The following is a 57,671-nucleotide window of genomic DNA, read 5'->3' as shown; positions in this document are numbered from 1 at the left end:
TGCTGAAGCAAACCGTGTAAACCGTCGTATCGAAGCGATTATTACTGGTACTGAAAAACGTCCAGTAATGCGTTAATTGTCAAAATAATACGCTACACTTAAAAGTCGCTGCTTGCAGCGGCTTTTTTATTTTCAGAACAACCTAAAAATCAATACAACGGTGATTATCACTGACGTTGCGATTTCTGAATTGCCAATCAAGTTCAACTTGGTTAACCAATTCTGTCTGTTTAGCAACAATATCAATTAAATTTAAGTGAAAATAATGGGTTTTTTCGTAATTTTTTTACAAATTAAGTTGGAATAATCCCTAAAATCGCTTCTAATAAAGGTATAGATCTATATTAATTGCTTATCGAGAGGAAATTTCCATGGCCAACACACTCGCGCAACTCAAGTCATTCACTACCATCGTTGCTGATACTGGCGACATAGAGGCAATTAAGCGTTACCAGCCTGAAGATGCCACGACCAATCCATCATTGATTTTAAAAGCATCTCAAATTCCAGAATATACACCGCTTATTGATGACTCGATTGCTTGGGCTAAAACACAGAGCAGCAGCATTGAGCAACAAATCGAAGATGCTGGCGATAAACTGGCTGTCAACATCGGTGTTGAAATTTTAAAATTAGTACCTGGCCGCATTTCTACAGAAGTTGATGCACGCTTATCGTTCGACAAACAACGCTCAATTGATAAAGCTCACAAACTAATTAAACTTTACCAAGAAGCGGGTATTGATAAGTCACGCATTCTTATTAAGTTGGCTTCTACTTGGGAAGGCATTTGCGCTGCAAAAGAGCTCGAAAAAGAAGGCATCAACTGTAACTTAACCTTACTGTTTAGTTTTGCCCAAGCAAGAGCTTGTGCTGAAGCTGGCGTATATCTTATTTCGCCTTTTGTCGGCCGTATTTTAGATTGGTATAAAAAAGACACAGGTCAAGATTACACCGCAGAAACTGACCCAGGTGTGGTTTCTGTTACTGAAATTTACAACTACTACAAGCAACATGGCTACAACACAGTAGTGATGGGTGCGAGCTTCAGAAACATCGGTGAGATTATCGAATTAGCCGGTTGTGACCGTTTAACGATTGGCCCAGCCCTGCTTGAAGAATTAGCTAACACAGATGTAACCATTAGCCGTAAATTAGTGGCAACAACATCAACAGTTGCAGCGCCAACAGCACTCACTGAAGAGCAATTCCGCTGGGCCTTTAATGAAGATCCAATGGCCGTTGACAAGTTAGCAGAAGGTATTCGTAACTTTGCCATCGATCAGGGCAAACTAGAAGTTATGCTAAAAAGCAAATTAAGCTAAACAGTAGGAGACTTTACTCGTGACTAAACTCACTCAAAGTACTACCTGGAAAGCACTGCAGGCTCACACAAGCCAATTGCCTCATATGCGCGAATTGTTTGCTCAAAACCCACAACGTTTTGAACAAATGAGTGTTAAGTCTTGTGGGCTGTTTTTAGATTATTCTAAAAACCGCATCAACGATGACACGCTTGAGCTGCTTTTTTCACTGGCTAAAGAAGCCAACTTAACAGACAAAATCGCAGCCATGTTTAATGGCGATGTGATAAACAACACGGAACACCGTGCTGTGCTTCACACCGCTCTTCGCAGTAAAGCAGAGCAAGAAATCATTGCAGAAGGCGCCAACATCGTCCCTGAAGTACAACAAACACTGGCTAAAATGGCCGAATTTGTTGAGTCAGTTCAATCAGGACAATGGAAAGGCTATACAGGTAAAGCCATCACTGATGTTGTCAGCATTGGTATTGGCGGTTCATTTCTTGGACCTAAGATTGTCTCGCAAGCGTTAAGACCTTATTGGCATGCAGGGCTTAATTGCCACTTTGTCGCCAACGTTGACGCGACATCGATTTGTGAAAAGCTTAAAGGACTTAATGCCGAGACAACCTTGTTTGTCATGTCATCAAAGTCATTTGGCACCCAAGAAACACTCACAAATACCTTAAGCGCAAAAGAGTGGTTTTTAGCTCAAGGCGCGACACAACAAGATATTGCTAAGCACTTCGTTGCGGTGACATCTAATGTGACTAAAGCGACTGAATTTGGAATGGATGCTAACAACATTTTCCCAATGTGGGATTGGGTTGGTGGACGCTATTCTTTATGGTCGGCGATTGGTCTGCCAATCGCGCTATTAGTCGGTATGGATAACTTTAAAGCCTTACTTGACGGTGCTCACCAAATGGATGAGCATTTTGCCAATACGCCTTTACCACAAAATATGCCTGTTATTATGGCGATGCTGTCTGTGTTATATGGTAATTTCCATGGTTCACAGTCGCATGTCATTTTAACCTATGACCATTATTTGCGTGGTTTACCTGCTTATTTCCAACAGCTTGACATGGAAAGTAACGGCAAGTCAGTCACCTTAGATGGCACCGATGTAGATTACAGTACTGGCCCGGTGATTTGGGGTGGCGAAGGCACTAATGGTCAACATGCTTATCACCAATTACTGCATCAAGGCACAGCATTAATCCCTGCTGACTTTATCATGCCACTTCAAAGCCATAATCCTTTGGGTGAACACCATGACCAATTAGCCTCAAATTGCTTTGGGCAAACCCAAGCATTAATGCAAGGTCGTACGTTTGAAGAAGCATTGGCAGAACTCAGTAACAGTAAGCTTGATGAGCCACAAAAAGCGCTTATCGCCAAACATAAGGTGATGTCAGGTAATAAACCAAGCAATACTTTATTGATGGATAAATTAACCCCAACAACCCTAGGTGCATTAATTGCGCTATATGAACACCGCACATTTGTGCAAGGTGCAATATGGCAAATTAATTCATTTGATCAATGGGGTGTTGAGCTTGGTAAGCAGTTAGGTAATGATGTACTCGAGCGCATTGGTGCTGACCAAGATGCAACAGAACTAGACAGTTCAAGCAATGCTTTGGTCAACCTATATCGTCAAGGTAAGCTATAAAAGCCAACCTGATTGAACCAATTAAGCACAATTAAATAAAAAATGCCGTTCAACTTTTGAACGGCATTTTTGTTTTTAATTTCTATAAAATTCACTAAATCGTGATTTTTTAGTAACCTAAATGCAACACAAGTGTTGCACCCTATAGTTGAAATATGATACTTATCTGTTGAGAGACATCATAATAACAAGGGAGGTTACCATGGATCGATTAGACTATGGTGGTGCGCTAGACGAAGTTGTTGAAAGACCAAGCCGCTCAAAAAGCTCGTCCAAAAAACGCAAATGGCGTGAGATTGAAGCCATTAAAGATAAACAGCGTTTGCTCAAGGAATTACAAGATATCGATAATTCATTCGATTTTGATGCTAATACGTTAGTTTTATAACTATACTGCTCAATCTTTGATTGTAGCTAACATCACATAAAAAGAGCGCATTTAGCGCTCTTTTTGTTATCAAGAATAAGACCAACACTACATAGTCGTTTCTGCTTTTTCGATATAAGCTCGCAACTCTTCAAACATCGATTTATCATTGTCGTTGAACAAAGGATCATCAACTAATCGTTGCTGGCACAATACCGCTACCCTATCCCAATCATTATCATCGAAGGTTTGCGCAAACAGTGGAAAAACCTCACGCTCTTCATACTCCATATGCAGCTTTTGTAGTTGAATATAATCACGTAAATCGTTAATGAGCTTTTCACGGGAAATCACCACATCAGACAAAATCATATTAAGACTATAAATCAGCGAGCCTGAAGCTTGCGCTAAACGATGATGCTCGTTATATAATTGGCCACAATTAGCTAAACCCGCCTTATTGCTGTAGTAGTCAAAAATAATATCTTCCAGTGGATGATGGCTGTGTTCAGCATACCCTTGCATATACTCAACAATGTCTCTAACAAGATTAAAATTCACCCCGTTTCCATCAGCCAATCGAGTCAACTTATTCGAAAGAATATTCAACAAAATGGCAATACGCTTATGATCGCGCATTAAACGTTGCAACATAACTTTCTCCCATCATCTAGTTACAAGACACTTCACGTATAAATAATAGTCAAATTTGGTACTTTTACTAATTTACACTGAGATACACAAAATGAGGTATGACCAAGATCATAATATTTGAATATAAAAAAACACCTAACCACAACCCTGTTGCGTGTTAGGTGTTTGAACAAAGCTAAGGCTCTATTTTAAAACAGAAAACATATGAGCTTTTAATTGCTCAAAATTGGCGTCTAATTCTGCTGATAAGATTGGTTTCTCTACAACAGCAGCTAATTCTGGTGGTAAAGGCAAATCAATGGCTAATTGTTGATCGACCACATCTTTAAATTTAGCAGGATGTGCTGTACCTAAGAAAATACCACTTTCATCACCCGTTAACCCTAAGGTTAATGCCTGTGCAGCAATAGCTGCGTGAGGCTCAGACTGATAACCCCGTTGATAAAGCTCAGCTAATGCTGAAGCCGTTTCTGATTCAGATAAAGCAACGCCCGTCACTAACGATAACGGCCAGCCCATTTGCTCACAAATCGCTTCAACGCGCGGCCAATTGCTTGGCTCAGAAACATCCATGGCATTTGACATGGTTGCCACAGTTTTATGTGGTTGCCATGCTCCATCTTGCAAATAACGCGGCACGGTATCATTGCTGTTCGTTGCAGCAATAAAACGTTTAATCGGTAAGCCCATTGCTTTAGCGAATAAGCCCGCGGTCAAATTACCAAAATTACCGCTTGGTACTGACATCACAATTTCATCTTTACCCGCTTTTTTCGCTTGGGCAACGGCTTCAAAGTAATAGCAAATCTGCGCTAACAAACGACTGATATTGATTGAGTTAGCAGAGTTTAATGCTAAACCATCACGTACATCAGTATCGTCAAATGCTTGCTTAACAAGGTGTTGGCACGCATCAAAATCGGAGGTCACAGCTACGGTATGAATGTTTTTACCTAAAGTAGTAAACATCTTTTCTTGTAGCTCACTGATTTTACCTTTTGGATAAAGCACCATCACATTCACGTTATCTAAGCCATAAAATGCATCGGCTACCGCTGCACCGGTATCACCTGAAGTAGCCGTTAAAATAGTTAGCTTTTTGTCGCCTGCAAGTAAGTTGACACACTGAGCCATAAAGCGAGCGCCAAAGTCTTTAAAGGCTAATGTTGGCCCGTGGAACAGTTCTAAACATGCACGCTTATCATCAACATTGGCTAGGGGTACATCAAAGGTAAACGCACTATCTACCAGCTTATCAACACTTTCTTGCCCTAGCTCATCAGAAAGCCATGCACCCAATACTTTTTTGCTTCGCTCAGCAAAAGGTAACGCTAACAACGCATCGACATCTGCTAACACCGGAATGGTCTTTGGGAAAAACAACCCTCTGTCTTTACCTAATCCCAACTGTACTGCTTGGCTGAAATTTACTTCCTGTGACGGATGTTTTAAATTATATAATTCCATTACGACTGCCTTTTTCAAATTTCAAAATAATTAAAGCTAATAGGTGATACTTACACACAGCGAGTGCCTAACTGATCTAATTTACACACATGGGCAAAACCGCCAGACTGAGAAATATAGTTTTTGAGTAACCAGTCTTTTGCCTTTTCAGCAGTAGCGAGGTCATCGGTTACACTAAACAGTGTTGGGCCGCTACCCGATATACCGGTAGTTAACATGCCTAACTCAGCTAAAGCTGAACGCGCATCGGTATAACCCGGAATAGCCGCTGCACGATACGGTTCAGCTAATACATCTTTCAGCATTTCAATAGCTAAGGCGGCATCCTGCTGATAACTAGCATGCACAAATGCGCTTAAATTGCGGCCAAAATCAATGGCAACCGCTTTATCATATTGTGAGGGCAGTAATTCACGCATTTTTGCCGTAGACAATGAAATACCAGGATAAGCGACAACCCAATACCAATTGTCAAAACTTGGAATAGCAGCACATGCTTTATCTTGTGCATTAAGCATTAACTGCATACCGCCTAAATAACAAGGTGCAACATTATCATAATGCACGCTGCCTGAAATTTTACCTTCAAACTCGCCCATTAAGCCGAGCAGAGCTTGTTCATCAAAAGGTTTACCAAAATGTTCATTTAAGGCATATAGCGCTGCAACGACCGAGCTTGCACTAGAGCCTAGCCCACTGCCAACCGGAAGGTTTTTTTCTAAGCTAATGTTCACGCCATCTTTACGGTCAAGCTTATAGAGAAAAAACTCAGCACATTGATAAACGATATTATCCTTACCTTCTGCTGGTAACTTATGTGCCCATTCGCCGACCTGGCTAAAATTAACCCCAAAATCTGCCGCACTGATCATGACCCTGTCACCTAACAGTGAACCATCAATAGGGGATAAAGCGGCACCGAGTAAATCAAATCCTACACCGACATTACCCATTGACGCTGGAGCATACACGGTAAGCATCTCTTGGCTTACATTTACCGCTTGATTCATAACCCAACCTCACGCGTCCAATTTAAGGTTCTTAATACGTCAGCAAAAGCGCCTGCTGCGGTAACATCTGTACCGGCACCATATCCTCTAAGCACAAAAGGAATAGGTTGATAATAACGGCTGTAGAACGCAAGCGCATTCTCGCCACCTTTGACACTGTATAATGGATTAGTTGCATCGACCTCAACGATTCTGACATGACATTGACCTTCATCGATTTGACCTACATAGCGTAACACTTTGCCTTGTGCCTTAGCCGCAGCGACACGCTCTGAGATCTGTGCATCTAATGATGGAAGGTTAGCCATAAACTGATCGACGTCACCAGAATCATCAAATGATGCAGGCAGTACTGATTCAACATTAATATCAGACAGTTCTAACGGTAAGCCTACTTCACGGGCAAGAATTAACACCTTGCGTGCCACATCCATACCACTTAAATCTTCACGTGGGTCAGGTTCAGTAAAGCATTTTTCACGCGCAATACTGGTTGCTTGAGAAAGGCTCATCCCTTCATCTAACATGCCAAAAATATAAGACAATGAACCCGAAAGAATACCGTTAAATTTATGAAGTTTATCGCCTGCATACAAGAGTTTCTTCAAGTTATCGATAACAGGTAAGCCCGCACCAACGGTTGTTTCATATAAAAATTGACGACGCTGGTTTAATGCCGTTTGGCGCAGTGCTTGATAATAAGCATAATCGCGAGTATTCGATTTTTTATTTGGTGTCACCACATGGAACCCAGCATTCATGACATCGAGGTAACGGTCAGACACGAGTTCACTTGAGGTGCAATCTACCAATACAGGATTAAGCAATTGTTGCTCTTGTCCCCATTCAAGTAGTTTAGCTAGATCATAATCTTGGCCTTTTTGCTCCAGCGATGACTGCCACTCATTTAGAGCAATACCGTCGCTGTTTAGTAGCATTTGGCGTGAGTTAGCAATACCGCACACTCGGATACTGATATGCTGCTCTTTTAACATCGCAGCCTGTTGCTTTATTTGATCTAATAAACCCGCACCAACGTTACCACTGCCCACTAAAAACACATCAAGATATTGCTGAACATCGAAAAAGGCTTGATGACACGCACCAATGGCATGCTTGGTTTTTTTCTGTTGGATAACAGTCGAAATGGAGCGCTCTGACGACCCCTGCGCTATTGCAATGATATTGACACTGGCTTTGGCTAACGCACTGAAGAACTTGGCAGCAACGCCTTTATGAGTCTTCATACCGTCACCGATCAATGACACGATCGCCAGGTCTTGGCGTTGCTCAATAGATTCGAGTAACTCATTTTTTAGTTCTAGTTCAAATTCTTGCTCTAATGCCCATTTAGCTTTATTGGCCTCATGAGTGGCAACACAAAAACTGATGCTGTATTCAGATGAACTTTGGGTAATCAATGACACTGAAATACCGCTACGCGAAATTGCAGCAAGCGTGCGACTCGCCATTCCCACCATGCCTTTCATACCAGGGCCAGAAACGTTAAACATCGTTTGATGGTCTAAGTTAGAAATCGCTTTAACTTGTAAGCCGGTTTGATCAGCTTCATTTGACACTAAAGTGCCCGGCGCAGAAGGATTAAAGCTGTTTTTGATGTAACACGGGATATGGTATTGAGCAATCGGTGCAATCGTTTTTGGGTGCAGCACTTTAGCACCAAAATAAGACAGCTCCATCGCTTCTTGATAACTCAATTGCGACAATAATTTAGCATCAGCAACCACACGTGGGTCAGTATTGTATACGCCATCTACGTCGGTCCAAATTTCACAGCTTGATGCATCTAAACATGCCGCTAATACAGCAGCTGAATAATCTGAGCCATTGCGACCTAATGTCACCACATTGCCTTGGGCATCGGCCGCGGTAAAACCTGGCATAACCCATACGCGGTATTTGTCTAATGGTAATAATGCAAAACGAGGTTTGCTCACACTAATGTCGACAACGGACTCTAACGGTTGGCCGTGGGCCAGAAACAATGCCACAGGGTCTAGTTGCGCTGCAGTTAGGCCTTTCGCCAGCATTACTTGTTCCATTAATGCAGCCGATAATCGCTCACCAGTGACAACAACTTGAGCTCGGACACTATCAGGGCATTCTCCTAATAACTTGACGCCATGTAACTTATCTTGCCAAACCAACATTTGGGCTGCTAACTTTTCGACTAACAACTCAAATTGTTGAGCAGAAAGTAATGAGGCTGAAGCTTCAGTAAACAAGCTGGTGTACACCTGTTGAATATGATCTAAAACCGGTTGGTAATCTTGTTGGCTTACTGCTATATCAACCATTTCTAACAATGCATTGGTGACCGTAGCAGGAGCAGAAAGTACTGTAGCAACAGACTCTACAGATGATGAGTCAGCGATAATGTCTGCCGCCATCGAAAAACGTGACCAATTCGCTAGCGAAGTTCCGCCAAATTTCATTACCTTCATCTACATCTCCCTGTCACCACGTGATGACATATAAAATTAAAATCGTTGAATTAGAAATAAAAAAGCCCGCTTCTGTTGTGGGAAGCGGGCTTGTAGTACAAATCTTTTAGGGTGTAATCAGCCCGCCCCCACTCTGGTAATAGTGGTGGTTGTAATGGTGGTAATTACAACGAGCGTAAGGGTAAGCATCTAGTTAATCTCTTAATCAATTCTTGTAGCTTTACTGTTTTAATCCAGCAACCGAATTTGCTGATACACATTGGCTAACAGAATTGCTTTTTTTGCCCAACCTTGTCAACCCCTGCTTACAGTTTATTTTAAAGTTATTTTTATTTTTCAGTTGATTTATACCTTTTATAAATATAAGGCGTTTTAAATTACGGACAAAACAAGCAAAATCGATGATAACAACAACCATCCTCATCATCAAAACCACCTAGAAGTAGCAACAAAACCAATAAAATACAACACCTTAACCTTTAAGGCCAATCATTCTTAGGCTTATAGTTCATCACGTGTTCACTGTGGCATACATTGATTTGCCAGTGTTTACCTCAAGTTTGGTCAACGCCTTAATAAACGTGATTTATTTTCAGCATTAACCCTATAAAGGGTTAAACCGCAAACAGAAATAAAAAAGCTGTGATTGAATAAGCAAAAACTGATGTTTGTCATCGCAGCCAACTCATAAAATACGGTATGATGCGCTCAACACCAATTGGAGGCGATATGAAAATTTCAAAACATGCAGCGGTTACCATTCATTACCGCTTGTCTGATGAGCAAGGCGAATTAATTGAAAGTTCATTTGAAGGTGAACCAATGGTTTATCTACACGGAACCGAAAATTTAATTCCTGGTCTCGAATCAGTTTTAGAAGGTAAAACAGCAGGCGAAAAAGTCGATGCTAACATCCCTGCCGCTCAAGGCTATGGTGAATACCACCCAGGTTTAAAACAAGAAGTGCCAGTGAGTGCTTTTGGTGACATCGAAGACATTATTCCAGGTATGCGTTTTATTGCTGAAACTGAGCTTGGCCAGCGCCCAGTTCAAGTGACTGAAGTTAAAGATGACGTGATTGTTGTTGATGGAAATCATCCGCTAGCGGGTCAATCATTAAACTTTAGCGTTGAAGTGATTGCAGTACGTGAAGCAACTGCAGAAGAGCTTGCACACGGTCATATTCATGCAGAAGGCGGTTGTGGTAGCCACGGACATGATCACGACCATGAACACGGTTCTTGCGGTTCAGAAAAACCAGGATGTGATGGTAACGGCGGCTGTGGCTGTCACTAAAAACACATAGACTTAATAATGCTTTTTGCACTCATCAATCAGTAAAAAGCATTAAAATAATTGAAGGCGTTGTCTAAGTTCTAGGCAATGCCTTTTTTTTTGCGTTATAATTGAGAGGTAAATCACACTAACTAGTCAGACTTATTGTCGTTACTGTAAAGGACCACGGTGTAGCGAGAATCCTAACTAATTAGCTTTTCATATAAAAATTAATGCATAGCGACGGAGTGCTTATGTTAATTAAACCAGTATACGAGTTGTTACCTTTTAGCTACATGCTTGTTGGCTCTGTCAGTATTTTTTTACTGGAACCTAGCTATGCGCTTATCGCATCGATTGTGGTGTATTTGTACGGTGCTCATATTTATAACTTACGTTCTAAAAATCGCCGCACAGACCCTAAGAGAAAGCGTAAATCAGGTGGTATGCCAGATATGCTCTACGGGCTAATGCCTTTCTTGTATGTATTAACGGCGTTTAGCTTATATCGATTTTACCCAAGGGACTCTAGCACTTTGTTTGCATTGTGCTTAATCACTTATGGTGGTTATTTATTTTTACGTCGATCAAGTTACCGACACCATAAATACCCAAAAGGTATCCGCCAATAAAGCTATATCGCTATCACTTGCTGAGGCACTAGTCCAAAATTAACTTGCGGACTCTTGCTCTTTGGCTGGCGGGCATATTTTTTAAATAGTTAGAGCATCGAGTAATCGTCGCGATACTCACTTGGTGCTCTGCAGCTATCTGTCTCTGACTCAACTCACCTGCCAATAACGTTTGAAACACCTGCAAACGTCCCGATACTGCACTTCTTTCTTCTTCTGTCAGTAATAATTGAAACAACACTGACAAATCATCCTCATTATTATGAGTGAGTATTTTATCTACGACTAAATTCCAGTTGGCACGCATAATTTTTATTCTCTTTGTAGTAATGCCGAAACAGTACAAGTGTATCAACTTACCTTGGCACTTTGCAAAAAGACTCGCGTGATAAACATCGATAAAACATATCGCAATGTCTTAATAAAATTGTGTAGAATGAATGTGATTGATTGCACGTATACTCATAAAACGAGATGTACGTCGTGCTTATGGAACCAGTGCCACTACTGACAAAAAGAAGGATTACAATGAAAAAGTTACTATTGACCGTTGCGGCTACCGCAATACTTATTCCGGCTGCGTTTGCTAACAATTTTGAAAAGCCAGCTGATGCGATTGAATATCGTCAATCTGCGTTTGGGTTAATTGCATATAACTTTGGTGATATGGGTGCCATGCTCAAAGGTAAAAAGCCATTTGATGCAAGCGTATTTAGCTCACGTGCTGATAACGTTGCAGCACTATCTAAAATACCTCATGAAGGTTTTATTGATGGTACTGATACAGGCGACACCGAAGCATTAGCTAAAATTTGGCAAGATAAAGCAGATTTTGATAGCAAAATGACAGCATTTCAAGATAATGCCGCAGCATTAGCCGTTGCAGCTAAATCAAGTGACAAAAACCAAATCAAACAAGCTTTTGCCAACACAGGTAAAAGCTGTAAAGGTTGTCATGACGTTTACAAAAAAGATTAATACGCGATAAATTAATCTAAAAAATAAAGCCCATTTCGATGGGCTTTATTTTTATAGCCAAAGTCTACAGTCTACGTGTTATTCTATAAAAAACTCACCACGGGCTCTAACCATAGCCACCAAATACCAGCAAACAATAGCATCACTATCACCAAGGCTAGCCAAGGCGAACGTAAAACAGGGGCTGCCACTTGGCCACTCACGTACTTATAGCCACTAAACATCGCTTTTAAAATATTGTCGCCTTTAACCACATGCAAAATCACTGCAGCAACGTGTAGTACAACTAATCCTAAAATCACATTGAAATTGGTTTTATGTAACCAGGTTAGCCAACTTGCGGTGTCAGACGACACTAGGTGAATTAATGGCCCTTCAGTAAAAATCTCATCGGTTGCAAATAAACCGGTCGTTAATTGCAACACTAATAAACCAAGCAACGCAAACACCATATAACCACCTAAAGGGTTATGTCCTAATGAGGTTGGCTTTGGGTTAGTTAGCGCATAATTGATGACTTTTTTAGGCCCAACAAAGAACTGACTAAACTGAGACGTTTCACTCCCAATAACACCCCAAATCAATCTAAACAAAATGAGTGTCATTAACACGTAAGCCAATATTTGGTGCCATTGCATCTCACCAATGTCAGCGGTCCACCACAAGCCACCTAATAAGCCAACCATGGACCAATGAAATAAACGGGTTGGAAAATCCCATACCTTTATTTTGTGCTGTTCTATACTCATTTATAACTGCCTATATCCATCTACGTACGGAGATGATACCAAATGTCGACGAGATTTTACGCTTTTAGCAAAAAAGACTAAAGCAGTGTTAAGCATTGCCTAATCGCAATTCACGTAATGATGAAAAAATATGATTAACAAGAGAGAAACGACAAGAGGAGAGAGAAGAAACACAGCAACAACGTAGATGTTGATAACTTACCTAGTGTTATCAATAGGACAATAAACACACAAAACAGATAATTTAGAATCAACTTATTCATTCAAATATGATCTGTTCTGCAGCGTAATACAAGCACATTTTGACACTTTTCGGTTAAAAATGTCTAAGCGATCAAATAAGCGACGGTCAGTAATAAATGCCAGCAAAAATGTGATTTAGATCACAATTTTTATAGCTAACCTTGGTAATCTGAAGTTAAGCAAACAACAAGAAGGTTCTAAATATGCTGAAAATCACTAGCAAACAACTTGAAGTCACTGCCCTCATCCGCGAACGTATTGAAGGAAGATTAGAAAAATTATCTCGACATGATATTCAGTTAATTAATCCGCACGTTATTATTACCCAAGAAAAGCAACTGTTTAAAATTGAGGCTTCAGTTGGATTACCTAGTGGAGATTTATTTGCCCAGGCGAAAAGTGAAAACCTATACGCAGCGATTACTGCAATGGGACAAAAGCTGGAAAAACAGCTAAACCGCCTGACTCACAAACCCCAGGCTCAACGCCACGTTTCATTACCCAATGACACGGAAAGCGAGTTTGAGTATGTCTATAAGGAGGAAAACGCAGCTTGAAGTTAAATATCTTTCACCAGCGCACCTTCGGGTGCGCTTTCTTTTGTCTGTAATTAAGCCTTGATGAGTAGAATTACATTGACAGGTTAACTCTGTGGCTTTAGTTTTACTCTATGAACACAAAAATATTCCGCTTTTTTATTTTCTTTTTTATTCAGCCCACTCTCGGAGGCGGATTTTCTGTGTAAAAACGAAAATGAAAATTCTAAAGCCTCCCACTTGGGAGGCTTTTTTGTCTTATAAATACTGTTGTATTCACCATACGTCAGACTGTTGCGTTACATTGAGGTCAATATGCAAAAACCACCAGAGTTAAGTCAAACTCGTGAGCAGATCACAGCACTCGATAAATCATTATTAGAACTGTTATCTAAACGCCGTCAATTGAGCTTAAATGTCGCCCGCAGTAAAGAAGTTGATGTTAGACCGATACGTGATACCCAAAGAGAAAAAGAACTCCTCGAGCGCTTAGTACAACAAGGACGTGAACAGGGACTTGATGCACACTTTGTTATTTCGCTTTACCAAAGCATTATTGAAGACTCAGTACTGTTTCAACAAACCTACTTACATGGGCGTGCTAATCCTGATACGCAAAAACAACAATATACGGTGGCGTATTTAGGTGCTCGTGGTTCATATTCATATTTAGCCGCGACTCGCTACTGCTCTCGTCGCCAGGTTGCCATGATCGACTTTGGTTGCCAAAGTTTTGATGACATTGTCAATGCAGTTGAATCAGGTCATGCTGACTATGGTTTTTTACCGATTGAAAATACCTCTTCTGGGTCAATCAATGAAGTGTATGACGTACTGCAACACACGACCTTATCCATTGTGGGTGAAACGACCATTGAAGTCGGGCACTGTTTACTGACAAAGCCCGATAGCAAAATCAATGATATCAAAACAATTTACGCTCACCCGCAACCTATTAGCCAATGCAGCCGTTATTTAAGCCAATACCCTCACATCAAACTCGAGTATTGCTCAAGTAGTGCAGAAGCGATGACTAAGGTTATCGAATCGGATAATGACTCTGTAGCCGCAATTGGTAGCGCAGAAGGCGGTTCGTTGTATCAGCTAGTGGCTATCGAAAAAGGCTTAGCTAACCAAAAAATTAATCAAAGTCGCTTTATTGTGGTCGCACGAAAAGCCTCGGCGGTACCATCACAACTGCCCGCAAAAACCACATTAATTATGGCTACCGGCCAAAAACCAGGCGCTTTGGTTGAAGCGCTATTAGTGCTAAAAGCACATAACTTAAACATGAGTAAGCTTGAGTCGCGCCCCATTCCTGGTACGCCATGGGAAGAGATGTTTTACATCGACATCGACGGCAACTTAGCCACAACGCAAGTGCAGCAAGCGATTAAAGAGTTAGAGCGATTAACGAGATTTATTAAAGTCCTAGGTTGCTACCCTTGTGAGACAGTCAAACCAACTCAATTGTCTCAAGCTCAATTATTAATTGAACCAGACAGTTCAAAACATATCGCAGCAAAAGTCTCATCAAATAACCAGGACAAGCATTCGCGTGATTACAAGTCACAAGACACCCAATTAGTGTGTCAAAATTTGCATATTGGTGCTGGTCAATTTGGCGCGCTTCAGCAAATTAACTTACCGATTGATAATACAGAGTTAGCCACCCAAGCAAAGCATATCAAAGAGTCTGGATTTCAGGCCATTGTGCTAAATGATTTAAAAAATCAACTTAACGAGCAACAATTAAAATCACATGCACAAGTTATTGAACAAGCAGGTTTGCTGTGTGTGATGCAAATAGATCAAGAACAAGACTTTGCTTTAGCTAGCCCTATCGCTGATATGTTAATTTTAGCGGGCAAGCAAATGTATAACTCAGACTTATTAGCACTCATCGGCTCGGTTAACTTACCGGTATTACTCGAGCGGAATACCATGGCCAGTATTGATGATTGGTTACAGGCCGCTGACACGGTCCTTAGCCACGGCAATCAACAACTAGGCTTATGTGAGTCAGGAGTACGAAGTTTTACTCATCCTGAGCAGCTCAGCTTAGACTTAGCAGGTTTAGTTGAAGTTAAATCTCGCAGCCACTTACCTGTGATTGTTAATACCAGCTTTAGCATTGATCCTGCACGCTTAACAACCCATGCAAATGCAGTGAAGCAACTTAATGCGGATGGCATTATATTATTAAAACAAGATGGTGTATCTCAAGCAGACCTTATTCATAGCCTATATCAGGAATAGTATTTATACCATTTCCATTAATTATGTGACCAATCAGAGTCACTCAGATTGTTCAGTTTGAGGCGCATTGTTGAAATAATGGTTATTCCCTTCTAAGACAATGCAACAAAGAAATGGACAGTCTGAGTGCCTCCTACAAGGCGGGTTTCTGTGCCTTCTATGCTGCTTAATAGCATTTTGACGTACGACTGCATGGATGCAGGAGGTAGAGCAACGCAGGAGCAGTTGCCGAGAGCAACTATGCCTACAATTCTATTACTTGCCTAGAAGGCACAGAACTCCCGCTGAATGACCAGATAATTAGTGGAATTGGTATTACTAAGATTCAGTTTAAAGCATCATCAAAAATGCCGAGATAATTCTCGGCATTTTTATTGTTAAATTGTATTTTTACGTTATACCGCCAAGCCATCATTTAAACTAATCCAGCCTTTAAAGATTCGATAGCTAAACCAAGTCACGCCCATTAGATACATGGGTAAACTTAACCACAGTGGGCTAATCCAATAACCTGCAATAAAAAAGGGGCACAAACCAATAATACTTGTTCGCTGCCAGCGTAAATGGCTGCCTAACACAGACTCTGGATTGATATTTTTTTGGATTAAATTAAACCATAGGCTCAACAGTACAGGGACAAAAAATAGCGGAAACGCACTCATTAAACCGTAAAGAAAATGCCCAAGGGAATTGTCTTCAACCTGTTGTTGTACAGGTAGCGTATGCGATGGTGTCATCGACATGGTATTCCTCCAAAGGCAAGTGTTCGGGGTTTAATGAAGCATAAAATTAATCGGTCTCATTAATTAAACATAAGCCTTGCGCCACTATTTGGCAATCATTGAAACGATTAAATAAGATTAACCTGCTTTCATATCATTGACCGACTGCAACATTGCGCGGCTCTCATGTTGGAACTGAGGCGCAAAATCACCAAACCATTTAGCAACACGCTGAAACTGAGTCACAAACTCTTGACGATTACCGGCCTTAAGCATGGTAAGTGCATCACGATAGTTATCTAAATAATCACTAATCGCGTGCTGGCTCCCTTGTTGGGCAAATATAATATCGGCATAAAGCTCAGGATCTTGAGCAAATAACCTACCGACCATAGCCAGTTCTAAGCGATAAATAGGCGAGCTAAATTGCAATAGGCTTTCAATGTCGGCTTCTTCTTTACACAGATTTAAACCGTAAACAAACGTTGAAAAGTGACGCATCGCCTGTACCAATTGCATCGCTTTATCATGACGTTCAGCTTCTGCTTCAACAATGCGTGCCCCCCAAATCTCCATTTGTTGCAATAGCCATTGATAAGCTTGCGGTTCGCGCCCATGACACACCACCACGACTTGTTTAGCAAGACTCCCAACGTCTGGGCCAAACATTGGGTGTAACCCCACTACAGGCCCTTTGTGAGCGTCAAGCATTGCAGCCAAAGGCTTCTGCTTAATCGAGGTTAAGTCCGCTAAAATGCAGTGTTGTGGTAACTGAGTTAACTTGTCGGCAATAACTTCACAGGTTACATTAATCGGTACGGTCACAATCACTAAACCCGCACCATCAAAAATAACGTCGGCATTCTGCCAATCATTTTTATCAATGCTGTTAACCTTATAACCCGACAATGTCAGCATTTGAGTGAATAATTGCCCTAGCTTACCTTCACCACCCACGATAACAACATGACCTAAATCTTGTTTAACCTGCTTAAAACCAACATCTTTTTCATTAAGATAAGATTCACGCATTAATCGACGTAAAATATCTTCAATTAATTGCGGCGATACATTGATGTTTTCAGCTTCGGCGCGGCGCTTAGCGAGCATAGATGCTTCACGTTGAGGTGCATAAATGGGTACCCCAGCGGCATGCTTTACCGCCCCAACTTGCGCGACTAAATCAAGACGCTTGCGTAATAGATGTAACAGTTGCTGATCGACACCATCGATTAAATCACGAAGGTTCTCAAGATCAGCAGTGGTCTTTTCGTTCATTTTATTATTCATTAACCGTTAGCAACCTGCAGCAAATCAAACCGAGTCGGTAATACTGCAGACAATTGGTTAGCGCCTTGTCTTAAAATAGTTTCAGTCGTATCCCAATCAATGCAGGCATCTGTTACAGAAACCCCGTATTTAAGCTCTGCTAACGGCTTATCTGAACTTTGATTTCCTTCATTGAGGTTACTTTCAAGCATAACACCAATAATCGATTTATTGCCCGCTTCAATTTGGTTAAATACATCTTCACAAACATTTTTTTGACGCAAATGATCTTTAGACGAATTCCCGTGGCTACAATCAACCACTAAACGCGCACTGAGTTTGGCTTTATGAATTTGCGCTTCGCTTTCTGCCACACTGGCGGCGTCATAATTAGGCGCTGAACCACCTCGTAAAATGATGTGACCATCTGGATTACCTGCCGTTTGCAATAATGCCACCTGGCCTTCTTGGTTAATCCCCATAAAACGATGACTACTGGCAGCTGATTTTAATGCATTAATAGCCACTTCTAACTTGCCGTCTGTACCATTTTTAAAACCAACAGGCATCGATAAACCTGACGCCATTTCGCGGTGAGTTTGAGATTCAGTAGTACGCGCACCAATGGCAGACCAAGTCACTAACTCCGAGACATACTGTGGGCTAATAGGATCGAGCGCTTCAGTGGCAATGGGTAATTCAAGCTCTGCTAACCAAATCATGAGTTCACGTGCCATTCTTAAGCCTTTTTCGACATCAAATGACTCATCCATATCTGGGTCGTTAATCAAGCCTTTCCAGCCAACGGTTGTGCGTGGTTTTTCAAAGTAAACACGCATAAGGATGTAAAAATCATCACTGAGCTCATCATGAAGTTTTTTGAGCTTTAATGCGTATTCTTTCGCAGCATCAATATCGTGAATAGAACATGGACCGGTAACCACTAACACGCGGTTATCACGCTTATGAACAATATCGGCTACCTGTTTACGGGCATTGAGGATGTATTGGTAAGCATGAGTCGACAGCGGTAATTCTTGCTTTAATTCTGCAGGAGTCACTAATACTTGTTCTGAACTTATGTGGACATTATTGATGGTATCTTGCTGCATGCTTATCACTCTCTTATGACTTCAGGCCAAAGGCCACACGTAAATTGATATATTGTTAATCGAATGTATTTTTGTAACGCTACACCATTACACCTTGTAAGCAACTATGCCTGCGCTCGGGTTGGAGATCAAGGCTTATTTATGTAAAAGATTAAAATTCTATAAAATGCAGATGATTTAAAATATAAGCGGGATGAAATAAGACTAAATACATTCACTTTGTTAACTTTTATTGTGATTTGCAATAATGTTTTGTTGACTTAATATCGTTGAATACAGGAAGTTAATTTTGCTTTGTTAGGGATTTATACCCAGAAACAAAAACCCGCCTTTCGGCGGGTTGTTGTGCGAACACTGCATCTTTATTCTGTATCGGTAACTATTACTTAGTTGCCAATTTTTCACGGATACGTGCAGACTTACCTGAACGCTCACGTAAATAGTACAGTTTAGCACGACGTACACGACCGCGACGCTTAACTTCGATGCTAGCAATTAATGGGCTGTGCGTTTGGAAAGCACGCTCAACACCTTCGCCATTAGAGATTTTGCGAACGGTGAATGCAGAGTGCAAACCACGGTTACGCTTAGCGATAACTACACCTTCAAAAGCCTGAAGACGTTCTTTCTCACCTTCTTTAACACGAACTTGAACCACTACTGTATCACCAGCACCGAATTCAGGTACGTCTGTTTTCATTTGCTCATCGTTGAGCATTTTAATGATATTGTTCATAACTACTCCGTTCTAGAATTAACTGAGCATTGACTATGCGGACTTGTCCGTTTCATTCACGAACTGCGCTAATAAAGTCGTTTGTTCGTCAGTCAGAGCTAGATTTTCAAATAATTCTGGTCGTCTCAAAAAAGTTCTTCCGATACTTTGTTGCAAACGCCAGAGTCTAATTTTTTCGTGGTCACCGCTTAACAGCACCGCCGGTACATCCATACCATCCAATTGTTCAGGGCGAGTGTAATGAGGACAATCCAGTAAGCCATCAGAGAAAGAATCTTGCTCTGCTGACGCTTGCTTGCCTAATACACCGGGTACTAAACGCGCGACTGAATCGATTAATGTCATTGCCGGTAACTCGCCACCCGAAAGTACGTAATCACCAATAGACCATTCTTCATCCACTTCCGTTTGAATAATGCGTTCATCAACACCTTCGTATCGACCACACACTAAAATCATTCGGTCTGATTTAGCCAACTCAGTCACGCCACGCTGATCCAGCTTGCGTCCCTGAGGCGACAAATAAATCACTTTTGCCCCATCACCTGCAGCCACTTTGGCTGCATGGATGGCATCGCGTAAAGGTTGCACCATCATTAACATTCCTGGGCCACCACCGTAAGGGCGGTCATCCACAGTACTGTGTCGATCATGGGTGAAATCACGGGGATTCCACGTTTGCACCTCAAGCAGGCCGTTTTTCACGGCTCGACCCGTAACACCAAAGTCTGTAACGGCACGAAACATCTCTGGAAACAGGGTGATTACCCCTAACCACATATGCTGTACCTCGACTTAGAAGTCAGGATCCCAATCCACTAATATCTGTTTCCCTTGCACATCCACCTGTTTGACGAATTGCTCGGGGACAAAGGGGATCATACGTTCCGCTTTGCCGAAGGCATCTTTGGCGTTAGCTTTAACTAATAGTACGTCGTTTGATCCTGTTGCCACGATCTGATCAACAATACCCATGTTATAGCCGTTTATATTGGTCACTTCACAGCCGATAAGATCACGGTGATAAAATTCATCATCAGCGAGCTCTTTCATTTGTTCTGGCAAAATCGCAATTTCACAATTAGTGAGCATTTGCGCATGCTCTCGTGTAGTCACACCCTCAAGTTCAGCAACAAGTGCCTTACCCTGAAAACGCCACTGTGCAACCTTAACTTCACGCCACACGCCTTGCTCTTTAATCAACCAAGGCGAATAATCGAAAATACCTTCAACAGAATCGGCATAGGAAGTGATTTTAAGCCAACCTTTAATACCATGACTGGATCCTAATTTACCCAGTACGATTGGCTGTTGGTTATCGCTCATCTATCTATACCTTTTAAATACGCAATTAAGCAGCAGCTTTACGCGCGTCTTTGATCAGTTTTGCAACACGCTCAGATGTTGCAGCGCCAGTAGCAACCCAGTGCTCAACACGATCAAGATCTAAACGTAAAGTTTCTTCTTGGCCACGAGCCAATGGATTGAAAAAACCAACACGTTCGATGAAACGACCGTCACGAGCATTGCGGCTATCAGCAACAACGATATTGTAAAATGGACGCTTTTTTGCGCCGCCACGAGCTAAACGAATGGTAACCATGCGTTTTATTCCTCTAATGATTTGCTAGAAGCAAAAATAAAAACTGGAACTCCGTGTTCGCGAAGAGTCCCAGAAAGAAAGCCGGAAGATTTTACCTGACTTTTGAACTATTGCAACCAAATCTGATGTTTTTTAGCTCACCGACTTTGTTGCTCTAATGTCAAATATATAACCTAACCGACTGATGTATGAATTAATTAACTGCGTTTATGCTTAAAAGATGACTTAATTATCTTCCAGGAAATTTCATTCCAGGAGGTAACATTCCGCTCATTCCGCGCATCATCTTCTTCATGCCACCCTTTGCAGACATCTTTTTCATCATTTTCTGCATTTGGGTAAACTGCTTTAATAAACGGTTAACGTCTTGAATTTGAGTGCCAGAACCTAATGCGATTCGGCGTTTACGAGAGCCTTTGATTAAATCAGGATTTTTACGTTCTTTGGATGTCATCGAGTTAATGATGGCTTCCATTTGACCGGTCATTTTACCGTCTTGAACTTGAGCTAGGGCTTCTGGTGGTAATTGACCCACACCAGGTAATTTTTCCAGCATGTTCATCATGCCGCCCATGTTTTTCATTTGCTGTAATTGCTCACGAAAATCTTCAAGATCAAAACCGCCACCTGATTTAACTTTAGAAGCGAGCTTCATGGCTTTGTCTTTGTCGACGCCGCGCTCAACTTCTTCAATTAGTGACAATACGTCACCCATGCCTAGAATGCGTGATGCAATACGGTCTGGGTGGAATGGTTCTAGTGCGTCAGTTTTTTCACCGACACCTAAAAACTTAATAGGCTTGCCCGTGATGTTACGAATTGATAACGCAGCACCGCCACGAGCATCACCGTCAACCTTGGTTAAAATAACACCGGTTAAAGGTAGCGCTTCGTTAAACGCTTTAGCTGTATTAGCTGCATCTTGGCCCGTCATGGCATCAACAACAAACAAGGTTTCAACAGGGTTAACTGTTGCGTGCAGCGCCTTGATTTCATCCATCATGGCTTCATCAACGTGCAAACGACCTGCGGTATCGACAATCACTACATCAATAAATTTAAGCTTAGCATGGCTAATCGCCGCTTTAGCGATATCGACCGGCTTTTGACTTACGTCAGATGGGAAGAATTCAACGTCGACTTCTGTCGCGAGGGTTTCTAGCTGTTTAATTGCCGCAGGGCGGTATACGTCAGCACTAACCACTAACACCGATTTTTTATGGCGTGTACGCAGCAATTTACCGAGTTTAGCAACCGAGGTGGTTTTACCCGCACCTTGTAAACCGGCCATCATAATCACGGCTGGCGGTGTTGCAGCTAAATCTAAGGCTTCGTTTGCCTCGCCCATGGCTCTTTCAAGCTCACTTTGAACGATTTTGATAAAAGCTTGCCCAGGGCTTAAGCTTTTTGACACCTCTTGACCCACAGCGCGTTCTTTTACGCTGTTGACGAATTCTCTAACAACAGGTAAAGCGACATCCGCTTCAAGCAGCGCCATACGCACTTCACGCAGGGTTTCTTTAATGTTGTCTTCTGTTAAGCGACCACGGCCACTAATATTTTTTAGTGTGCGTGAAAGTCTGTCGGATAAATTCTCAAACATTGATCAGCTCTTTTAAGCATATCGATAATTGTGGCTATTATACCCAAGCCGCTCTAAATTACGATACTTGCGACCACAAGAACATCAACTCATATCGAGTTTAGGTAAATTATTTGCCGCTAAGGGTAAGATACTGTTAAATTTTGAGCCTCAGGTCACTGCCATAATAGGCACTGTTCATGTTAATCTAAGACAAACAATGGGATTACAGTATCTGAACGCTATTTTGTTACTTTTATTAACGTATATACTGTTTTCAACGACGCGTTCACCACTTTCGATAGGTTGATTTTAAAATGGTTATTTTTTCAGCTGCTGCGATGTTTTTTTATTGTATCGCATTAATTTTGGTTACCAGTAGGCTGTTTCATGCCCAAGGTCCAAACCGTAAAGCGGTCATGGTCGCGTCCAGCATTGCCGTCGTACTTCATGGCTTTGCACTGTCTAACGCTATTTTTACCCTTGATGGACAAAACTTCAGCTTAACGAATGTTATCTCATTGGTTAACTGGATTATCGCGCTTGCGTTTACCATCACCATGCCGCGGCTTAAAGTGATCGTTGTGGTACCAGTGGTCTATGCCTGCTCCATATTGGCGGTTGCCCTACTCTGGCTCTTGCCGCCACAGTTTATTACTCACTTTGATTTACACCCTGAATTACTCGCTCACGTCGTGTTGTCACTGATGGCTTATAGCGCCATGATGATAGCAGCGTTATATGCCATTCAGCTTTGGTTTATTCAAAACAAACTTAAAAAGAAACAAATGATGATGAGTCCTGCAATGCCACCGTTAATGACGGTAGAAAAGCAGCTTTATCATCTGATTATTATTGGCTTTGTATTATTAAGCCTGTCTTTAATCACTGGATTTGTGTTTTTGGAAGATATGTTTGTCGACGGTAAAGGCCACAAAGCTGTGCTATCAATGATAGCTTGGGTGGTGTATGCCATTATGTTGTGGCAACAATATACCGTAGGTTGTAGAATTCGAACTGCTGTTATCTATAGCTTATCTGGCGCGGGTTTACTGTCGCTAGCCTACTTTGGCGCAAGAATTGTTAAAGAGTTGATATTAAATTAGTTTTATAATTTAAACACTCAATAACAAGTCAACTCTGATTGAAACATCAATAAGATAACTTGACACTAACAGCCATTAATAAATAATGGCTGTTAAATTTTATATATTGGCGCAGTTTGCCAATTTTACTGTACTTAACGGGGCCCCCTTTTTGGACGCTATATCTACCAGCGCACTCCTTATTTTTCTTCTAGTGTTGATTGTCATTTCTGCTTACTTCTCTGGTTCAGAGACGGCGATGATGAGTCTAAACCGCTATCGCTTACGACACCTTGCAGGCAATGGACACCGAGGCGCTCAACGTGCGCTAAAGATGCTCGACCGTCCTGACAGACTGATTGGCTTAATTCTTATTGGTAATAACTTAGTCAACATTTTAGCCTCTGCCATTGCGACCATTGTAGGGATGCGTTTGTTTGGCGATATGGGGGTTGCAATTGCAACCGGTGTGCTTACCCTTGTGGTATTAGTATTTGCTGAAGTGACTCCAAAAACCTTTGCGGCATTGCATCCAGAACGCATCGCGTTTCCTTCTAGCATTTTATTAGGTTGGTTATTGGTTTTATTATCGCCTTTAGTTAAGGTTATCAATTTAATTACCTCAGGCTTTTTACGTTTAATGGGTATTAAAACAGTAAAAACCAGTGACGCACTTAGCCAGGAAGAGTTACGCACCGTTGTGCATGAAGCGGGCGCACTTATTCCGCAACGTCACCAAGAGATGCTGCTGTCCATTCTTGATTTAGAAAAAGTCACCGTTGAAGATATTATGATTTCGCGTGCTGACATCTACGCCATTAACGTTAGTGATGATTTTAAACTCATTAATAAAATGGTTATCCAAAGCCCACACACCCGCGTGTTGGTGTATCGTGACAATATTGACGATGCAGTAGGTTTTATTCATTTGCGTGATGCACTTAGGTTACAATCCAAAGAACAGTTCAGTAAATCATCTCTATTACGTGCAGTAAAAGAGCTCTACTTTATCCCTGAAGGTACGCCGCTAAACGTGCAATTATCTAATTTCCAGCATAATAAAGAGCGCATCGGTTTAGTGGTTGATGAATATGGTGATATTCAAGGCCTAGTGACCCTAGAAGATATTTTAGAAGAAATTGTTGGCGATTTTACCACCTCAATGATCACGACCCCAAGTGAAGACATCAATATACAACAAGACGGCAGCTTCTTGATTGATGCAACCATTAACATTCGTGACTTAAATAAAGAAATGAAATGGAACCTACCCATTGATGGTCCAAAAACATTAAATGGTTTAATCATTGAGTTCCTTGAAGACATTCCTGCTGCCAGTACCAGCTTACATATTGCTGGGTATTATATTGAAGTAGTAGAAGTCGCTGATAATATGATTAAAACGGTTAGAGTGTTACCCGGTAACCTCGACGTGATTGAAGAACGTGAAGATGAGTAATCATTTTGATATTCAAGGTTAACCCAGTAAAAAAGGCGCTTAATGCGCCTTTTTTGTTATTAAGGTCTAACTAACTGCGAAGTTTAGCTTCGAGTGCGCGACGCTTATCGCGTGCAATCGGTTTAATCTCGGCTTCTAAGTTTTTCTCCCAACCAAAAATAAAGTACAACTCAGCCATAAGAAAGAACGGACCAATTAATAACTGATTTAAGTCATCCATAAAGGCGGGTTTGGCTTTTTCATACTTATGGCCAACAAACTGAATACCCCAACCAATCACAAAAATACTAATCGCAATTAAAAAGGGATGTTCGCTATGCACTACCAGCTCAGTGGTATACAGAACCGGTAAAATAAATAGCACTAGGCCTAATGCGAGGCGAACATGTAATATCATATAGTAAGCGAGTACAACGACGGTAACGACCATTGCTAAACTGATCTGATAATCTTGCCACGCGACTCTTAGCGTACCTAACATTAAAAACGCTGACCAAATAATCATGGGAACCCCGACAAAATGGGTGCGAATATTGTTAGGATTTAAGTGGACACTTTTATAGGTTGATAATTGTTCTACGGCCGATTTCATCTTGAGTCTCGTTATAATTAATTGTTGTTATCTTGTTAATTTAACCTAGTTTACCTGCTTTTAAAAGGCACAAAAAAAGGCGCTAATGCGCCTTTAATCAAATAATCAAGATGGTGTGGTATCGCGGTTTAGCTTTCTAACACGACTGTAGCGACCGCATAATGTTGTTCGTCAGCAATGCTAATAAACCCTTTATTACCACCAAGTTGCGTTAATCGCGCCTGAGCACCATCAGTAAAACGAATCATCGGGGCGCCATTAGCATCATTATCAATATGAATATGCTGGAACGAAACCCCTCGCCCAATACCTGTGCCTAAAGCTTTAGCTGCAGCTTCTTTTGCGGCAAAGCGTTTTGCTAAAAAACGCGCTGCTTGTTTAGATTGCAGGTATATCGCCAATTCAGCCTCAGTCAGTACCCGCTTAGCTAATCTATCGCCTAAACGTTCACGCTGATCATGTATCCGCGCTATCTCAACGATATCTGTACCAATACCCACAATTGCCATTACTCGCCTCTGCGGCCTTCTAACATCAGTGTTTTCATATCACGCACGGCGGTTTCTAAGCCGTCAATCGCAGCTCGGGCTATTACAGCATGCCCGATATTCAGTTCGTACAATTCAGGAATAGCGGCTATCGCTTTAACATTATGATAATGCAGACCATGGCCAGCATTGACCACTAAGCCTTTACTGTGCGCATATTTAGCCATTGTCGTTATGCGTGCTAACTCCTCAGCTTGTACAGCATCGGTCTGTGCGTCTGCGTAACAGCCTGTGTGGATTTCGATGTAAGGAGCGCCAACAGCCACAGCGGCATCAATTTGGGCTTTATCTGCATCAATAAATAACGAGACTTTAATGCCTTTTGCGGCTAAACGAGTCACTGCAGAGGTGATTTTGTCTAATTGCCCCGCAACATCTAACCCACCTTCTGTGGTAAGTTCTTCGCGTTTTTCAGGAACTAAACAGGCATATGCGGGTTTAATTTCGCAAGCGATTGCAATCATTTCTTCGGTAACGGCAAATTCAAAATTCATGCGGGTTTTAAGGGTTTTCGCTAATAAGTAAACATCGCGGTCTTGAATATGACGACGATCTTCACGCAGATGAATCGTAATACCATCGGCACCGGCATGTTCAGCAACGGCTGCCGCATGGATTGGATCAGGGTAATTAGTGCCACGAGCCTGACGCAGTGTAGCAATGTGATCGATGTTAATACCTAATAGAATTCCGCTCACACCGAGCTCCTTAAAATTTATAAACGAAGAGATAAGCTTAGAGTTAACCTTGTACTAAATGAATTGTACTTGGTTAACGCCATAATACGAAAAGCTTATTACGCATTTTGGGTAAATAACTGCCGACTTAACAGCGGCTTGTTACCCAGTAAAGGGGTTAATAAATAACGCATTAAACCTTTTGCTTGATTAAGGTGCTCTGTCTGCAATTGCTGTGTGGCTAATGCCGTTAACATCGCACCGCTTAAGTGACCTTTGCCATATGTAAAACCTTCTTTATGTTGTACCACAGGTAAAAAGCCGCTTTCGGCGACAAAGCGATAGCTGCAATCCGCTGCCAATGCATTGCCGAGTGTGTCATAGCTTAGTGAGGGAAAAGCGCCTAATTCAAGCAGTAATGCCATTTCAAAATAACGTAAGTGACTGGAGCAAAAACCTTTGGCAAGTGACATCAGCGCACGGTGATAATCTATAAATAGCCCTTCAGCTTGATGCTCTACTGACAACAATCTCACTAATAATTCATTTAAATAAAAGCCAGAATACAAACTATTGCCTACTAACGGCATTGCAGGAGCTGCGGATTCGATTTGAGTAATATTTTTTAAACCAAGATTTTTGGCTTCAGATTGGGTGCTGAACTGAATAATGAGAGGTTGAAAAGGCTGTAAAATACTTTTGATTGAACGCTTGCCGGTGCCAACACGCGTTATAGCATCAACACGACCAACACCTTCAATTAATAAATTGACAATCACACTCGATTCGCGAAAAGGACGGTGATGTAACACATAGCCACGTTTCATGGTGGCCATGCCTACAACATAACACTAAATAGTAAGGTTGTCGGTTTAGTCTTCGCCATAACCTAAGCTTCTTAGGGCGCGCTCATCATCAGCCCAGCCAGACTTCACTTTTACCCATACTTCAAGAAACACTTTATTATCAAATAAGGTTTCCATATCAAGACGTGACTGGGTGGCGATCGTGCGAATACGCTCACCTTTATTACCAATCACCATACGTTTTTGGCCATCTCGTTCAACGAGAATCAACGCATTAATTTGATAAACGCCGTTGTCCATCATTTTAAACTGCTCAATCTCAACAGTAGCATCGTATGGCAGCTCGTCACCTAAAAAGCGCATAAGCTTTTCACGGACAATTTCAGAGGCCATAAAACGTTGTGAACGATCAGTAACATAGTCTTCAGGGAAGTAAAATGGCGCTTCAGGTAACGACTCGCGGGCCATATCTAAAATACGCTGAACGTTAGTGCCTTTGCTTGCTGATATTGGCAATATTTCGTCAAAGTCGAACTTTTTCGCTAATTCAGTTAAATACGGGAACAAAGACTCTTTATCTTTGATGTTATCAACTTTGTTGATGGCTAAGATAATTTTACGATCGTCATTACGGTGTTGAAGCTTTTGCAACACCATATCGTCGTCAACAGTCCAAGTCATACCGTCGACCACAAAGATAACCATGGCAACATCAGCTAACGAACTCGCTGCAGCGCGGTTCATTAAGCGGTTAATGGCACGTTTTTCTTCAATGTGTAAACCGGGTGTATCAATAAACACAATTTGTTGAGCGCCATCGGTATGGATCCCCATAATACGGTGACGCGTCGTTTGCGGTTTTTTAGAGGTGATACTGACTTTTTGACCAAGCAACTTGTTCAATAGTGTCGATTTACCCACATTTGGCCGACCGACAATCGCCACCATGCCACAATAAGTGACATCATATTGTGCGGCGGCGGTTGGCGCTGCTTGGTTCATCCTTGCCAGCAGTTCATCTAAGCTAGGTTCTTGTTCAGTACCCGCTGGCAAGTCTGTTTTTTTGGTCATTTATTCAGTAACTCCAATACCTGAGCAGCAGCAAGCTGTTCAGCTTTTCTTCTAGAACTTGCCACACCGGTGACAACCTCGTTTAATTCACTAATTTTACATTCAACGGTAAAGGTTTGATCATGCGCTTCACCTTCAACAGCCACCACTTGATAATCTGGTAACGGTTTTTTAAACCCTTGAAGATGTTCTTGTAATATCGTTTTAGGATCTTTTTGATTAATACCTGGTTTTATTTTAGCTAAACGTTCGGCATACCAAGTCAGTAATAACTTACGGCAGACCTCAAGATCGGCATCAAGGTATATGGCGCCAATAATGGCCTCTACGGCATCTGCTAAAATGGATTCACGTCTAAAACCACCACTTTTTAACTCACCAGGGCCTAAATATAAGTAATCACCTAACTTAAACTCTTTTGCAATTATGGTGAGCGTGTCACCTTTTACCAAGGTGGCGCGCATGCGACTTAAATCGCCTTCAGTGGCTTTAGGGAACTGGTGATATAACGCATCAGAAATGACTATCGATAAAATCGAATCACCTAAAAATTCTAAACGTTCATTATGCTTATTTGCAGCACTGCGATGTGTTAACGCCTGTGTCAACAACTCAATGTTGTTAAACTCATACCCTAAAGTGCGGCTCAAGCGCGGCAAATTTTTTATGGGTTCCATCAATGTATTCCACCTGCTCTTTCAAAACGCACACCAGTAGGGACCCAAGTGGGTAGCCAATCATTAGGGCTGCGTTCAAATTCAAAACTAATCCAAATAGCAACCGCTTTACCTACGAGGTTTTCTTCAGGTACAAATCCCCAAAAACGGCTGTCAGTACTATTATCTCGGTTATCGCCCATGGCAAAATACTTGCCTTGGGGAACCAAAAACTCACCGGCTTGCATGCCTGGTTGAGGATAAAAATGTTGTCTAAAATCAGGGCGTGATGGGTTAATTAAAATATCATGATTAACCTCACCTAATTGCTCATTTAAGCGGATCAATGGCACGTCATTTTGGCTAAACTCACCACGATTAAGCTCTGTATGTGCAATCAATTTGGGCTCGGCGCAATCTTTACCCGTATCACACGCTTCTTGAATCATTAACTGCTTATTACGGTAAATAATCTTGTCACCAGGCAGACCTACAACCCGCTTAATGTAGTCAATTTTTGGGTTTTCAGGGTATTTGAATACAAATACGTCACCGCGCTCAGGCTCTCCTGTTTCAACTAACTTACTGCGCCATACCGGATCGCGTAAACCGTAGCTGAATTTCTCAACCAAAATAAAGTCGCCTACTAACAGTGTAGGCATCATTGAGCCCGATGGGATCTGAAATGGCTCATAAATAAACGAACGCAATATCATCACAAACGCGATAACAGGGAAAATAGAATGGGCGGTTTCGACTAAAATGGGTTCACGAACGATTTTGTCGATGGCGTCTTCGCTTAGCTCACTTGCATTGGCTTGAGCTAACGCGAGTTTCTCACGGCGTTTAGGCGCAAAAAAGATCACATCAATTAACCAGATAAGACCACTACCTAAGGTTACGAGCACTAAAATAAGCGAAAAATAGGCTGCCATTACTGATTTATCTCCTGCAGGATGTTGGTGTTTGCATTGCTCGGGCTAAGTACCCAATGTTACTCAATCCAGTATGGTGATTCACTTGCAAACATTCACCCTGTTGAGTGTTACAAAATATATAGTAAAAATAACGATAACGCCGCAATACGCGGCGTTATTAGAAACACTAAATCAATTAATTATTATTAATCGTTTAGTTTAAGTACCGCTAAGAATGCCTCTTGTGGCACTTCAACGTTACCGACTTGTTTCATGCGTTTTTTACCTTCTTTCTGCTTATTAAGCAGCTTCTTCTTACGCGACACGTCGCCACCATAACATTTAGCGGTTACATCTTTACGTAATGCTTTAATGGTTGAGCGAGCAATAATCTGGCTACCTACAGCAGCCTGAATCGCGATATCGAACATTTGGCGCGGGATTAACTCTTTCATTTTTTCAACGAGCGCTAAACCACGATAACGAATGTTAGAGCGGTGAATAATCATCGCTAACGCATCAACACGATCACCGTTGATCAAAATATCTAAACGCACCATGTCGGCAGCGTCAAAACGAATAAAGTTGTACTCAAGTGATGCATAACCACGACTGGTTGATTTTAGACGGTCAAAGAAGTCCATAACCACTTCAGCCATTGGCAAGTGATACGTCACTGCCACCTGATTACCGTGATAGACCATATTGGTTTGCGAGCCACGTTTTTCAACACAAAGCGTGATCACATTACCTAAGTACTCTTTAGGCACTAAGATGTTGGCTTCAACGATTGGCTCACGCAGCTCTTCAATATTGTTCAATGCAGGTAAATCCGATGGATTATCAACATAAACGATATCGCCGTTAGTCATAACAACTTCATAAACTACGGTAGGAGCTGTGGTGATTAAATCAAGGTTATATTCACGCTCTAGACGCTCTTGAACAATCTCCATGTGGAGTAAGCCCAAGTAACCAATACGGAAACCAAAACCAAGTGCACTTGATGTTTCAGGTTCGAAAAACAGTGATGCATCATTTAAGCTTAACTTGTTTAGTGCATCGCGGAAGCTTTCGTACTCGTCGGTAGAGATAGGGAAAACACCAGCATAAACCTGTGGCGTTACCTTTTGGAAACCAGGTAACGGCTTTTCCGCGCCATTTTTAGCGTGGGTTAAGGTGTCACCTACTGGTGCACCATGGATTTCTTTAATGCCAGAAATCACAAAACCTACTTCACCAGCTCGTAGCTCAGGTTCATCTTGCTGTTTAGGCGTAAAAATACCTACACGGTCAGCATTGTAGTTTTGACCGGTCGACATCACTTTAAATTTGTCACCTTTCTTTAATACGCCGTGCTTAATGCGTACTAACGACACGACACCTAGGTAAGCGTCAAACCATGAATCGATAATCAAGGCTTGTAAAGGGGCGTTCTCATCGCCTTCAGGTGGCGGAATTTTAGCAATAATTTCTTCTAAAACTAAATCAACACCAATACCGGTTTTAGCAGAACAACGCACAGCATCCTTGGCATCAATACCAACAATGTCTTCAATTTCTGCGGCAACACGCTCAGGCTCGGCTTGCGGTAAGTCGATTTTGTTAAGGACTGGTACAACATCTAGATTCATGTCTAGTGCGGTGTAGCAGTTTGCTAATGTTTGAGCTTCAACACCTTGACCTGCATCAACAACTAATAATGCACCTTCACAAGCGGCAAGCGAACGTGATACTTCATAAGAGAAGTCAACGTGGCCAGGAGTGTCAATAAAGTTTAATTGATAGGTATTACCATCTTTTGCATGGTAATCAAGTGTTACGCTTTGGGCTTTAATCGTAATGCCACGCTCACGTTCTAGATCCATTGAATCTAAAACCTGTGCAGCCATTTCACGGTCAGTTAAGCCGCCACATACCTGGATCAGGCGATCGGATAAAGTTGATTTACCATGGTCGATATGGGCAATAATCGAGAAGTTTCTAATGTGTTTCATTATGCTGCAATGACTACTACTAAATTTGATTAAAATTAAGGTGGCAAATTGTACCTGATTAGGGGGGTAATACCAATCAGATTCAGCAATAGTCTTTATTTTGCTCCTAAGAAGGGTTAAAACGCTATGTTTATGGGGTTAATTATAGTGCGAATGGGGATCATATAAAGCTGGGTTTTATGATTATCTAGTCTAACTTAGGGTTGATTTAACCATGATTAGCACTAATAACACCCACTTCTTGGCCTAAATAGGCGATGATCACTGGCGATGCTTGAGCTTCTAGTTTTGTGGCTAAGCGCTTTCCTATCATCCACGCTATTGAAGCACCGATTACCGCAAACACCATAGCTGATGTATTGGTATCAATATCTAACCCTAGCGCAAGAATATGACCAAATGTCGCAAACACAAATAAGCCAAGTAAAGGTAATAAATACACTAATGCCGCCGCTTTGATGATAACGCTTTCAGGTAAGCCTACTTTAAGTAAATCACCTTGTTGGCAAGCTTTATCAGCCGGTAATGAAAAACGTTGAGTTTTTACAGAGAACGCTTTAGCAATGGTTGAAGTACCGCAATTTTCGCTACTCGCACAATGGTTACAGGCACTTTTTAATTCAACTTCGACGGTGGCCCAACCTTGTTGATAATCAACCACACGGGCAATTTCTTCCATCATTGATGATTGTGGCGCTGTTGATTGGCTCATAAATAAAACCTATTACTTGATATAATTCAATATTAACACAAAGTGAAATAACACCGTAGTACCTTTGAATATCCTGCACTCGGTATCTGGTAGACAAAAAAGGAAGTAAAAAAAGAAATAATAGGTTAAAGCATCATGTTAACCATCATGCTTTAACCATTTAGGTAGGTTATTTTAATACCAAACTATTGGCGATTCGCTCTAGTGTTTCAGAGGGAACTTTGCCAATGGCAACCACCTCAAGCGCTCCCACTTTCACCACAACCATTGATAGGCCATTGCGGGTTAGTAATTCATTAGGCATAGGGTTTTCACCCGAACGAGCAACATAGACTGAGATATTCGCTAAACCGTCAGTTAAGGCAATATATTCAACAGGCTCATGAATACCAATCAATCGATGATGGTCACGTACCACAACGTCAAACCCTTGCGGTAACCACGTAAACTGCCAATTTTTACCGTCAGTACGTTCAGCTTGATTGATTACTGCTGGCCAATCTTGTTTGGCAGCTTCGATTAAAATATTGGCCGGTTCAGACAATTCAAGTAACTCAACAACCATAGTTTGTTCAAGCAGTTGCTTTTCTTGGTTTAATGTATCAAATCGTAACGGTAAATATGTCTCCATATCGACCCATACTTGCGCATCATAACGATTTTCATCTTTTGCCAGTAAACGGATCATTTGTCCAGGACGCCCAGCAATACGACTGCGGCCACCAATAACAAACTGATAGCCTTGCTCAAGCTGACTAATATCGCCAGCCAAGGCCGCAGGCCACACACCTTGTATGCGCGGTGCACTCACACTGTACGCGGGTTGATCATGTTCAATAAAGGTCACTCTATTTCCTACACGAATGGCATTTTTAGGCGGACCATTCAGGTATTCAAGCAACGCAATTTCTTGATTATCGACAATGCCATGGATATATACCAGTGGGCGAATGTGATCGGCTTGGAGTTGAATAATAGAGACTTTGAATTGCTTATCTCGCATAGCCTGGCTCATATTTTTAAGCCAAGCTTTTGCAGATAAATCTTCTTCAGCGTGTGTAGAAAAGGTTAAAACTAACAGTGCTAGCAGGATAAGGCGCAAGCTAACTCCTAATTGATAAGCCAAGGTTTAGCTGCAGATTATGGATTAACCGCAGCATCTTGATTGCTATTTTCGTCGATAACGACACCAGGATTCAAGCGTTGTTGCAACATATGGTCCTGAATATAAGCATTAATACGACGACGTTGTTCAATGACTTGATCGTTTGAGTAATTCTGCTGATTCTGCACAGTGCCAGTTTGATAACTTACAGGAGACACGGTACCCACTAAAGGACGCGTGGTTAATACTGGTAATGGTGACTCAGCATCATTCGTTTGATTATAAGACTGCACACCCACAATCGCGACCATCGCAACAGTCGCAGCAATTGCATATTGGCCAAACTGTTTGAAAAATGGCACAACATTGCTGGTTTTAGCTGCTGGGGCAACGTGTTCCGCTGGCTCTGCTTGCTGAGCTTTAGGGGCAATAATTGTTGGTTCAAGGTCAATTGCTGCCATGATGTTAGCAGAAAGATCTAAGTCAATGGCCTCAGGCAATTCGCCACGCATCGTATCACCAATCATGTGATAACGTTGCCATTGTTCATGTGAATCAACGTCAGCAGAGAGTTGCGCTAATGTTTTATCATCGGCTTCACCATCAACTGCTGCAGATACCCACTCTTGACTTGATTTAAGCATTATTCACCTATTTAGCGTTAAGGCAGTTACTTTTCCAGCAAAGGCTGGAGCTGTTTGTCGATTGCTTCACGAGCTCGGAAGATACGTGATCTTACGGTCCCGACCGGACAATCCATGATATTGGCAATATCTTCGTAACTCATACCGTCTAGTTCTCTAAGCGATATCGCCATCTTTAATTCTTCAGGCAATGTATCGAGCGTATCAAAGATCACTTTACTCATTTGATCTTTCATTAATAAACGCTCTGGTGATGCGAATTCTTTTAGTGCATCACTACCTTCATAATATTCTGCATCTTCAACATCCACATCGTTTGCAGGTGCCCTGCGCCCTTGTGAAGTAAGATGGTTTTTTGCGGTGTTTACCGCAATGCGGTACAACCAAGTATAAAACGCACTCTCACCACGAAAATTTGCTAACGCTCTATATGCTTTAATAAAGGCTTCTTGTGTTACATCTTGCACATCCGCTTGGTTGCGGATATAACGAGAAATCAGACTCATCACTTTATTTTGATACTTCAGCACTAACAGGTTAAATGCGTTTTTATCGCCTTGCTGTACTCGCTCAACTAATTGTTGATCACTATATTGTCCACTCATCCGAGCCGACTACTCCTAAATCTGTAATACTGATTTCTCAGTCGCTCGAATCCTGTTCATATAAGTAGACCCACTGATATGAAAAAAGTTCGATGTTGAATTAAAAAAAGTTAATTAATTTGAGATAAAAATAAAATATCTCGTTAAAACCTCAATAAAACTCGCTGTAAAAGTACCCAGTTAAGGTGATTTGATTTACTATGATCAAACCACTTAGCTATACCATGATACCTGATGAAACAAGCAGTTGAACACCAATCTGACATTTTGGTCATCGGCAGCGGTGCTGCAGGACTGACTTTAGCATTACATTTAGCTGAAAAATCAAAAGTAATTCTTCTTTCTAAAGGGCCTTTATCAGAAGGTTCGACCTTATATGCACAAGGCGGAATCGCATCTGTGTTTGATGAAGGCGACACGATTGAGTCCCACGTCAATGACACACTGATTGCTGGCGCTGGATTATGCGACAAATCGGTTGTGACTTACACAGCTGAGAACGCCAAAGGTGCCATGCAATGGCTCATTAATTGCGGCGTCGCATTTGATAAAGAAGAAAATAACACTGCTGATAGCTCTGCTTCAATGCCTTACCACCTCACACGTGAGGGAGGCCACAGTCATCGACGTATTTTACATTCTGCCGATGCTACGGGTAAAGCGGTACAAACCACTTTGCAAGAATGTGCGTTAGCCCATCCCAATATCACCGTTTTAGAGCGTTATAACGCCATCGATTTAATCACCACACGAAAATTAAACCGGCCGGGTAACCGGGTGCTAGGTGCTTATGTCTGGAACCGAGATGAAGAACATGTCGAAACAGTTAAAGCAAAGTTTGTCGCTTTAGCGACAGGCGGCAGCTCAAAAGTATATCAATATACTTCAAATCCAGACATTGCCAGTGGTGATGGGATTGCCATGGCCTGGCGTGCAGGATGCCGTGTTGCCAACATGGAATTTAATCAATTTCATCCAACGTGCTTATTCCATCCAAATGCCAGAAACTTTCTCCTCACTGAAGCATTACGTGGAGAAGGTGCTTATTTACGTCGCCCTGATGGCAGCCGGTTTATGCCTGATTTTGATGAACGTGCAGAGCTGGCGCCTCGCGATATTGTGGCCCGTGCTATCGATTATGAAATGAAGCGTTTAGGTGCAGATTGTGTTTATTTAGACATTAGCCATAAACCTGCCGACTTTATTATTAAGCACTTCCCAACTATTTATCAGCGATGCCTTGAATTGGGTATCGATATGACTAAAGATCCGATCCCTGCCGTACCTGCAGCACATTACACCTGCGGTGGCGTAATGACCGATTTACATGGTCAAACCGACATCAACGGTTTATATGCTATTGGTGAAGTGGCCTACACTGGATTGCACGGTGCCAACCGCTTAGCCAGCAATTCATTATTAGAGTGCTTAGTGTTTGCACGTGCCGCCTCACACGACATTGAAAGTCTGCTGCATAAAGTTGCAGCCCCTTGCACATTGCCAGCATGGGATGAAAGTAAAGTGAGTAACTCAGACGAAGAAGTCGTCATTGCCCATAACTGGCACGAGTTACGCTTATTTATGTGGGATTATGTTGGTATTGTCAGAACAGATAAACGTTTAGAGCGCGCATTACGTCGTTGCTTAATGTTGCAGCAAGAAATTGAAGAGTATTATTCAAACTTCCGTGTCAGCAATAACTTATTAGAATTGCGTAATTTAGTTCAGGTAGCTGAGTTGATCATTCGCTGCGCGATGGATCGTAAAGAGAGCCGTGGGTTACATTATAACATCGACTACCCAGAGCAATTTGACAACCCTAAGCCAACCATTTTGCAGCCTGGACGCTAGGCGAGCTTAAGTTGTAATAATAACCGACACAGGGTGCGATATTCTGTGTCGGTTAACATATCATGCCATACCCACAGTATTCGCCGCTCTCCCGAATGAATATCTTGTAAAAATATCATGCAAAATAAAGGATTCACCAGCGCCCGACGGCAAAAATCGACAAGATAAGTTTGCGATGAATGCTCAACTATCTGAGCAAAACCACGTTTATCAAGACTAAAAATACACTGCCAGCGGGTTAATTTTCGCCAACAATAAACCATTAGGCATAAGGTCAATAGCGCGAGGAGTAATTGGGCATAAACTAACATTGATGATGCCAGGTTTGGCCACGCAAGAAAACTGCACAGTATCACGGCAAAAAAACACACAAGGGCTACGCGGGACAAAAACGACGCACTCAACCCAAATTGATGAAGATGAGTGCGGGGAGAAAAGTCAGAGGCTTGAACGGGCTTAAGGTTCGGCTCGACCACGGACTTTGACTACCATAGCGGCAAGCTGTGGATCTGGGCATTGTTCATGGCCCATAAACCAAGCAAATAACTCTGGATCTTCGCATTCTAACAAGCGAATAAATGTTTGCTTGTCGGCATCGGCTAACGCTTCATAGTGCGCTTCAACAAAGGGTTGAAACAAGACATCTAACTCTAACATTCCGCGACGGCATGCCCAGCGTACACGAGCAATATTCATTAATTCCAACACAAATCTCCTGATGTCTATATCACAAATATACCAATCATATTCACAGCCTAGAGCGTAAAAATGGCCAGAGAAGACCCGATAGGTATTAGTTTATACGGTGTCCAAAATCTTGTACTTGGCGATCTTTACCCGCAAACAAGTCATCAAAATCAGTCGCCAGTAATGATTTAACTGACGGATGTTGAATCATTCGTTCGGCAAACATCACATGATATTCTTCTTTAATATCGGTCGTTTCACCAAGTAAAACCATTCCTTGCGACAGTATATCATGACGATAAATAGACGGTGCGACAAAAATGCCTCGGTTGAAATACCCAAATGCTTTCATCATTTCAGCATCATCAAACTCACCTAAAATGTTCACATCGAGATTCTTTTCAGCAAACCAGCCATGCAATTGCTGCCCAAGTGAAGTACGTTTACCCGGAATAAGTAATTTATGCTCCTCTAAACATGCAGGAAATGGCAGTGTTGAGGGTTGCGCCGCAAAAAAACTGATGCCACATTCACCCAATTTTTTAGATAAAATCTCAGGAAACTTTAATGAGCCACCGGCGCAATCAGATAAAATCATATCTAATTTATGCCCTCTTAAGCGCTCAATTAAGCTTTCGTGTGTAGACTCATAACAGGCCAAGTGCACCGAGCCATCACTTGGGATCACCGTTAATAACACTCGACTCACGAGCGCTTTAGACAACGCATCCGCAATACCCACTTCAAACAACAAAGAGTTATTTTTTTGATAATTGAGTAAGTCGAGCATTTCATAACTCAAACTAAACATTTTATCGGCATAACGAAACACTAACTCACCCAACTCTGTCGCTTCTAAATTGCGCCCAACTCGTTTAAACAAGCTCCCTTTTAAACGCTCTTCTAAGGCACGTATTTGCCCTGTAATCGTTTGCGGAGCAAGACATAATGCTTCGGCGGCTTTGGTCACTGAGCCTTTTTTTTGTACCATCCAAAAATAATATAGGTGGTTATAATTTAAATGCTGCATATCATTCAGAAACCTAAAAAAATTATTAATCTACTATAGCAAATAACTCTCTGAACCCACGCTAAAATACTGACAAAAAAAACGCAGCCAAAAGGCTGCGTTTTGATAACTCGCTGGTTATTTGGGGCGCGGGCAATCCAATATTGTCGTAATGACGTTTTCTAGTTCATCACTGTTACTCACATTTTTCAACGCCACTTGCTCCGTTAGTGCCGATACCACCTCTGACTTAACCAGTATATGGCTAGAGCAGTAATTAACATTGGCAGTTTGGTAACGCTTACCGGCACGATATTTAAGGGCTCGCGACTCATAATTATTGGGATCGATACGCTTTTTAGCCTGATTGTCACGATACATCAATGCACCATCAACCACGCCCTCAAGATAACTTTGGCATGTTGCAGACTCTGCAGACTTCAAGCAAACATCAAACGAATTTGCCGACGCAGGAATAACAATAACACTCAGCAATAATCCTAGAGATAATTTAATTAGTTTCATGGCTTCCTCCTGAATTAGGCAGAACTTTGGCTAACCAAAAATAACCAATCAGTGCTGCAAATAACGAACCTGTTAAAATACCTAACCTTGCATAATCACCATACTCTGCAGGTGAATGTTCAAATGCTAATGATGAAATAAACACCGACATAGTAAACCCAATACCACACATCACTGCGACAGGGGTAATATGTCGCCAGCCAATACCAGGTGGTAATTCAGCTAACTTCAGTTTTACCGCCACATAGCTAAATAAAAATACTCCAATAGGCTTACCTAACATCAAGCCCATAATGATCCCTAGAGTAATCGGTTCTGCAAACGATTCAAATGACATATTGGTCAATGACAAACCTGCGTTAGCAAATGCGAATACCGGAAGAATTAAAAACGTACTCCACGGATGTAGCTTGTGTTCTAAATGTCCTGATGGTGATGTGCCATCTTTTGCTCGTAACGGGATACAAAATGCAATGATGACACCTGCTAAGGTAGCATGAACACCAGACTTTAATACTGCAACCCACAACATAAATCCAACTAAGGCATATGGCGTTATAGAGGTTACCCCTTTTCGATTCAGCGCCACCATCAACACAATAGACACCGCAGCAATGATTAAACTGGTCATTGATAAATCAGTGCTGTAAAACAGCGCAATAATCACAATAACACCTAAGTCATCAATAATGGCCAAGGCCAATAAAAATACCTTTAACGCCACAGGTACTCGATTACCCAGCAATGCCATAATACCCAAAGCAAACGCGATATCTGTTGCGGCAGGGATAGCCCAGCCTACTTGGGTTTCTGGGTTAGAATAATTAAATGCTAAGTAAAATAGCGCTGGGAATACCATCCCACCAATCGCCGCAAAAGTCGGTAAAGAAGCTTTAGCCACACTCGACAGTGCGCCCTCTAACAACTCACGTTTAACTTCTAGCCCAATCAATAAAAAGAATAGCGCCATTAAGCCATCATTAATCCATAACAATAATGGTTTATCGATATCCAATTCGCCGACACGCAATTGAACTCCTGTACTCAAGAAGCCCTGATACAAATCCGCTAAAGGCGAATTTGCCAATATCATTGCCAAGGCCACCGCGACCATTAACAAAATACCGCCTGCAGACTCTTGGCTTAAAAAGTTTCTAATTGCACGTTCCATATAACACTCCTTAATAAACAATAGATAGACTCTAGCGCATCCATTCGAACAACAATAATCGATTGTTTCTTACTCTAAGCTCGTAATTTCCGAGGTGTTAATCATTTTTAAGGTAACACACCTCACAATTAAACATTTCTTGTTTACAGATTTGAACGCCTTGATTAGGTATAATCACCTTAAGCAAAAAAAGGAATTGAAACAAATGAAACAGTATTTAGATCTGTGTAAACGCATCGTCGACGAAGGTCAATGGGTCAATAATGCCCGCACCAACAAAAAGTGTCTCACGGTAATCAATGCCGATTTAACTTATGATGTTGGCAACAATCAATTCCCACTGGTTACCACCCGCAAAAGTTTTTGGAAATCTGCCATTGCAGAAATTCTAGGTTATTTACGTGGCTACCAAAATGCAGCTGATTTTAGAGCGCTTGGCACCAAAACATGGGACGCCAACGCGAACGATAACCAAGCATGGTTAAATAATCCTAATCGCAAAGGTCAAGACGATATGGGGTTAATATATGGTGCCCTTGGACGCGCTTTTCCTAAACCCAGTGGCGGGCATGTCGATCTGCTTAAACAAATTGTAGAGGATTTGAGCAATGGTATTGATAACCGTGGCGAGATTTTAACCTTTTATCATCCTGGCGCATTCGATCTAGGTTGTTTACGTCCTTGTATGTACGAACATCATTTTTCGCTCCTAGGTGATACTTTATACCTAAACAGCACTCAACGCAGCTGTGATGTACCATTAGGGTTAAACTTTAATATGGTGCAAGTGTATGTACTTTTGGCATTAATGGCCCAAATAACTGGCCATAAGCCTGGTAAGGCTTATCATAAAATTGTTAATGCGCATATTTATGAAGATCAATTAGCACCCATGCGTGATATTCAATTAACCCGTGAGCCATTTGATTCACCAAAGTTAATCATTAACCCAGAGATAAAGAGCTTAAAAGACATTGAAACCTGGGTCACATTAGATGATTTTAGTGTCGAAGATTATCAACACCATGACGCCATTCAATACCCATTCGCGGTATAATTTGCAGTATAAATAGTCTTAAAATAAACGCCCTTGTTATAACCTAACAAGGGCGTTTATTACTCGTCATTTATTCATTGAATTAACTCAATAGCAGTTTCAAGCCAACCACCACGAGTAAACAGGCAAAAATCTTTCTCAATACCGGTGTCGGCCATGTGCTAGCCGCTTTTACACCAAGCGGGGCGCACAATATCGAGCTAATAATGATTCCACCAAGAGCAGGTAAATAAATAAAACCAAATGCCCCTGGTGGTAGATTAGGGGCGTCAAAGCCCGCAATCACGTAACCAATGGTGCCAGATATGGCAATAAACATTCCGGTTACCGACGAAAATCCAACAGCTTGGCGCATTTGCAAACCGCAATAACTTAAAAATGGCACCAACAATACCCCGCCGCCAATCCCCATCAGGCCTGCAATTAAGGCGATCAAAACAGAAACCATAAATAACATCGCAAACTTAGGCATATCGTCGCCCGTTTTAACTTTTAACGGAAACGCCATTTGTATTGCCATCAACACCACAAAAATCGCAAAGGTTTGCTGTAAGTTATCTGACGAAATTTGCTCTGACACAAACGCCGATGCCAATGACCCCACCACAATACCTGGCATAATGGGCTTAAATAAATGCCATGGCACATTGCCACGTTTATGGTGTGCAGTTGCTGAAGACATTGAGGTTAAAATGATTGATGCCAGCGAGGTCGCAATGGCGACATGAGTGAGTTGGGTAACACTAATGCCAACAGAAGGTAATATATACAATAGTGCAGGTACAATGATAAGTCCGCCACCAATGCCAAGTAGTCCGGCAAAAAAACCGACAACAGCCCCAAGAAATAAACAAATAATAAAAACCTGCAGCATACTGTCCATAACGATATCCTTATTTTTATTTTTTTAAACCATACGCTACATATTGGCTAAATGACTTGATCCATATTATGGATTAATCAAATCGGCTAGGTCATGTTGCTGTAAAAACTGCCCTAATAATGTTCGCACTTGTTGGCCATTAGATTGGCATAACACGCTATTTAATAACTCAGATAATTCTTGTTGCGATACCCGTCTAAGTAAATAGTTTATTCTGGCCAGGCTGGCTTGGTTCATACTGAGTTTATGGTAACCCATAGCCACTAACAACAAAGCACCATATGGCTCGCCAGCTAATTCGCCGCAGACACTGACATCTAAATCATATTGTTTACAGTCATCAACGGCCATTTTAAGAGCGCGTAAAATGCCGGGATGATAACTATCAAATAATGAACTCACACTGGGGTTGTTACGGTCAACCGCCAATAAATATTGGGTTAAATCGTTACTGCCTACAGAGACAAAATCGACCCGTTTTGCCACATCTTGTAATTGATACAATAATGCAGGTACTTCAAGCATCACACCCACTTTAGGTCTAACTAAAATGGTATTGAGTTCTTGGTTTAATTCAGTAAAGGCTTGCTCGAGATACGTTAAGGTTTGGTCTATCTCATCAAGATTGCTCACCATAGGCAGTAAAATTTGTAATTGATTGCCCTTTCTTGCTGCTTGCAACATTGCTCTGAGTTGGACTAAAAACAACTCAGGGTGATCAAGTGACAAACGAATACCGCGCCAACCTAAAAATGGGTTATCTTCTTTGATCGGAAAATAAGGTAAAGGTTTATCACCGCCAACATCCAAGGTACGCATCACCACAGGTCGCTCGCCCGCAGCACTTAGCACTTGTTTGTAAACATTGATTTGTTCGCTTTCACTCGGAAAGCGTTGATGTAACATAAACGGAATTTCAGTCCGGTATAAGCCTATCCCATCAGCACCTTCAGCAATTTCAGATGCGATACCACTCAGTAAACCGGCATTAAGGTAAAGCTGGATGCGTTGGCCATCTGTAGTCACCGATGGCAAACTTAATTCTGCAGAAAATTGCTTTTGTTTTTCAACATCAGCATCAAGCAGTAATTGATATTCTTCAATGACTGCCGGTGATGGCGACACGAGTAGCTGACCGCGTGTGGCATTAAGCACTAATAACTTTTGATCGATGTCGGTCGACAAGACATCGTCCATACCAACAATGGCAGGCACACCCAATGCGCGAGCTAAAATGGCAGCATGGGCGTTTACACCACCACGTTCGGTAACAATCCCCGCAAGCTTCTGCCGAGGGAACTCAGCCAACAATGTGGCATCGACTTCTTTAGCAACTAAAATAACCGGTTTGTCAGACTCAACTTCTAAGCGCCCTGGTTCAATTAATTGGCGTAATACTTTTTGACCCAGCTCGCGAATATCGCTTGCCCGTTCTTTTAAGTAGGGATCTTCCATCGCCAAAAATTGATCGATATAACGAAGTGACACGCGACTGACAGCGGATTCAGATTGCCAACCAAGTGCGACCTCTCGAGCATACTCTCCGCCTAAACTTGAATCTTCAAGCAATAGCAGGAAAGCTGTAAAGATAGAAGCAACATCAGCAGACTTTTCGCTCTCAAAACGCTGAGAAATAGCCGAAAGCATATCTTTACAACGTTGCATAGCTTGTTTAAGCCTAAGCAATTCAACGTCAACATCATCGCAATGACGCTCAGGTTGCTCTAGTGAAATAGCACCACCGAGCACTAAACCGTGGGCAATCGCAATACCACTTGAAGCAGTGATCCCATTAAACATCACTTGATGTTGCACATTAGTAATGGCAGCTTTGTGTTTAAGACTACGAACAACCACGGCAAGTTGTGCTGCTAGCGTCATTAAAAAAGCTTCTTCGCTTTCGCTAAACTGCCTTGCGTCGGGCTGCTGAACCACGATGACGCCAACAACTAACTTTTGAAAAATAATCGGTACAGCCAGAAAGGCCCGATAATCTTCTTCAACAGCCTCTGGGAATAATTTAAAGCGTGGGTGTATACGTGCATCAGCCAAGTTTACAGCTTCTTCACGCTGGGCAACTAAGCCAACAAGGCCTTCAGATAATGGCATGCTGACTCGGCCGACTGCAGACTTCTCAAGCCCTTCAGTGGCCGACAGCACAAGGTTTTGTTGCTCAAGGATATAAATGGAACAACAATGTGTCGCCATCGCGATGCGCGTTTGCGACACCAAAATATTTAATGCACTCTCCAAACTGTTGGCTCTTGCAACAGCTTGAGTGATATCCCTGAGCATGTTTAACACGGTTCCAATCCTCTTTGAAATCAGTTAACTCCGTTGTTTGCTTCGTTTTCTATTAAATTCGCGCGTTTGCAGCGCTAATGTCGTCGATGCGAACTCTTTCATTACTTTTCTATATACATCGCGCTTAAAAGACACTACCTGACGCACAGGGTACCAATAACTCACCCAACGCCAATCATCAAACTCTGGATGACCAGAAGAATTTAAATTAATGGTATTATCGTGACCTTTTAATTGTAGTAAAAACCATTTCTGCTTTTGGCCAATGCAAACAGGTTTGCTTTCTTGGCGCACCAAACGCTTGGGTAATCGATACCGTAACCAAGAACGAGTGGACGTTAAAATTTGTACATGCTCTGGTCTCAGCCCCACTTCTTCGTAGAGTTCGCGATACATGGCTTGCTCTGCATTCTCGCCATCATCTAACCCACCTTGTGGAAACTGCCATGAATGTTGGCCAAAACGTCTAGCCCACATAACTTGTCCAAATTTATTACAGATAATGATGCCCACATTTGCGCGAAAGCCGTCGCTATCAATCACATGGACTCCAAAATTAACCAATTTTATATCGTCTGATTGTTTCACAAAGCATGCCTATCGGCAAACCTCTATTTAATGTGGATAATTGAATAACAATGTTAACAAAGCTTATTTATCAACAGCTGTTATGCTTTACCCTGTAGATTATCCACAAAATCTGTGGATATCTCTGTTCGAAACTTTGGTAAAGCTCAATTAGTGGGTAAAAACCGACAAATATCGATTTAATAAACCCACCCGAACAACAACAACAAACCGTTTAAATACAATAATTTAAAACATAAACACATATTACTAATATCTGGATCTCTTAGATCGAACAAAAAAACAACGACTCTAAATAAGATCAACAACTCACTCTACTACGTCTTAAGTTATACACAAATAACAAGGCGTTTTTTAAAATAAACCAAAGAAAAAGCGGTTTTATTGCGTTGACTTGCCCTTTTTAATCAGTTAAAGACAATTGTTTTCACAGTTATCCATTAATTCTGTGGATAACTATGTGTGAAATACTAGGGCAAAACGAGAGTAACTTGGGACAATTCAATATTATAAACAATAAAGATTTATAAAACCAAATTAAAACATAGGGTTATGAACTTATTCAATCAAAAAGTTTTACCCACAAATAATGCGTTCATTTTTTGAACATTAGCACTAATATCAGTAAACTTGTTATTATTAATCAATACTTGCTAGCATACCGGCGAATATTTTCGCGTTTACCATATTGCCATTTACATACTCCACTCACCCAATCAGTCTGTAAGTGCAATCTAATATGGCTTCACAACATCGATTAAAGGTAATGAAAGTGACATGGCTAAATCCTCGCCTAAAGACATTAATGAATTAATGCTAAGAGCACATAACATGGCCGGGATCCGCCTTGCTGACATTGCAATGGACAACCAAATTGCCGTGCCGGAAAACTTAAGACGCGATAAAGGCTGGGTAGGCCAACTCATTGAGTCTGAATTAGGTGCGCTGGCAGGATCAAAACCACAACAAGACTTTATTCATTTAGGCGTTGAGTTAAAAACTATCCCTATCGATAGTAAAGGTAAGCCACTTGAAACCACTTATGTCACAGTCGCTCCGCTGGTCAACATTCAAGGATTAACCTGGCAAAACAGCGTGGTCTACCACAAGTTACAACAAGTATTGTGGGTTCCAGTGGAAGGTGAACGCGATATTCCTGTCGGCGAAAGACGTGTTGGCACTCCCATCTTATGGCAGCCAAATGTGCTACAAGCACAGCAGCTTCAGCAAGATTGGGAAGAAATAATGGAGTTAATCGCTTTAGGAAAAGTCGATAAAATTACAGCTCGACATGGAGAAGTATTACAACTGCGCCCAAAGGCGGCTAATAGCCAAGCATTAACTGAAAGCATTGCTGAAGACGGCAGTATCCAATTATCTAATCCGCGTGGTTTTTATTTAAAAATCGATTTTACTCAACAAATTTTAAATAATGCTTTTGGTTAAATTAACGTTTTAGCGTAAACACAATCAGTTCCATTGGCTGAGCAAAAGTTTGCACTAGGCCACATTTTTCTGCACTTCTCTTGATCTAAATCACAAATAAACTATCCCTATTGAGCAGAATTTCTATAAACTACACCGCTTATTACTCAGCCATTCGGACATCTTAATTCTCTTGAAAGCGCGCCGTCAGACTAAAAAACTATTGTTCGCTGTGTTTGCTTGGAGCGTCGCCATGGCGTCATTTGTGTTTTTCCGCTATTCACAATCCTCACAACTTCCAGATTGGGCTGTTGGTAACGCTGATTTAGCCACATTAGCAGTATTTATGGGGTTTATATTTGGTGGACTTCACTGGATGTCGAACCTCATTGCCGACTTTAGCGCCATTAGCCGCCTACCTTATTTGTTTTCAGTGGTTTTTAAAGGCTTGTTCTTATTACTTGGCGCAACAACACTGGCCTATGTGACTCAATTTTTAAACATGTGGGCTATAGACAACCACATGATCACCTTACGACAAATGCTCAGTGTGCATATTATTTACAGTCCGTCATTTCAGGCATTGATCGTTTATTTAGTTGTAGTGCGGGTTAGCTTAGCCTTTATTGAACAGATGGCACTGTTGGTAGGACCTAAGGTATTGTTTAATATTGGTTTAGGAAAATACCATAAACCAAGATATGAGCATCAACTATTTTTATTTATCGATATGGTATCGTCTACGGCACATGCAGAAACCCTTGGCGATTACCGTTTTAGCCGGCTCATCCAAGACAGCTTTAGTATGCTAGCCGATACGGTGACAGACAACGAGGCTGAGATATATCGTTATATGGGTGATGCGGTATTAATCCATTGGCCGTTAGATCAAGGTATTAAACACGACCGTTGCATGAACATTTACTTCGAATTTTGTAAGCAACTTAAGTGGCAAACTCAATACTTTGAACAACAATATGGCTTTGTGCCTAAATTTAAAGCCGCTGCACATTGTGGCCAGGTGGTCGCTGCTGTTGTGGGGGTTCACAAACAAGAGATTAGTTTCTTTAGTGATGTACTGAATACCTTGGCAAGGCTTCAAGACCAATGTAATCCATTAGGTCAAAGAATGCTGTTATCTGGGGATGTTGTTCATCGGCTTGAGCTGCAAAACAGCCAATATGACTTAATTAATTTAGGTCCAATTGTGTTAAAAGGTAAGCAGCACCCCATTGAAGTATTTGGTGCTGCACCTATCAAATCGACGCACTGATAACGCGTCTATTTTTTGCTTGGTAATTCTTGAGCCAGCAACTTTTTCTGTATCGCTAACCCTAAGGTTCTAAAGGTTGAAATACGACTAGTCGTTTGACGCCACACTAAACCAATATCACGATACGGCGCTTCACCCGGTGGATCCATCGCAATGAGATCGGTGTCATGTAAAATCCCGGTATCAATAGCCATTTGCGGTAAAAAGGTCGTGCCCAGTTTGCTATTCACCATTTGCACTAACGTATGCAAACTGGTTGCAGCAAACGGATTAACCTTGGAACTATCACCTAACTGACATGCTGTAATCGCATGGCCAGTAATACAGTGCTCAGCTTGCAGTAAAAAAATACTTTCGTCAGGCATTTTTTGATAATCAATAGGCTGTATAACATCTTGCGATAACTCTTTGTGCATTACCATCTTAAATGGGTCGATACCCACTTTCATACTATGAAAGCCATTCGTGTCCACTGGCAAAGCCAAAATCAATAAATCGAGCTCACCTTTAGCTAACGCATCAAGAAGCCTTTCTGTGGTGTCTTCTTTTAATAACAAGCTTAATTTGGGGTAATCTTGCTGACACAGTTTCACTACGCGGCTCAGTAAAAACGGCGCAATTGTCGGAATACAGCCTAAACGGATCTCGCCCGTCATTGGCTCCCCCTGATTTTTAACCAACTCCACTAAGTCATCAACGTTGGTTAAAATATTTCTCGCACGTTCAACGACTTCCTCACCAATTGCGGTAAACATAAATGACTTATGATCCCGTTCGATCAATTGATAACCGAGCTGTTCCTCAAGGTTTTGTATACCGCTGGACAAGGTTGATTGACTCACAAAGCACATTTTAGCGGCACGATTAAAGTTTTGCTCTTGATGTAAATGCACTAAATAGTAGAGATTTTTAAGGCTAGGAAGATTTTTCATTTTAACGATTACCCTTACCGATGTTGATTCAAATAATGAATTAAATAGGCCGAAATAACAAGTAACAGATAAGCATTAATGCGACATACATCCATAAAAAAAGCCTCATTAATAGAGGCTTTATTTAGGTTAGGCAAACTAAAGAGCGGTTAAGCTTTTGCCTCTAGGTACGCTTTAAGTTGTTGTAAATCTTTAGCGGCATGCTCAACGATTTCAGCTAACCAGGTTTTATGGTCGGCATCCCAATTTGCTTCTTCGCTATGTTGTAACAACTGAGCAAATTGTTGAATACGTTTTAAGCCAACAGAACCTGCTGCGCCTTTAAACTTATGTGCTTCTGCACATAAAGTATCTTTATCATCTGCATCTTCAGCTTTCACTAAACTGCTGACATATTCAGGCATTAGTTGCTCAAATAGCACTACGCTTTTTAATAACGTCCCAGCACCAATGGCGCTGATATATTGCTCAAGGGTGTTGAGATCCAATATTGAGTCTAACTGCGTTGTGGCCATTGTGGCACCTCTATAAGAATTCTAACTCTATAAAATTAAAAAACATAATACCGAGTAAAATAGCCTATGCAAGGTTTGAACACCAATAGCATCACTTTTAATTGAAATAATAACAAGTTATTAACACCACTTTTTCACTGGCATTACCAACGTTTAAAAAAAGCTAATTTTGAGTTTTTTTCAATCAAATAGAATGTTAAACAACCACAAGAGCACGTTAAGCCGTTTTGTAAGCGCTATTGAGCGCACTTCCTTGGCCTCCATATTCTCTTAGTTCATCTACAATGGCGACTAACCCATCCCAGCGAAATGCACACCAGTCAGGGGCAAGTAGCATCGGTTTTTTGGCATATGCGGTAACACGGTGGAAAATAATATGTTCGGGTGTATGGCGAATTAACATCGCTGCTGCTGAGGCATATTCATCTAATGTTAATAAAGGCATTGGCTTATAATGCCATTGCTTGGCCATGGTACTCCCTTCAACAATATGCAATGGATGAAGCTTAATCCCATCGACACCAATTCCTAATACCGTTTTTAAGCTATTTAAGTAGTCGGTAGTGGTCTCGCCGGGTAAACCTAAAATCAAATGGGTGCACACTTTAATACCGCGCGATCTCGCTGCTATAACAGTTTGACGATACTCAGCCAATTGGTGACCACGATTAATTTTTTTCAATGTGTGATTATTACTGGTTTGTAAGCCTAGTTCTAACCATACATCTAACCCACTTTGTTGATATTCAACCAGTAAATCGAGTACTTCATCTGGAACACAGTCAGGCCGAGTACCAATGTGTAATCCCACCACATGCTTATCTTCAACTGCAAGGTCGTATTTTTGTTTTAGGCGGTTAAATTCATCGTAAGTACTGGTATAGGCTTGAAAATAAGCAATGTATTTACTTGATGATACAGAGGCCGGTCGCGATTTATTAACGCCTTGATCTTTCAAATGGGCACGTACTTTTCCATCGGCAAGTTGCACAGGAATCGACAAGGTTTGCCCTTGTTGAGCATTAAAAGACGCTACATTACAAAATGTGCAGCCTCCAAGCCCTAGCGTGCCATCTCGATTAGGGCAGGTAAATTCAGCATCAATGGTCAGTTTTTTTATTCTTTCACCATATTGTCGCTTGCAATAAGAACCAAATGTATTAACGTAGTCATCCAAGCCCATCTGGCTCCCCTCTTAAACTAAAAGGGCGCTAGTTTATGGATCACTTAAACACCTGTCTCGGTGCTAAATCAATAAAAACTCCATTTAAGTCCAACAAACGTTAAATTCTGCGCTATGTCGCAAAAATGTTTAAAATATCCGCAACATGAATTAAATTAATAAAAATGAATATTTACTCATTTAGAATAATTTTTTACCCAAAAACTGTATTTGAAATAAAATTCACTATTTTTAATTCAAAAACAACTCTCTGCTTTTGTTGCTAAAAAGTAATCATTTGTTTGATTAAATTCTAAAATTGTTTTTATTCATAAGGTTATAGCAACAAAATCACAGTTTACGTTAACGTAAACTTAATGAACTTTACCCTTTTTTAAGTAATTACATTTAAGTTTGTTGCATTTTTTTGGTTTGACCTTTATGCATTCTCAGTTTAATTTGAATGGTTCGGGTGCATATCTATGGAATGTTTCACATTTACCCCGAGTCGTATCTAGTAGAGGTTTAGGGGGTTTTTTGTATGAGCTTGTATCATCCAAGTTTTGAGCGTGACAATTGCGGATTTGGATTAATCGCACAAATGGACGGTGACGCTAGTCATCGCATTGTGCGTACCGCAATTCATGGTCTCGATCGAATGAAGCATCGTGGTGGTATTGCAGCTGACGGACGCACAGGTGATGGCTGTGGTTTATTAATGCAAATGCCGACTGCTTTCTTTGAAGCTATCGCCGCAGAAAATGATTGGCATTTAAGCCGAAAGTTTGCCGTAGGTATGCTATTTCTCAGCCAAGACGAACAACGTGCTGATGAAGCTAAATTTATTTTAGAAAAAGAATTACAAAGAGAAACACTGAGTGTTGCAGGTTGGCGTAAGGTTCCGGTTAATCCAGATGTTCTGGGGGAGATTGGCCGAGCAAGTCTACCGCAAATTTATCAAGTTCTGATTAATGCGCCAGTGGGATGGCGAGAAAAAGATCTTGAACGCCGCTTATATATGGCACGTCGTCGCCTTGAGCAACAAATTACCGATGACAAAGATTTTTATGTGGCCAGTTTATCTGGCCAAGTGATGGTCTATAAAGGCTTAATGATGCCAGCAGATCTGCCATCATTTTACACTGACCTTGCAGACATCCGCTTAAAAAGTGCTATTTGCTTATTCCATCAGCGCTTTTCAACTAATACATCGCCAAAATGGCCATTAGCACAACCGTTCCGCTACTTAGCACACAACGGTGAAATCAATACTATTACGGGTAACCGTCAATGGGCGCGCGCACGTGCCTACAAGTTTAATTCACCCTTATTACCAGATTTACAACAAGCTGCGCCTTTTGTGAATGAAACAGGTTCTGATTCATCGTCACTAGATAACATGCTTGAGATGTTGTTATCAGGTGGCATGGACTTATACCGTGCAATGCGTTTGCTTATTCCACCTGCATGGCAGTCAAATCCAGAAATGGATGATGAACTAAAAGCCTTTTATGACTTTAACTCAATGCACATGGAGCCCTGGGATGGCCCAGCGGGTATTGTAATGACCAATGGCCGCCATGCTGCGTGTGCAGTTGACCGTAATGGTTTGCGCCCTTCGCGTTATGTCATCACTAAAGACCGGATTTTAACCTTAGCCTCAGAAGTCGGCATTTGGGATTACGCCGCGGATGAAGTGATTGAAAAAGGCCGTGTTGGCCCTGGTGAATTACTGGTACTCGACACTGTAAATGGTCGTTTATATCAATCATTTGAAATTGATAACGACTTAAAGCGTCGTCACCCATACAAAGAATGGATGTCGAAAAACAGCCAAACACTGGTACCTGCTGAAGATATTGCCCCTTCTCGTCAAGGTGAAAGTGGTTTTGATTCAAAAACCTTACTGCAATACCAAAAACAATTTGGTTTTACTCGTGAAGAGTTAGAGCAAGTGATTTGGGTTCTTGCCAGCAAAGGTGAAGAGGCCATCGGCTCAATGGGCGATGACACGCCAATGGCAGTATTGTCGAAAAAGTCACGTTCGTTATATGACTACTTCCGCCAAAAGTTTGCTCAGGTCACCAACCCGCCTATCGATCCACTACGTGAAAAACACGTCATGTCGTTAGCCACATGTGTTGGTCGTGAACAAAACTTATTTAGCGAAACCACAGGTAACGCTTATCGAGTGATGTTTAACTCACCGATTTTATTATTCAGTGACTTTAACCAATTACTCGGTTTAGACAGCACTAATTATCGTGCAAATACTGTTGATTTAAACTACGACGCACATGAAAGCTTAGAGCAAGCTATTCATCGTATTACCGATGAAGCAGAGCGTTTAGCGCGAAGTGGCACAACGCTATTAGTGCTATCGGATCGTGCTGTGGCACAAAATGCCCAGGTGATCCCTGCTGCTATGGCCGTCGGCGCCGTGCAAACCCGTTTAGTTGATAAGAGCTTGCGCTGTGACACCAACATTATTGTTGAAACCGCATCAGCACGCGACCCGCATCATTTTGCCGTGTTACTCGGTTTTGGCGCCACAGCAATCTACCCATACCTTGCGTATGAGTCGATTTCTGCAATGGCGAAATTACATCAGGTAGAAGACGTCACCCCATTAATGCTTAACTTCCGTTATGGTATTGAAAAGGGCTTACGCAAAATCATGTCTAAAATGGGCATCAGCACCGTGGGATCATACCGTTGTAGCCAACAGTTTGAAGCCGTTGGACTTGCGCGTGACGTCATTGATTTATGCTTTAAAGGTGTGATTAGCCGTATTGAAGGGGTTAATTTTGAACATATCGCTAACGATCAAAAAATACTGCACACCGCAGCTTACCGTGCTCATATACCATTACCGCAAGGTGGATTACTCAAATATGTTGAGGGCGGCGAATACCATGCCTTTAACCCTGACGTAGTCAACACATTGCAAAGCTCACTTAAAAACCAAGATTATGTCGAGTATAAGAAGTTTGCTCGCCTAGTTGATGATCGCCCTATTGCCACCTTGCGTGACTTAATTGGGATTAAAGGCCAGCTTGATGCCGTTGATGTAGACAAAGTTGAAGGTGCAGAAACCTTGTACCCACGCTTTGACAGTGCAGCAATGAGTATTGGCGCATTGAGCCCTGAAGCTCATGAGGCATTAGCGGTTGCCATGAACCGCTTAGGCGGTCGCTCAAACTCGGGTGAAGGTGGAGAAGACGCTAATCGCTTTAACAGCGAACGCAACTCAGCCATTAAACAAATCGCATCGGGCCGTTTTGGTGTAACAGCGCATTACCTCGTCAACGCTGATGTGTTGCAAATTAAAGTCGCACAGGGGGCAAAACCGGGTGAAGGTGGTCAGCTACCGGGACATAAAGTCAGTGTCGAAATTGCAGGCTTACGTCATGCTCGTCCTGGCGTCACCCTGATTTCACCGCCACCACATCACGACATCTACTCAATTGAAGATTTAGCCCAGCTGATTTTCGATTTAAAACAGATCAATCCAAAAGCACTTGTATCTGTAAAATTGGTTTCAGAACCCGGTGTTGGCACCATTGCGACCGGTGTGGCAAAAGCGTATGCAGATATGATTACCATTTCTGGTTACGATGGCGGCACAGGCGCAAGCCCAATTACCTCTGTTAAATATGCCGGCTCTCCTTGGGAGCTTGGTTTAGCTGAAGTGCATCAATCGCTAGTTGAAAATGGCCTACGTCATAAAATTCGCTTACAAGTAGATGGCGGCTTAAAAACCGGTACTGACGTAATTAAAGCGGCATTACTGGGCGCTGAAAGCTTTGGTTTTGGTACAGTGCCAATGATCGCTCTCGGGTGTAAATACTTACGTATTTGTCACCTCAATAACTGTGCGACAGGTGTAGCGACTCAAGATAAAAACTTACGTGAAAAACACTACCACGGTCTACCAGAACGCGTAATGACCTACTTTGAGTTTGTCGCTCAAGAAGTACGTGAATGGATGGCAGCATTAGGTGTAGTCAAGTTTGAAGATTTGGTCGGCCGCAGCGATTGGTTGCATGCTATTGAAGGCCAAACTGACAAACAACGTGGTTTAGACTTAGCACCAATTCTGTATCAACCAAAAGTACAGCCAAACTCAGCATTGACCTGGAAAGAAACCAATCCTCCGTCAGATGTCGGCAAGCTTAACCAAACACTGGTTGCCGATTGTGCAGCAGCAGTGGAAGCGGGCGAGCCATACTCGTATCAATACCTGATTAACAATACCGACCGTTCTGTCGGCGCAGCATTGTCTGGCTTTATTGCCACTAAGATTGGCGTACAAGGTACCAAAGAACCTATTAAACTTGGTTTTAACGGCAGTGCCGGTCAAAGCTTTGGAGTATGGAATAGCCCAGGGTTAGAGCTTAAGCTATGCGGCGATGCCAATGACTATGTTGGTAAAGGCATGTCTGGCGGCAAGATTGTCATTCACCCACCTATTGGCAGTCCGTTCCAAAGCGAACGCAGTGCCATTATGGGCAACACTTGTTTGTATGGTGCAACCGGCGGTAAATTATTTGCCGCAGGTCAAGCAGGCGAACGTTTTGGTGTGCGTAACTCAGGTGCTATCGCTGTGGTTGAAGGTGTTGGCGATAACGGTTGTGAATACATGACCGGCGGGATCGTGGTCATTCTTGGTAAAACTGGGGTGAACTTTGGTGCCGGCATGACAGGTGGCTTTGCTTACGTGTTCGACCAATTTGGTCGCTTTAATCGCCGTGTTAACACCGAAATGGTTGATACGCAAAAGTTAGAATCAACCATCCACCAGCAACACTTAAAAGGGTTAATTGAAACTCACTATGCTGAAACCAGCAGTGAGCATGCCCATATGATTTTAAGTGACTTTGAAAACTGGTTAGATTGTTTCGTACTCGTTAAACCAAAGAATATTGCCGTTGCTGACCTGCTTAAAATTGAGCAGAAGAGTCCGGAATTAGTTGTAAAGGCAGGATAATCATGAGCAATGACTTTCAATTTGTAGAAGTGGGTCGTGCTGACCCCGTAAAACATGAAGCCAAAAAACGTGCTACACAATTTATTGAAATTTATCAGCCGTTTACTCAGCCTGAAGTGAAAGAACAAGCCGATCGTTGTCTTGACTGTGGTAACCCGTATTGCGAATGGAAATGCCCACTGCATAACTACATTCCAAACTGGTTAAAACTGGCTGAACAAGGTCGCATTATGGAAGCAGCAGACTTGGTTCACGAAACCAACACCCTGCCAGAAATATGCGGCCGAGTATGCCCACAAGATCGTTTATGCGAAGGTGCGTGTACCCTAAATGACGACTTTGGTGCGGTCACCATTGGTAATGTTGAAAAATACATTACCGACACGGCTATCTCTCAAGGCTGGCGTCCAGACATGACCAAAGTAACACCGCGTAAAGAGCGTGTTGCGATTGTTGGTGCTGGCCCTGCAGGTTTAGGTTGCGCGGATATTTTAGCCCGCAATGGCGTACAAGCCGTGGTGTATGACAAATACCCGCAAATTGGTGGCTTGTTAACTTACGGCATTCCATCATTTAAGCTTGATAAAGATGTTATGGCGACGCGCCGCTCTGTACTTGAGGGCATGGGTATTCAATTTAAAATGGGCGTGACCGTTGGTAAAGATGTGAGCTTTCAAAGCTTGCTAGATGAATACGATTCCGTGTTCCTTGGCATGGGGACTTACACCGCCATGAAAGCCAAGTTACCCAACGAAGATGCCCAAGGCGTTATCCAGGCGCTACCTTACCTGATTGGTAACACTCATCACTTAATGGGTACACAAGACGATTCAACGCCCTATTTAAGCCTTGAAGGCAAAAACGTCGTTGTACTAGGCGGTGGTGACACGGCTATGGATTGCGTGCGTACAGCAGTGCGTCAAGGCGCTAAAAGCGTAACTTGTGCATACCGTCGTGACGAAGCCAACATGCCCGGTTCGCGCCGTGAAGTGCAAAATGCGCGTGAAGAAGGCGTTAACTTCTTATTTAATCGCCAACCCGTGGCCATTAAAGCTGAAAATGGCGTAGTGGTTGGTATTGAATGTGTGGAAACCCAAATGGGTGAAGCAGATGCGAGTGGCCGTCAACGTGCTGAAGTCATTGCTGGCAGCGAGCAAGTACTCGAAACAGATGCGCTGATTATCGCCTTTGGTTTCCAGGCAAGCCCTGCACCTTGGTTTAGCGATTTTGGTATCGAAACCAACGAGTGGGGCCTAGTTAAAGCCACTAAAGTTGACGATAACCCATTCCAAACCACTAACCCTAAAGTGTTTGCTGGTGGCGATATGGTGCGCGGTTCTGACCTAGTGGTCACCGCTATTGCTGAAGGTCGAGATGCCGCAATGGGGATTTTAAACTTTTTAGATTAACAAGATTGAAAAATCTAGCCTGTGATGGATTATAGGCTAGGCATAATAAACCGAGTTTGCTTGTGAATTTTAGCGCATCTATATGATGCGCATTTTTTTGCCCAAAGAGCAGTAATTATTTATTCGCGGTGTTCACTAGAAAGTGGCTAAACAGGTTATTTTTTAACTCGGGGTGCTCTTCCGAAAACTTCACTCCGACAGTCATTTCGCCATCAAGTTGCTGCACCTTCACCGCGGTTCCGGTTAATATGCCTGATAAGTTTTCATCAATAGAAATCGCCACATGCACTTCAGCATCTGCCTCAATATTCATTGATTTAACCTCAGATCTGGTTAAGCAAACACGATATTAGTGCTATCTAACAGCTCAAGTTC

At 41.9% G+C, this 57,671-nt stretch carries 55 protein-coding genes and 1 other annotated feature (1 of these 56 running past the window's edge); of the genes, 17 read left to right on the top strand and 38 right to left on the bottom strand.

Annotation, left to right across the window (positions count from 1 at the left end; all coding sequences use genetic code 11):
- The 4 genes from IEY42_RS10065 to IEY42_RS10050 form a co-directional block, all read left to right on the top strand.
- Positions 1–76: the end of an OmpA family protein gene (locus IEY42_RS10065; RefSeq protein WP_188925111.1), read on the top strand. 1,037 nt of this gene lie to the left of the window's left edge; 76 of the gene's 1,113 nt are visible here — the last part of the coding sequence; its start codon lies beyond the left edge, outside the window; its stop codon occupies positions 74–76.
- A gap of 295 nt (positions 77–371) precedes the next feature.
- Positions 372–1,325 carry a transaldolase gene (gene tal, locus IEY42_RS10060; RefSeq protein ID WP_188925110.1) on the top strand — a complete coding sequence of 318 codons (954 nt, stop codon included), beginning with the start codon at positions 372–374 and terminating at the stop codon, positions 1,323–1,325.
- Between the two features lie 19 nt (positions 1,326–1,344).
- A complete protein-coding gene (gene pgi / locus IEY42_RS10055; RefSeq protein ID WP_188925109.1) occupies positions 1,345–2,982 on the top strand; it encodes a glucose-6-phosphate isomerase in 1,638 nt (545 codons plus the stop codon).
- Between the two features lie 202 nt (positions 2,983–3,184).
- The gene (locus tag IEY42_RS10050) at positions 3,185–3,370 is read left to right on the top strand and encodes a DUF3545 family protein (RefSeq protein WP_188916743.1); all 186 of its coding nucleotides are present in this window, start codon (positions 3,185–3,187) and stop codon (positions 3,368–3,370) included.
- An 87-nt stretch (positions 3,371–3,457) separates the two neighbouring features.
- On the opposite strand, the gene IEY42_RS10045 is transcribed toward IEY42_RS10050, so the two are convergent.
- The 4 genes from IEY42_RS10045 to thrA all read right to left on the bottom strand — a co-directional run bounded on the left by IEY42_RS10045 (position 3,458) and on the right by thrA (position 8,945).
- Entirely contained in the window at positions 3,458–4,003 is a 546-nt protein-coding gene (locus IEY42_RS10045) for a hemerythrin domain-containing protein (RefSeq protein ID WP_188925108.1), read from the bottom strand.
- A 183-nt stretch (positions 4,004–4,186) separates the two neighbouring features.
- On the bottom strand, positions 4,187–5,470 hold the full coding sequence (gene thrC, locus IEY42_RS10040) for a threonine synthase (RefSeq protein ID WP_188925107.1): 1,284 nt from the start codon (positions 5,468–5,470) through the stop codon (positions 4,187–4,189).
- Positions 5,471–5,520: 50 nt separating this feature from the next.
- Complete coding sequence (thrB, locus tag IEY42_RS10035) at positions 5,521–6,480, bottom strand: homoserine kinase (RefSeq protein WP_188925106.1); 960 nt, start codon at positions 6,478–6,480, stop codon at positions 5,521–5,523.
- Positions 6,477–8,945, bottom strand: coding sequence for a bifunctional aspartate kinase/homoserine dehydrogenase I (thrA, locus tag IEY42_RS10030; RefSeq protein ID WP_188925105.1), 2,469 nt, complete (start codon positions 8,943–8,945; stop codon positions 6,477–6,479). The genes thrB and thrA overlap by 4 nt, the downstream gene beginning before the upstream one ends.
- Before the next feature lie 729 nt (positions 8,946–9,674).
- On the opposite strand from thrA, the gene slyD reads away from it, so the two are divergent.
- Together slyD and IEY42_RS10020 are read left to right on the top strand one after the other, a co-directional pair.
- Positions 9,675–10,241 (top strand): peptidylprolyl isomerase, encoded by a 567-nt coding sequence (gene slyD, locus IEY42_RS10025; RefSeq protein ID WP_188925104.1) that lies wholly within the window; start codon positions 9,675–9,677, stop codon positions 10,239–10,241.
- A gap of 233 nt (positions 10,242–10,474) precedes the next feature.
- On the top strand, positions 10,475–10,852 hold the full coding sequence (locus IEY42_RS10020; protein WP_188925103.1) for a hypothetical protein: 378 nt from the start codon (positions 10,475–10,477) through the stop codon (positions 10,850–10,852).
- Between the two features lie 28 nt (positions 10,853–10,880).
- Here IEY42_RS10020 and trpR read toward each other — a convergent pair whose 3' ends face one another.
- The gene (trpR, locus tag IEY42_RS10015) at positions 10,881–11,159 is read right to left on the bottom strand and encodes a trp operon repressor (RefSeq protein WP_188916755.1); all 279 of its coding nucleotides are present in this window, start codon (positions 11,157–11,159) and stop codon (positions 10,881–10,883) included.
- Positions 11,160–11,380: 221 nt separating this feature from the next.
- Here trpR and IEY42_RS10010 point away from each other — a divergent pair, with 221 nt between their 5' ends.
- Positions 11,381–11,830, top strand: coding sequence for a c-type cytochrome (locus IEY42_RS10010; protein ID WP_188916757.1), 450 nt, complete (start codon positions 11,381–11,383; stop codon positions 11,828–11,830).
- A gap of 83 nt (positions 11,831–11,913) precedes the next feature.
- Here IEY42_RS10010 and IEY42_RS10005 read toward each other — a convergent pair whose 3' ends face one another.
- Positions 11,914–12,579 (bottom strand): cytochrome b/b6 domain-containing protein, encoded by a 666-nt coding sequence (locus tag IEY42_RS10005; protein ID WP_188925102.1) that lies wholly within the window; start codon positions 12,577–12,579, stop codon positions 11,914–11,916.
- A 446-nt stretch (positions 12,580–13,025) separates the two neighbouring features.
- Between IEY42_RS10005 and hpf the strand changes: the two genes are divergently transcribed.
- Both hpf and pheA read left to right on the top strand, forming a co-directional pair.
- Positions 13,026–13,379, top strand: coding sequence for a ribosome hibernation-promoting factor, HPF/YfiA family (gene hpf, locus IEY42_RS10000; RefSeq protein ID WP_101086362.1), 354 nt, complete (start codon positions 13,026–13,028; stop codon positions 13,377–13,379).
- Positions 13,380–13,494: 115 nt separating this feature from the next.
- Positions 13,495–13,616 (top strand) — a sequence feature (Phe leader region).
- Between the two features lie 57 nt (positions 13,617–13,673).
- Complete coding sequence (pheA, locus tag IEY42_RS09995) at positions 13,674–15,617, top strand: prephenate dehydratase (RefSeq protein WP_188925101.1); 1,944 nt, start codon at positions 13,674–13,676, stop codon at positions 15,615–15,617.
- 395 nt (positions 15,618–16,012) lie between these two features.
- On the opposite strand, the gene IEY42_RS09990 is transcribed toward pheA, so the two are convergent.
- The 8 genes from IEY42_RS09990 to ffh form a co-directional block, all read right to left on the bottom strand.
- Positions 16,013–16,360, bottom strand: a complete 348-nt coding sequence (locus IEY42_RS09990; RefSeq protein ID WP_188925100.1) for a hypothetical protein — start codon at positions 16,358–16,360, stop codon at positions 16,013–16,015.
- 117 nt (positions 16,361–16,477) lie between these two features.
- Complete coding sequence (tyrA, locus tag IEY42_RS09985; RefSeq protein ID WP_188925099.1) at positions 16,478–17,617, bottom strand: bifunctional chorismate mutase/prephenate dehydrogenase; 1,140 nt, start codon at positions 17,615–17,617, stop codon at positions 16,478–16,480.
- Positions 17,618–17,628: 11 nt separating this feature from the next.
- Positions 17,629–18,720, bottom strand: coding sequence for a 3-deoxy-7-phosphoheptulonate synthase (locus IEY42_RS09980; protein WP_188916768.1), 1,092 nt, complete (start codon positions 18,718–18,720; stop codon positions 17,629–17,631).
- A gap of 382 nt (positions 18,721–19,102) precedes the next feature.
- Positions 19,103–19,456 carry a 50S ribosomal protein L19 gene (rplS, locus tag IEY42_RS09975; RefSeq protein ID WP_188916770.1) on the bottom strand — a complete coding sequence of 118 codons (354 nt, stop codon included), beginning with the start codon at positions 19,454–19,456 and terminating at the stop codon, positions 19,103–19,105.
- Between the two features lie 33 nt (positions 19,457–19,489).
- Positions 19,490–20,236 (bottom strand): tRNA (guanosine(37)-N1)-methyltransferase TrmD, encoded by a 747-nt coding sequence (trmD, locus tag IEY42_RS09970; RefSeq protein WP_188925098.1) that lies wholly within the window; start codon positions 20,234–20,236, stop codon positions 19,490–19,492.
- 15 nt (positions 20,237–20,251) lie between these two features.
- Positions 20,252–20,782, bottom strand: coding sequence for a ribosome maturation factor RimM (gene rimM, locus IEY42_RS09965; protein ID WP_188925097.1), 531 nt, complete (start codon positions 20,780–20,782; stop codon positions 20,252–20,254).
- Positions 20,783–20,807: 25 nt separating this feature from the next.
- Positions 20,808–21,059, bottom strand: a complete 252-nt coding sequence (rpsP, locus tag IEY42_RS09960; RefSeq protein WP_160053063.1) for a 30S ribosomal protein S16 — start codon at positions 21,057–21,059, stop codon at positions 20,808–20,810.
- A gap of 229 nt (positions 21,060–21,288) precedes the next feature.
- The gene (gene ffh / locus IEY42_RS09955) at positions 21,289–22,662 is read right to left on the bottom strand and encodes a signal recognition particle protein (protein WP_188925096.1); all 1,374 of its coding nucleotides are present in this window, start codon (positions 22,660–22,662) and stop codon (positions 21,289–21,291) included.
- Positions 22,663–22,958: 296 nt separating this feature from the next.
- On the opposite strand from ffh, the gene IEY42_RS09950 reads away from it, so the two are divergent.
- Both IEY42_RS09950 and IEY42_RS09945 read left to right on the top strand, forming a co-directional pair.
- Positions 22,959–23,747 (top strand): cytochrome C assembly family protein, encoded by a 789-nt coding sequence (locus tag IEY42_RS09950; protein ID WP_188925095.1) that lies wholly within the window; start codon positions 22,959–22,961, stop codon positions 23,745–23,747.
- 151 nt (positions 23,748–23,898) lie between these two features.
- Positions 23,899–25,185 carry an HlyC/CorC family transporter gene (locus IEY42_RS09945; protein ID WP_188925094.1) on the top strand — a complete coding sequence of 429 codons (1,287 nt, stop codon included), beginning with the start codon at positions 23,899–23,901 and terminating at the stop codon, positions 25,183–25,185.
- 70 nt (positions 25,186–25,255) lie between these two features.
- Here IEY42_RS09945 and IEY42_RS09940 read toward each other — a convergent pair whose 3' ends face one another.
- The 12 genes from IEY42_RS09940 to rpoE all read right to left on the bottom strand — a co-directional run bounded on the left by IEY42_RS09940 (position 25,256) and on the right by rpoE (position 35,515).
- On the bottom strand, positions 25,256–25,777 hold the full coding sequence (locus IEY42_RS09940) for an Mpo1 family 2-hydroxy fatty acid dioxygenase (RefSeq protein WP_188925093.1): 522 nt from the start codon (positions 25,775–25,777) through the stop codon (positions 25,256–25,258).
- Positions 25,778–25,905: 128 nt separating this feature from the next.
- Positions 25,906–26,286, bottom strand: a complete 381-nt coding sequence (acpS, locus tag IEY42_RS09935) for a holo-ACP synthase (RefSeq protein WP_188925092.1) — start codon at positions 26,284–26,286, stop codon at positions 25,906–25,908.
- Positions 26,286–27,023, bottom strand: coding sequence for a pyridoxine 5'-phosphate synthase (pdxJ, locus tag IEY42_RS09930; RefSeq protein WP_188925091.1), 738 nt, complete (start codon positions 27,021–27,023; stop codon positions 26,286–26,288). The genes acpS and pdxJ overlap by 1 nt, the downstream gene beginning before the upstream one ends.
- Positions 27,024–27,121: 98 nt before the next feature.
- Entirely contained in the window at positions 27,122–27,829 is a 708-nt protein-coding gene (gene recO / locus IEY42_RS09925; protein ID WP_188925130.1) for a DNA repair protein RecO, read from the bottom strand.
- Between the two features lie 45 nt (positions 27,830–27,874).
- Entirely contained in the window at positions 27,875–28,879 is a 1,005-nt protein-coding gene (gene era / locus IEY42_RS09920) for a GTPase Era (protein WP_188925090.1), read from the bottom strand.
- Complete coding sequence (gene rnc, locus IEY42_RS09915; protein ID WP_188916800.1) at positions 28,876–29,556, bottom strand: ribonuclease III; 681 nt, start codon at positions 29,554–29,556, stop codon at positions 28,876–28,878. The genes era and rnc overlap by 4 nt, the downstream gene beginning before the upstream one ends.
- Entirely contained in the window at positions 29,556–30,470 is a 915-nt protein-coding gene (gene lepB, locus IEY42_RS09910; RefSeq protein WP_188925089.1) for a signal peptidase I, read from the bottom strand. Before lepB ends, rnc begins: the two co-directional genes overlap by 1 nt.
- Before the next feature lie 188 nt (positions 30,471–30,658).
- The gene (gene lepA, locus IEY42_RS09905; RefSeq protein WP_188925088.1) at positions 30,659–32,449 is read right to left on the bottom strand and encodes a translation elongation factor 4; all 1,791 of its coding nucleotides are present in this window, start codon (positions 32,447–32,449) and stop codon (positions 30,659–30,661) included.
- 208 nt (positions 32,450–32,657) lie between these two features.
- Positions 32,658–33,131, bottom strand: coding sequence for a SoxR reducing system RseC family protein (locus IEY42_RS09900; RefSeq protein WP_188925129.1), 474 nt, complete (start codon positions 33,129–33,131; stop codon positions 32,658–32,660).
- Between the two features lie 199 nt (positions 33,132–33,330).
- Entirely contained in the window at positions 33,331–34,263 is a 933-nt protein-coding gene (locus IEY42_RS09895) for a MucB/RseB C-terminal domain-containing protein (RefSeq protein WP_188925087.1), read from the bottom strand.
- A 38-nt stretch (positions 34,264–34,301) separates the two neighbouring features.
- The gene (locus IEY42_RS09890) at positions 34,302–34,910 is read right to left on the bottom strand and encodes a sigma-E factor negative regulatory protein (RefSeq protein WP_188925086.1); all 609 of its coding nucleotides are present in this window, start codon (positions 34,908–34,910) and stop codon (positions 34,302–34,304) included.
- A 26-nt stretch (positions 34,911–34,936) separates the two neighbouring features.
- On the bottom strand, positions 34,937–35,515 hold the full coding sequence (gene rpoE, locus IEY42_RS09885; RefSeq protein ID WP_160053050.1) for an RNA polymerase sigma factor RpoE: 579 nt from the start codon (positions 35,513–35,515) through the stop codon (positions 34,937–34,939).
- 234 nt (positions 35,516–35,749) lie between these two features.
- On the opposite strand from rpoE, the gene nadB reads away from it, so the two are divergent.
- Positions 35,750–37,366 carry an L-aspartate oxidase gene (gene nadB / locus IEY42_RS09880; RefSeq protein ID WP_188925085.1) on the top strand — a complete coding sequence of 539 codons (1,617 nt, stop codon included), beginning with the start codon at positions 35,750–35,752 and terminating at the stop codon, positions 37,364–37,366.
- On the opposite strand, the gene IEY42_RS09875 is transcribed toward nadB, so the two are convergent.
- The 5 genes from IEY42_RS09875 to nhaA all read right to left on the bottom strand — a co-directional run bounded on the left by IEY42_RS09875 (position 37,363) and on the right by nhaA (position 40,758).
- Positions 37,363–37,842 (bottom strand): protein YgfX, encoded by a 480-nt coding sequence (locus tag IEY42_RS09875; RefSeq protein WP_268244268.1) that lies wholly within the window; start codon positions 37,840–37,842, stop codon positions 37,363–37,365. The genes nadB and IEY42_RS09875 overlap by 4 nt on opposite strands.
- Complete coding sequence (locus IEY42_RS09870) at positions 37,823–38,071, bottom strand: FAD assembly factor SdhE (protein ID WP_188925083.1); 249 nt, start codon at positions 38,069–38,071, stop codon at positions 37,823–37,825. The genes IEY42_RS09875 and IEY42_RS09870 overlap by 20 nt, the downstream gene beginning before the upstream one ends.
- 88 nt (positions 38,072–38,159) lie before the next feature.
- Positions 38,160–39,083, bottom strand: a complete 924-nt coding sequence (nhaR, locus tag IEY42_RS09865) for a transcriptional activator NhaR (protein ID WP_188925082.1) — start codon at positions 39,081–39,083, stop codon at positions 38,160–38,162.
- Positions 39,084–39,200: 117 nt separating this feature from the next.
- Positions 39,201–39,587 (bottom strand): hypothetical protein, encoded by a 387-nt coding sequence (locus IEY42_RS09860; protein ID WP_188925081.1) that lies wholly within the window; start codon positions 39,585–39,587, stop codon positions 39,201–39,203.
- Positions 39,574–40,758, bottom strand: a complete 1,185-nt coding sequence (nhaA, locus tag IEY42_RS09855; protein WP_188925080.1) for a Na+/H+ antiporter NhaA — start codon at positions 40,756–40,758, stop codon at positions 39,574–39,576. Before nhaA ends, IEY42_RS09860 begins: the two co-directional genes overlap by 14 nt.
- Positions 40,759–40,963: 205 nt before the next feature.
- Here nhaA and IEY42_RS09850 point away from each other — a divergent pair, with 205 nt between their 5' ends.
- Positions 40,964–41,815, top strand: a complete 852-nt coding sequence (locus tag IEY42_RS09850) for a thymidylate synthase (RefSeq protein ID WP_188925079.1) — start codon at positions 40,964–40,966, stop codon at positions 41,813–41,815.
- A gap of 82 nt (positions 41,816–41,897) precedes the next feature.
- On the opposite strand, the gene IEY42_RS09845 is transcribed toward IEY42_RS09850, so the two are convergent.
- The 3 genes from IEY42_RS09845 to rppH form a co-directional block, all read right to left on the bottom strand.
- Positions 41,898–42,698, bottom strand: coding sequence for a sulfite exporter TauE/SafE family protein (locus IEY42_RS09845; RefSeq protein WP_188925078.1), 801 nt, complete (start codon positions 42,696–42,698; stop codon positions 41,898–41,900).
- A gap of 66 nt (positions 42,699–42,764) precedes the next feature.
- Positions 42,765–45,002, bottom strand: coding sequence for a phosphoenolpyruvate--protein phosphotransferase (gene ptsP / locus IEY42_RS09840; RefSeq protein ID WP_188925077.1), 2,238 nt, complete (start codon positions 45,000–45,002; stop codon positions 42,765–42,767).
- Positions 45,003–45,026: 24 nt separating this feature from the next.
- Positions 45,027–45,545, bottom strand: a complete 519-nt coding sequence (rppH, locus tag IEY42_RS09835; RefSeq protein WP_188925128.1) for an RNA pyrophosphohydrolase — start codon at positions 45,543–45,545, stop codon at positions 45,027–45,029.
- Between the two features lie 822 nt (positions 45,546–46,367).
- Between rppH and mutH the strand changes: the two genes are divergently transcribed.
- Entirely contained in the window at positions 46,368–47,036 is a 669-nt protein-coding gene (mutH, locus tag IEY42_RS09830) for a DNA mismatch repair endonuclease MutH (protein ID WP_188925076.1), read from the top strand.
- Between the two features lie 232 nt (positions 47,037–47,268).
- The gene (locus IEY42_RS09825) at positions 47,269–48,288 is read left to right on the top strand and encodes an adenylate/guanylate cyclase domain-containing protein (RefSeq protein ID WP_229780001.1); all 1,020 of its coding nucleotides are present in this window, start codon (positions 47,269–47,271) and stop codon (positions 48,286–48,288) included.
- Between the two features lie 8 nt (positions 48,289–48,296).
- Here the strand turns inward: IEY42_RS09825 and oxyR are convergent, their stop codons facing one another.
- The 3 genes from oxyR to mnmL all read right to left on the bottom strand — a co-directional run bounded on the left by oxyR (position 48,297) and on the right by mnmL (position 50,918).
- Positions 48,297–49,220 carry a hydrogen peroxide-inducible genes transcriptional activator OxyR gene (oxyR, locus tag IEY42_RS09820; protein WP_188925074.1) on the bottom strand — a complete coding sequence of 308 codons (924 nt, stop codon included), beginning with the start codon at positions 49,218–49,220 and terminating at the stop codon, positions 48,297–48,299.
- A 149-nt stretch (positions 49,221–49,369) separates the two neighbouring features.
- Positions 49,370–49,735 (bottom strand): Hpt domain-containing protein, encoded by a 366-nt coding sequence (locus tag IEY42_RS09815; protein ID WP_188916833.1) that lies wholly within the window; start codon positions 49,733–49,735, stop codon positions 49,370–49,372.
- 217 nt (positions 49,736–49,952) lie between these two features.
- On the bottom strand, positions 49,953–50,918 hold the full coding sequence (mnmL, locus tag IEY42_RS09810) for a tRNA modification radical SAM protein MnmL/YtqA (RefSeq protein ID WP_188925073.1): 966 nt from the start codon (positions 50,916–50,918) through the stop codon (positions 49,953–49,955).
- Positions 50,919–51,438: 520 nt separating this feature from the next.
- Here mnmL and gltB point away from each other — a divergent pair.
- On the top strand, positions 51,439–55,887 hold the full coding sequence (gene gltB, locus IEY42_RS09805) for a glutamate synthase large subunit (RefSeq protein ID WP_188925072.1): 4,449 nt from the start codon (positions 51,439–51,441) through the stop codon (positions 55,885–55,887).
- A 2-nt stretch (positions 55,888–55,889) separates the two neighbouring features.
- A complete protein-coding gene (locus IEY42_RS09800) occupies positions 55,890–57,296 on the top strand; it encodes a glutamate synthase small subunit GltD family protein (protein WP_188925071.1) in 1,407 nt (468 codons plus the stop codon).
- A 115-nt stretch (positions 57,297–57,411) separates the two neighbouring features.
- On the opposite strand, the gene IEY42_RS09795 is transcribed toward IEY42_RS09800, so the two are convergent.
- The gene (locus IEY42_RS09795; RefSeq protein WP_188925070.1) at positions 57,412–57,609 is read right to left on the bottom strand and encodes a hypothetical protein; all 198 of its coding nucleotides are present in this window, start codon (positions 57,607–57,609) and stop codon (positions 57,412–57,414) included.
- Between the last annotated feature and the right edge of the window lie 62 nt (positions 57,610–57,671).

The sequence above is a fragment of the Shewanella algicola genome (genome assembly GCF_014648035.1).
GTDB classification, from domain to species: domain Bacteria; phylum Pseudomonadota; class Gammaproteobacteria; order Enterobacterales; family Shewanellaceae; genus Shewanella; species Shewanella algicola.
The sequence above is the reverse complement of the archived record's forward strand: the minus strand, read 5'-3'. Positions and strand labels throughout refer to the sequence as shown.

Coding starts and splice junctions, on each gene's coding strand:
- tal (WP_188925110.1), top strand. CDS start 372: ATGGCCAACACACTCGCGCAACTCAAGTCATTCACTACCATCGTTGCT.
- IEY42_RS10050 (WP_188916743.1), top strand. CDS start 3,185: ATGGATCGATTAGACTATGGTGGTGCGCTAGACGAAGTTGTTGAAAGA.
- IEY42_RS10045 (WP_188925108.1), bottom strand. CDS start 4,003: ATGTTGCAACGTTTAATGCGCGATCATAAGCGTATTGCCATTTTGTTG.
- thrC (WP_188925107.1), bottom strand. CDS start 5,470: ATGGAATTATATAATTTAAAACATCCGTCACAGGAAGTAAATTTCAGC.
- thrB (WP_188925106.1), bottom strand. CDS start 6,480: ATGAATCAAGCGGTAAATGTAAGCCAAGAGATGCTTACCGTGTATGCT.
- thrA (WP_188925105.1), bottom strand. CDS start 8,945: ATGAAGGTAATGAAATTTGGCGGAACTTCGCTAGCGAATTGGTCACGT.
- slyD (WP_188925104.1), top strand. CDS start 9,675: ATGAAAATTTCAAAACATGCAGCGGTTACCATTCATTACCGCTTGTCT.
- IEY42_RS10020 (WP_188925103.1), top strand. CDS start 10,475: ATGTTAATTAAACCAGTATACGAGTTGTTACCTTTTAGCTACATGCTT.
- trpR (WP_188916755.1), bottom strand. CDS start 11,159: ATGCGTGCCAACTGGAATTTAGTCGTAGATAAAATACTCACTCATAAT.
- IEY42_RS10010 (WP_188916757.1), top strand. CDS start 11,381: ATGAAAAAGTTACTATTGACCGTTGCGGCTACCGCAATACTTATTCCG.
- IEY42_RS10005 (WP_188925102.1), bottom strand. CDS start 12,579: ATGAGTATAGAACAGCACAAAATAAAGGTATGGGATTTTCCAACCCGT.
- hpf (WP_101086362.1), top strand. CDS start 13,026: ATGCTGAAAATCACTAGCAAACAACTTGAAGTCACTGCCCTCATCCGC.
- pheA (WP_188925101.1), top strand. CDS start 13,674: ATGCAAAAACCACCAGAGTTAAGTCAAACTCGTGAGCAGATCACAGCA.
- IEY42_RS09990 (WP_188925100.1), bottom strand. CDS start 16,360: ATGTCGATGACACCATCGCATACGCTACCTGTACAACAACAGGTTGAA.
- tyrA (WP_188925099.1), bottom strand. CDS start 17,617: ATGAACGAAAAGACCACTGCTGATCTTGAGAACCTTCGTGATTTAATC.
- IEY42_RS09980 (WP_188916768.1), bottom strand. CDS start 18,720: ATGCAGCAAGATACCATCAATAATGTCCACATAAGTTCAGAACAAGTA.
- rplS (WP_188916770.1), bottom strand. CDS start 19,456: ATGAACAATATCATTAAAATGCTCAACGATGAGCAAATGAAAACAGAC.
- trmD (WP_188925098.1), bottom strand. CDS start 20,236: ATGTGGTTAGGGGTAATCACCCTGTTTCCAGAGATGTTTCGTGCCGTT.
- rimM (WP_188925097.1), bottom strand. CDS start 20,782: ATGAGCGATAACCAACAGCCAATCGTACTGGGTAAATTAGGATCCAGT.
- rpsP (WP_160053063.1), bottom strand. CDS start 21,059: ATGGTTACCATTCGTTTAGCTCGTGGCGGCGCAAAAAAGCGTCCATTT.
- ffh (WP_188925096.1), bottom strand. CDS start 22,662: ATGTTTGAGAATTTATCCGACAGACTTTCACGCACACTAAAAAATATT.
- IEY42_RS09950 (WP_188925095.1), top strand. CDS start 22,959: ATGGTTATTTTTTCAGCTGCTGCGATGTTTTTTTATTGTATCGCATTA.
- IEY42_RS09940 (WP_188925093.1), bottom strand. CDS start 25,777: ATGAAATCGGCCGTAGAACAATTATCAACCTATAAAAGTGTCCACTTA.
- acpS (WP_188925092.1), bottom strand. CDS start 26,286: ATGGCAATTGTGGGTATTGGTACAGATATCGTTGAGATAGCGCGGATA.
- recO (WP_188925130.1), bottom strand. CDS start 27,829: ATGAAACGTGGCTATGTGTTACATCACCGTCCTTTTCGCGAATCGAGT.
- era (WP_188925090.1), bottom strand. CDS start 28,879: ATGACCAAAAAAACAGACTTGCCAGCGGGTACTGAACAAGAACCTAGC.
- rnc (WP_188916800.1), bottom strand. CDS start 29,556: ATGGAACCCATAAAAAATTTGCCGCGCTTGAGCCGCACTTTAGGGTAT.
- lepB (WP_188925089.1), bottom strand. CDS start 30,470: ATGGCAGCCTATTTTTCGCTTATTTTAGTGCTCGTAACCTTAGGTAGT.
- lepA (WP_188925088.1), bottom strand. CDS start 32,449: ATGAAACACATTAGAAACTTCTCGATTATTGCCCATATCGACCATGGT.
- IEY42_RS09900 (WP_188925129.1), bottom strand. CDS start 33,131: ATGATGGAAGAAATTGCCCGTGTGGTTGATTATCAACAAGGTTGGGCC.
- IEY42_RS09890 (WP_188925086.1), bottom strand. CDS start 34,910: ATGCTTAAATCAAGTCAAGAGTGGGTATCTGCAGCAGTTGATGGTGAA.
- rpoE (WP_160053050.1), bottom strand. CDS start 35,515: ATGAGTGGACAATATAGTGATCAACAATTAGTTGAGCGAGTACAGCAA.
- nadB (WP_188925085.1), top strand. CDS start 35,750: ATGAAACAAGCAGTTGAACACCAATCTGACATTTTGGTCATCGGCAGC.
- nhaR (WP_188925082.1), bottom strand. CDS start 39,083: ATGCAGCATTTAAATTATAACCACCTATATTATTTTTGGATGGTACAA.
- IEY42_RS09860 (WP_188925081.1), bottom strand. CDS start 39,587: ATGAAACTAATTAAATTATCTCTAGGATTATTGCTGAGTGTTATTGTT.
- nhaA (WP_188925080.1), bottom strand. CDS start 40,758: ATGGAACGTGCAATTAGAAACTTTTTAAGCCAAGAGTCTGCAGGCGGT.
- IEY42_RS09850 (WP_188925079.1), top strand. CDS start 40,964: ATGAAACAGTATTTAGATCTGTGTAAACGCATCGTCGACGAAGGTCAA.
- IEY42_RS09845 (WP_188925078.1), bottom strand. CDS start 42,698: ATGGACAGTATGCTGCAGGTTTTTATTATTTGTTTATTTCTTGGGGCT.
- mutH (WP_188925076.1), top strand. CDS start 46,368: ATGGCTAAATCCTCGCCTAAAGACATTAATGAATTAATGCTAAGAGCA.
- IEY42_RS09825 (WP_229780001.1), top strand. CDS start 47,269: ATGGCGTCATTTGTGTTTTTCCGCTATTCACAATCCTCACAACTTCCA.
- oxyR (WP_188925074.1), bottom strand. CDS start 49,220: ATGAAAAATCTTCCTAGCCTTAAAAATCTCTACTATTTAGTGCATTTA.
- IEY42_RS09815 (WP_188916833.1), bottom strand. CDS start 49,735: ATGGCCACAACGCAGTTAGACTCAATATTGGATCTCAACACCCTTGAG.
- mnmL (WP_188925073.1), bottom strand. CDS start 50,918: ATGGGCTTGGATGACTACGTTAATACATTTGGTTCTTATTGCAAGCGA.
- gltB (WP_188925072.1), top strand. CDS start 51,439: ATGAGCTTGTATCATCCAAGTTTTGAGCGTGACAATTGCGGATTTGGA.
- IEY42_RS09800 (WP_188925071.1), top strand. CDS start 55,890: ATGAGCAATGACTTTCAATTTGTAGAAGTGGGTCGTGCTGACCCCGTA.
- IEY42_RS09795 (WP_188925070.1), bottom strand. CDS start 57,609: ATGAATATTGAGGCAGATGCTGAAGTGCATGTGGCGATTTCTATTGAT.